The following is a 56,642-nucleotide window of genomic DNA, read 5'->3' on the forward strand; positions in this document are numbered from 1 at the left end:
GTGTTGGTGCACTGCGTGGGGGGGCTTGGGCGATCTGGGATGGTGGCGGCGGCTTGGTTGCGGAGTCGGGGGGTCGGGGTGGATGCGGCGCTTGGGATCGTGCGGGCGGCTCGTGGGCCTCGGGCGGTTGAGACTGGGGTTCAGGAGGACTGCGTTCGGGCGTTCTGAGCCTCGCGCACGCAACCCCCACACCCTCGCAGCGGCGAACGCTGCGCGACCGTGGCCAAAGCTAGATCCCAAGCTGATCCCCGAGCTGATCTGAGGATCAGCTCGAAGACTCGGAGTCCGGTCTGCCCTCCGCCCTACCCGCGGCGGACGTCAACCGTCTCAATCCGAACATCCGAGATCGGCCGATCCCCCGCAGCCGTCCGAGTCGCCCCGATCGCCTCGACCACATCCAGCCCCACCACCACCTCTCCAAACACGGTGTGCTTCCCATCCAGGTGCGGCGTCGGTCCCAGGGTCACGAAGAACTGACTCCCGTTCGACCCGCGCCCACCCCGGGTCCCGGCGTTGGCCATCGACAAGATCCCCGCCTTGACGTGCCTGGCCTGCGGGTTGCACTCATCGTCAAACGTATAGCCAGGCCCACCGCGCCCGGTGCCGGTCCGGTCACCGCCCTGCAACATGAAGCCCGCGATGACCCGATGAAAGATCACGCCGTCGTAGTAGCGCCCGGTCCCCGGCGCACCGGACACCGGGTCGACCCACTCGCCCATCCCCGTGGCGAGGCCGACGAAGCTCGACACCGTGTTTGGCGCGAGGTCCTCGAGCAGCTTCACGGTGAAATTGCCCAGGGTGGTTTGGAACGTGGCCATCAGCGGGCCTTCGCCGGGGACGAGTTCCTTGACTGGGGGGAAGCTGGTGCGGTGCGACACGGCGGGAGAATCTACCACCCGAGCGGGTCTCGATCTAGGGACACGGCCCAGGTACCTTGGGCGCATGGCAGCGTCCCAGATCTTCAATTTCTCTGCTGGACCCGCGATCCTCCCGCCTGAGGTGTTCGAGCGCGCGGCCTCGTCGGTGCTCGAGCTTCGCAGCAACGCCCACGCGCGTGACGGCGAGGGCATCGGCCTGTCGCTCCTGGAAATCTCGCACCGCAGCAAAGATTTCGACGCCATCCACACGGGTGCGATCGCGCTGGTCCACGAGGTCCTGGGGATCCCCGACAGCTGCGAGGTCTTGCTGCTCCAAGGTGGCGCCTCGCTGCAGTTCGGCATGATCCCGCTCAACTTCGCCGCCGCCGGGCGCACGGCCTGCTACGTCGACACCGGCTCGTGGTCGGCCAACGCGATCAAAGAGAGCAAGGTCGTCGCCGAGACCCGCGGGCACGAGACCGCCGTGGTCGCCAGCTCGAAGAGCAGCAGCTACGACCACATCCCCGCGCTGCCAGCGAGCTTGCCCGAGCAGGCGTGCTACCTGCACGTGACCAGCAACAACACGATCTTCGGCACCGAGTGGGAGTCGCTCCCGGAGGTCGACACCCCGGTGATCGTCGACGCCAGCAGCAACATCGGCAGCCGCCCCATGGGCCTCGAGCGCGCGACCTTCGGCTACGCGGGCGCGCAAAAAAACCTGGGCCCCTCGGGCGTGACCCTGGTCTGGTATCAGCGTGAGTGGGTCGCGGCCCAGCCACCCCAGGCCGGCGTGCCGATGATCCTTCGCTACAAGACCCACGCCGACAAAGGCGGGCTCTACAACACCCCCAACACCTTTGGCGCGCTGGTGCTCAAGCTCATGCTCGAGTGGGTCCGAGACAACGGTGGGGTCGCGGGCATGGCCACGCGAAACCAGGCCAAGGCCGACGCGCTCTACACCCTGCTCGACAGCTCGTCGCTGTACACGCCGCTGGCCAAGTCCGGCTCGCGCTCGCGCATGAACGTGGTCTGGCGGCTCGGCGGCGCGCCGAGCGGCCAAGAGGACGCCCTGACCAAGCGCTTCGTCAAAGAAGCGACGGCGGCCGGGTTCTCTGGGCTGCAGGGCCACCGCAGCGCCGGTGGCTGCCGCGCCTCGATCTACAACGCGTTCCCGCTTGCTGGCGTGACCGCGCTGTGCGAGTTCATGCAAGAGTTCGAGCGCAAGGGATGAGCGAAGCACAAGACGACGACGCCAAGATCCCAGCACCAGGATGGGACGCGATCGACCGCTGGGTCGGCGCGCACTTCGGCGGACAGATCCCCCACCAGTTCACCAGCCGCACCGCCTACGAGCTCGAGACCCAAAACCCGCTGCCCGCCGTGACGGTGTGGGCCACGAGCGCTCCGGCGGGCTGGCTCTACGTGACCTACGGGCTCAGCGAGCTGTTCGACAAGACCTCGAGCGACCCGAGCGTGTCGGGCTTTGGGTTCGAGCTGAGCATGCGCCTGCCGGCCGCGGCCAGTGTCTCCAGCGGTGAACGTCCGCCCGCGTGGCCGCTCCGGCTGCTGCAGAGCATTGGTCGTCACGTGCTCTCGACCGGCGCCAGCTTCGACTCGGGTCACGCGATCGACCTGGGCGCGTCGTTGGTCGCGCCCGACAGCGATGGCCCCCAAGACTGCGCGCTGACTGGGCTGATCTGCCTGCCCGATCCGCTGCTCGGCAAGATCAATACCGCGCACGGATCGCTGCTGTTCTTGCGCTTGTTTGGCGTCGCGCCGCGCGAGCTCGAGATCCTCGACGGCCTCGAGCTCGGGGATCTCGTCGCGTGCATCGCCGAGCTGTCGCCGTTCGCGATCACCGATCCAGCGCGCGCATCATTCACCGAGGACCCCGAGTGCAGCAAAGTGCTACGGCGGTATGCTCTCGGTATCACGCTCTAGATCCAGTTGGCCTGCAGCGCCAACATGAGCACAGTACAACCCGTGGCTCGCGTCGTGGCCGCGAGTCAGCAATAGCTGCTACGCGCAATTTCGATTGCCACCACCATAGCTGCCTGATTACCTACAGTACAGGTACCTGACGCTGGCGTCGAGAGTGCGACGACGGCAACGACGTCGACGACGACGCGTGCGCGAGTGACTGCACGTCCACACTCCACTGAGCCATGGGCGTGCAGACCGACGTGCCCCCAGACCCTGACCGGCTGGACCGAGCGCTGGAGCGGCCTGTGCGGAAGATTTTCCAGGCCAACTGACCGCCGGTTCCTGACGAAGATGGCCGCGCCCACGGGTGGGGCCATCTTCGCGATCGCTGTGTGAAATCGCCACGGATAACGCATACCCGGCGCTGGGGCGGGGTACCCACGCCCCAAAATTTTGCATACTCGGCCCATGACACGATCCGTCGTCCCGGCTTTGCTTTTCTCTTCTCTCGTCTGCGCCGTCGGCTGCTCCGATGGCTCCGACTCCGACTCCACCACCTTCGTCACGCTCACGACGGCGGCGGGCGATGGCGATGGCGACATGAGTGACACCACCGGCGACGGCGACGGAGATCCGGGCGACGGGGACGGGGATCCAGATCCCAGCGGCGACGGCGACGGCGACTCGGCGTTCTGCGGCGACGGCCTGGTCGAGGGCGACGAGGAGTGCGACGACGGCAACCCCACCAACACCGACGACTGCACCAACGCCTGCAACAACGCCGTGTGTGGCGACGGCATCGTGCAAGAGGGCGTCGAGATGTGCGACGACGGCAACGACGTCGACGACGACGGCTGCACCAGCATGTGCATGTCCGGCACCTGTGGCGACGGCATGCTGCAGGGCGACGAGGTCTGCGACGACGGCAACAACGACAACACCGACGACTGCGCCGCGTGCGAGGCGGCGACGTGTGGCGATGGCTACATCTGGGCCGGCAACGAAGAGTGCGACGACGCCAACATGGTCGACACCGACGACTGCATCGAGTGCTCCGCGGCGATCTGCGGCGACGGCTTCGTCCACGCCCTGCTCGAGGAGTGCGATGACGCCAACGGGGTCGACACCGACGACTGCATCACCTGTTCCGCCGCGGTCTGCGGCGACGGCTTCGTCCAGGACGGCGTCGAAGACTGCGACGACGGCAACAACAACAACAACGACTCGTGCGCGAACGACTGCACCAGCAACCTCTACTGGGCGATGGGCGTGCAGACCAACGTCGCGCCGGGGACCCTCCAGGGCTGGACCGAGTGCTGGTCCGGCCTGTACGGGAATGTATCTCCCAGCCTGACCAACACCATCCTTGCCCAGAACTGTACCGGCTCCAAGCTGCTCCAGGCCTGCCGCCAAGTCGGCTCACAGAACTACACCGTGCTCGCAATGGCAGATCGCGCGGACGTGTTGTTCAACACCGGCAACGGGGCCAACACCACCCACCAGGCCAACGGGGTGGCCTGGTACTACAGCAACAGCTGGTCAATGGGCTTCGCGCAGGGCGGCAACGCCGTCAACCGCAACTCCTGCGACGTCGAGAACTCCAACCCGCAGTTCCGCATGTGCTGGCACACCGGCAATGACACGATCACCAGCGGCTATCGGTGCGGCAGCACCACCTTGAACGGCAACAACGGCTGGGAGCGGAAAATTTTCCACGCCGACTGAGCGTCTGCGTTCACGACTCGGCCGCACCCGCGATGGGTGCGGCCCGGGTCAGAAGCCTGATCCAAGCTGAAACATGGCATCAGGTCGGTGCGCTAGCTCGTGCGCGAGCAGCCAACGCTTGCGCTCGAGTCCGCCCGCGTAGCCCGTCAGCGCGCCGTCGTTGCCAATCACGCGATGGCAGGGCACGACCAACGACAGCGGATTGCGGGCGTTCGCGGCCCCGACCGCACGCACCGCGCGAGGTCGACCGATCGCCGCCGCGAGCTGGCCGTAGCTGCGCGTGCCCGCGAACTCGATCTCGGTGAGGGCCGCCCAGACCAACCGCTGAAACTCGGTCCCGCGCGGCTCCAGCGGGATCGTGAACGAGCGCCTCGTCCCGGCGAAGTACTCGTTCAGCTCGGCGATCGCGAGATCCAAGATCGCGTGGGCGCCGGCTTCGGGGTAGCTGGGTGGTGACGCGGCGCGGTGATCCGGGAAGTACACGCCCACGAGCGCGCGCGGTGAGGCGACGAGTCGCAGCTGGGCGATCGGCGTGGTGATCAGACGTTGTTGAAGTTCACTCATGCTCGCTCCGCTTCGTGTTTCCACAGTTGCATGACCGCGTAGGCTCGCCACGGTCGCCAGGTCTGCGCCGCCTGCTCGCACGCGCGGCTGGTGGTCACGCCGAGCGCTCGACGCAACACCAGGTCGCCCGCTGGCAGCGCGTCGGGCCATCGCAGCGCTCGCATTGCGATGTACTGCGTGGTCCAGGGCCCGATCCCGGGCAGCGCCAGCAGCTGCGCCTGCGCTCGCTCGGGGTCGCCGTCGAGCGCGAGCTGTCCGTGTACGAGGGCCCGGGCGAGCGCCGAGAGCGTGGCCGCCCGCGCACCCGTCAGACCGATCTCGCGGAGCTGCCCGAGCTCGACCTGCGCGAGCGTGGCCGCGTCCGGGAACACGCGATCGAGCCCCGCGGGCGCACCCTCGAGCGGCGTGCCAAATCGTTGCGCGAGCCGCCCCGCCAGCGTGGTCGCAGCCGCGACGCTGACCTGCTGACCGAGCACGGCCCGGACCGCGATCTCGAACCGATCGAACGCGCCGGGGACCCGCAGACCCGGGTGCCGGGCGAGCAGCTGCGCGAGCTTGCGATCGCGGCCGAGCACCTCGTGAATCACCTGTGGCTGGGCGTCGAGATCAAACAGCGCGCGCAGGGCCGCGACGATCTGCAGCGGTCGCTTGGCCAGCGACAGCGACAGCGTCGCGTGCAGCCGCGGGCGGTCTGGCTGGGGATCGTGGCGCAGCTGCAGCCAGCCCGCGGTCGCGGGGTCACCCGGGATCGCGGCCACGGTCCGCCGATAGCACCCGTCCTCGACCTGCTCGACCCCCGGGATCGCGCGCCCGGCCAAGAATTCCAGCAGCGCGCGCCAGTCGAGCGGCGGTCGATAGTCGAGCCGCAGCGTCAGGCTGCCTTCAGCTCCCAAGCCCACCCGAGCAGCCGAGGACCCAGGACGCCTCCGACGCAGCGCCGACGGCGGCACCCCAAACCGCTCGCGCACGCACGCGTTGAACCGGCGCACGCTCGAGAACCCGGCCGCGAACGCGATCTCGGCGCACGACAGCTCGCTGTCATGCAGCAGCCGCTTGGCCACCGCCAGCCGACGCGTGCGCGCCAGCTCGATCGGCGAGACCCCCAGCTCGGCTTCGATCGCGCGCCGCAAGTGCCGGGCCGAGACCCCGAGCGCCAGCGCCAGGTCGTCCACGCTGTGCTCGTCGAGATAGCCAGCCTCGATGCGCCCGCTCGCGTCCCGCACCAGCCGCGACAGCGCGTCGACGCGAGCCCGGCCCGGCGCCAGCTCCGGTCGACAGCGCAGGCACGCCCGAAACCCGGCGCGCTCGGCCGCCGCCGCGTGATCGAAGAATGTACAGCGCCGCTCGGCGGGCGTGCGCGCCGGACAGATCGGTCGACAGTAGATGCCAGTGGACTCGACGCCGACGAAGAACAACCCGTCAAACCGGGCGTCCCGGGCCTTCAAGGCACGATAGCAGTGGCTGCCGTCGAGCTTCACGAGGTCGGTGTAGCGCGTTCGGCCAGCGCCGTCTGGCCGTTTTCGGACCTGACCATGAAACAGACCTGCGACGCAACCTGCCGACTCACGGCGGGGTCCCGAGCGGCGTTCGGGTGCACTCTTGCTGCCCCCAGTCGAGCAGCGGCCCGTGGTCGATCACGTCGAAGTCGATCGGACGCAGCGCCACGAGGTCCTGCGGCGCCAACAGCCCGTCCCACTTGTTGGTGGAGTAGCGATCGCTCTGCCCGGTCAGCGCGATCTGGCCGCCGTCGGCCAGGAACATCCCGTACTTTTGCAGCGCCCGCGCGACCACCCGCGCGGCCTCGTTGGGCAGGTTGTCGAGCGGATAGTCAGCCCGCAGCCGCAGGTGCACCCCATAGGGCGGCGCCTGAGCCGGACCGGAGGTCGCGTTGGTGCTGTGGGTCGCGGGCGGCGAGTAGATGAGATCGCGAATGTTGGCGTTGGGCAGGATGAAGCGGATCGCATGATCGATCGATCCGCTCGCAACTTCGTCGGCGGTGAACAGCAGCGGCGCGATCGGAAACCCAGCCGCGTCGGCGCTGGTGCAGCCCTGTCCGCGACCCTCGTCGTCGTAGATCTTCGTCATGTCCCAGACCGCCAGGCAGCCGCCGTAGAACGTGCCGTCGACGATGTTGGCGCGCCACATCTCGTAGAGCAGGTCCTCGTCGCGCGCGGCCACGATCAGGTGACAGTCGCCGTCGCTCGTGCACTCGTAGCCGGACTCCCCCTCGATCGCGCCAACGGCCGGCACCGGTACGTCGACCCAGTCGCAGTCCGGCGTGTAGAAGGCCCCCGTCGCCTCGAAGCTCATGCGCGGCGTGTTGGCGTCGGCCTCGAGCACCTCGATCGAGAAGTCGATCTGGAAGGTGTCGTTGTTGCCCCACCCGGCTTGCTCGAGCCAGGCGGTCACCGTGTCGGAGTCGGCGGTGGTCGCCGCGTTCGTGACGTCCTCGCACCACACGGCGCCGGCCGGAAAGTAGCCTGCGCAGTCGCCGGGGTCGCCGTCTCCGTCCCCGTCCCCGCTGGGATCGCCGTCTCCGTCCCCGGCTGGATCTCCGTCGCCGTCCCCGCTTGGATCGCCGTCGCCGTCCCCGCTCGGGTCGCCGTCGCCGTCCCCGCTTGGATCTGTGTCGCCGGTCGTGTCGACGTCGCCTCCGTCGTCGCCCGTGCCACCCTTGCAGCTGAGGCTCATGGCCAGGGTTAGAGCGGTCATCGAGGTCAGTAAGGGCAAGCGCACCTGCATGGCCGCGACGATAGCGTGAAACGACGACACCAGCGAGATCTTCGTCTGCTTGGCTACGGGGTCAGTCGTCGGGTTGATCAGGAGTCGAGTCCCGCCCCGCGCTCGAGTACTGGCGAATGATCTCCGTCAGTACGGCGACGCCAGTGCTCGGGTTCCGCCGAGGTTCGTTGTCGGCGTCGCACGCCCGCTGAAGCCTGGACGCACGTAGCACAGCGTCGCCGTAGCCCGACTCGTAGGTCGAGAACTCGACCTTCTTGTCGTAGCCCGCCACCAAGCTGGGTTAGAGACGGCGACGGCGATGTCGATGTCGTTCGCCTGGGCCATGTCGACGGCTTCACATAAATTCGGGTGCTCATCCACATCGAACACGCACCAGACCTGATCGTAGGCTAGAAAATCATCGCGTTGGCGTTTCGCGTCCGCGCGTGCCCTCGCGCTTGGCTCTTTCGCCAACTTGACCAATGTCAGCGGCACGCCGCACTCGGACGATATCACGACATCCACGAGATGATTGCGACACCACCTCTGCAATCCACGAATATAGTCAGGCTCGGTCCGCTTCCCCTCGCACAGCACCGAGAACCCCGGCGCAGACGGCGCCTCGACAGTCGGGGTCAGCGCCGGCCAGTTTTTTGGAAACTCCCCCCGCCCGTGCTTGGCTCGCCACCGTGTCGGAGACCGTCAACGTGGCAGCCGAGCCCGAACAGGGCCCCGTGACCGAGCCTCGGCGACGAAGGTCGGGCGCGGATCAAGCCATGGATCCGTGGCTGTTCTTCGCAGCCCTCGCGCTCGGCTGCGTCGGCCTGGTCATGGTCTACAGCTCCAGCGCGTGGCTGGGCAGCCGCACCTCCGGCTCGTGGGAGTACTTCCTGCGCCGCCAGGCGATCTTCTTTGCGCTGGGGGTCGGCGTGATGCTGACGGTCAGCCGGGTCGACTACCGCCTGCTCCGCCGCTTTGCCCCCCAGCTGATGGCGTTCGCCGCCGGGATGTTGGTCCTGGTGTTGTTCATCTCCGAGGACATCAACGGCGCGCGCCGCTGGATCGACCTGGGTCCGGTTCACATGCAACCCTCGGAGATCGCCAAGATCGCGCTTGCGGTGTTCTTGGCCGCGACCCTGGCCCGCCGCGGTGAGCAGATCCGCAGCTTCAAGACCGGGTTCTTGCCGCCGATGATCGCGGCCTGCGGGACCATGGCGCTGGTGCTGATGGAGAAAGATCTGGGCACCACGGTGCTGCTCGGCAGCGTCAGCCTGATCTTGCTGTACGTGGCCGGGACCCGGGCGAGCTGGGTGCTGGCGGCGATCATGGTCGCGGCGCCGCTGGCCTGGTCGCAGATCGTCAACGTTGGCTACCGCCGCGAGCGGGTCGAGAGCTTCTTGTCGGGTGACGACTACCAGGTCGAGCAAGGGCTGATAGCGATTGGCTCGGGCGGCCCGTTTGGCCTGGGGCTCGGCAACGGACGCCAGAAGCTGGGCTTTTTGCCCGAGAACCACACCGACTTCATCCTCGCAACGATCGGCGAGGAGCTGGGGCTGATCGGGATCTTTGCGGTGATCGGCCTGTTCGCGCTGCTGGTCTGGCGTGGCCTGGTGATCGCGCGGCAGGCCCACGATCGATTCGGCACCTACCTCGCGATTGGTCTGTCTGCGCTGTTTGGGCTGCAGGCGCTGATCAACATGGCGGTCGTGCTGGCGGTCATGCCGGCCAAGGGGATCACGCTGCCGTTCGTGAGCTACGGCGGCTCGAGCCTGTTGGTGTCGATGGCGTCGATCGGGGTGTTGCTGTCGATCTCCCGCCGGCCCGAGCCGTGGGCGCTCAGTGACATGCGTGGGCGTCGGCGCGAGCGCACCAGCAAGCCCGCGAAGCTGCGCAAGCGCGTGAGCACGCCCAAGGTCGACCCCCGCGGGGCCCGGGCCAACGTCCGCAAACAGCCGGTTTGAGGGGCTCGTCGAGCAGGCGAAGCGGACTCAGCGAGGGCGCCGCCGCTCCTGCCTGAGTCACTTGGCACTCGCGCCCTCGTTGCAACTCGACAAAGACCGGTCAGGCTCGACGGCCGACAGTTGATGTCGCCGAGCCCGCCATGAGTCAGGCAGATCAATCGACGATGGTCGTTGCGATGAGTCGCTTCGTGGTCGCAAACGGAATGGGTGAACAGGTCCGCGCCGCGTTCCTCGATCGTCCACACTTCGTTGACCAGGCCCGCGGCTTTGTGCGCATGGAGGTGTTGATCCCCCACGATCAGCCAGCGGAGTTCTGGCTGATGACATGGTGGACCGACGAGGACAGCTTCCGCACGTGGCACCGCGGCCACACCTTCAGGGACTCGCACGCCGGGATCCCCAGGGGCCTCAAGCTCGATCCCAAGCAGACGTCACTTCGGATGTTCAACCAGCTGTGCCGCTGAGATGACCATGACCACCGAACGACAACAGCGGACCCGAGTGTCGCGTGAGCTGCACGCGCGCGCCGCCGAACTCGCGTCAGCGACGGTGGCGCTCCACTACGAGCGCGTACCCCAGCTCGTGGCCCGCTACGGTGCCCCGGGCCGCGTACGCTGTCTGGAGGACGCGCACTACCACCTGTCCTATCTCGAGCAAGCGTTGGCGGCTGACAGCCCCGTGCTGTTCACGAGCTACGTCCAGTGGGCGCGCAGCATGCTCGAGAGCCGTGGGGTACCGGTGGCCGACCTGGACATGAACCTTCGCTGTCTCCTCGAGATCCTCGGGCGCGAGACCTCGACGCAGGCGGCAGCGGCGATGGTCGATGACGCCCTGCTCGCGCTCTCGGGTCCAACCGGCGACATCCCGACCCTACTCCGCGACAGTGAGCCCCATGGCCAGCTTGCGCGCGAGTATCTGCGTCTGTTGTTGGACTGGGAACGGCGCGGTGCGTCGCAGCTGATCCTCGACGCCGTCGCGGCCGGGGCCTCGATTCGAGACATGTACATGCACGTGTTCCAGCCGGCCCAGCACGAGCTCGGGCGGCTGTGGCAGCTCAACGAGATCAGCATCGCGCAAGAGCACTACTGCACCGCGGCGGCCCAGCTGATCATGTCGCAGCTGTACCCGCAGCTGTTCGCCGAGCCCAGGTCCGGGCGCACCATGATCGTGAGCTGTGTATCTGGCGAGCTCCACGAGCTCGGCGCACGCATGGTCGCCGATCTGTTCGAGCTCGATGGTTGGGACACTGTCTACTTTGGCGCGAACACCCCAGCCCCGGCGTTGCTCGCCGCGATCAACGAGCATCAGCCGAAGCTGCTGGCAATCTCGGCCACCCTGACCGTTCACCTGGGCCGCGTCCGCGAGCTGATTGATGCGGTGCGGACCGATGCCGACGCCGCACACACCACGATCATGGTCGGTGGATACTGCTTCAACCGCGACCCCGAGCTCCACCGTCGGCTGGGCGCAGATGCCCACAGCGTCGATGCGAACACAGCCGTGGCAATCGCCAACACCTTGTTTGAGGCGCCGTGAGCCCGATCGGCGCCATATTGGTGTGTGACCTGGCAGGGATCGTGCGTGACGTCGTGCGCGACGCCCCGTTCCTGGATCTGAGCCACGCGCGAGATCAGCCATTCATCACGTTGCTCAGCCCGGAGTCCACGCTCAAGGCCTGCGCCATGTTGGACGAGCTTCGGACCACGGGTGCGGCCGTAGACTGGGACCTGACCGCAGAGATCGCCGATGAGCTCACCGCGATCCGGGTCACGGGTGTGACCCGCGATGGGCGATCGATGTTAATTGTGACCGCCCCAGACGACGATGGCGGTGACCTCGTGACCGAGCTGATGGAGATGAACAACGAACACACGAACGCGCTGCGAGCGGTGCTGAGTCAGGGCGCAGGGCGCAGGCGTGACGCCGTCTCACTCGAGCAACTGACGCAGCTCAACAATGAGATGGCCACGGTTCAGCGCGAGCTCGCCAAGAAGAACGCCGAGCTCGCGAGGATCAACGCCCAAAAGGATGGAATCCTGGCGTTCGTCGCCCACGACCTCCGCAACCCGCTCGGGACTGTGCTCAGCTTCATCAAGCTGATCCACCGCGACCCGAATCCGCTGTCTAGCCGGCAGATCAGGTTCCTCGAGTCGATCTCCAGCATGACCAAATTCATGGCCGAGATGGTCACGGACCTCCTCGACATCTCGGCGATCGAGGCCGGCAGGCTGAACCTCGTTTGTAAGCCGCTCGAGCTCGGCGAGCTCGTCGCGCGCGCCGTCATCAGCAATGCGACGGTCGCCAAAGACAAAGACATCTCGTTCGAGCTCACGCGCGCCGATCAGCCGATCTGGATCGACGGTGACGCATGCAAGCTCGAGCAGGTGATGAACAACCTCTTGTCCAACGCGATCAAGTACTCGCACCCGGGGACCGAGGTCGGCGTCGGCGTCGAGCTCGACTCGGACCATGTCATCGTCGAGGTTCGTGATCGTGGCCAGGGTATTCCGCCCGCCGAGCTCGACTATGTGTTCGAGGCGTTTCGCACCACCAGCGTCAAGGCCACGGCCGGTGAGAAGAGCACGGGGCTCGGGCTTGCGATCGTCAAGCGCATTGTCGAAGGGCACGGGGGGCAGATCTGGGTCGAGAGCGAGGTTGGCGTCGGGTCCTCGTTTCGCGCGCGGTTCCCCACCTGCGAGGCGCCGGGCTGAGTTGCTTGGATGAGTTACGCGTAGGGGCACCCCAGGCGCATCTCACGCAGCCAAAGGGACTCTCCATATTCTGCGCGGCCAGAACCTGGCCGGTCGAGTTCGGAATCGCGCTCGCCCCCTGCGCAGACTTGCAGCATAGGGGAGGTCGACCAAGCCTGGCAACATCCCGGGAAATGGCGACAGTGTCGAAGACCGGCTTTCCTGACCTCCCCATCGATCCTCTCCGCGGCGAGGCCATCGACAACCGAGACCTGCTCGGCCTCGATCAGCACGCGGCGGCGCTGGCTGGATTCATCGAAATGTGCAGTATGCCCATGACGATCGGCATTCAAGGGGACTGGGGCTCCGGCAAGACATCGCTCATGAACCTCGTGCGCGCCAAGCTCGGGAACGGCAAGGCGCTCAATGTCTGGTTCAACACCTGGCAATATGCGCAGTTTGGCAACGAGGAGCAGCTGGCCAGCTCGATGCTGGTCAACTTGATGCAAAAGATCAAGCTCCAGGGCAAGGCGTCGAAGAAGGTCTGGCACAACGCCAGCCGCTTCATTCGCGCCGTCGTCCAAGCCTCCGAGCTGCGCAAAGGCGGATTCACCTTGCAGGGCCAGAGCCTGGTCGACGCGCTCGAAGGCCGTGGCGAGGTCGACGACGCCGGACTGTTCGAACAGATGAAGGCGGACTTCGCCGAGGTCATCAGCGACATTCTCCTGCAAGGTCGCGAGAAAGGAAGCGTAGAACGAGTCGTCATCTACATTGATGACCTCGATCGCCTCGCGCCGAGCAAGGCCGTCGAGTTACTCGAGGCCGTCAAAAATCTCATTGATGTCGAGGGCTGCGTGTTCGTGCTCGCCATTGACTATGATGTGGTGATCCGCGGCCTTCGTCAGCGCAAAGGCTACGACACCGGTGAGTTCCGGGAGAGTGAGGGCAAAAATTTTTTCGACAAGATCATCCAGGTCCCGTACCGGATGCCGGTCGAGCGCTACACCACGCACGTGTTTCTGCAGAGCCACTTTGAGCGGGTCTACGGAGAGCTGTCGCCAGCGGCCAGCGCGTTCTTCGAGAAGTCCGCGACCGAGCTGATCCAGCTGTCGGTTGGCAACAACCCACGAAGTCTCAAGCGCGCCCTCAACATTCACTCGCTATTCTCGCACCTCATGCGAATTGGGCGAGATGACGTCGCCGACGCCGAGCGCCTCGTCACCCTGGTGTTCGCGTGCATGCAGGTCTCGCTACCGCAGATGTACTCATTGCTCGCCAAGCAGGATGTTCCGTTTCGTGTCCTCGTGACACTGGGCGATCCTGGGATCTACGGGCTGCTCGGACAGAGCGACGAGTCCGACGCGTTCGAGCATGTCGCCACACGGCTCGGTGATCGCCTGCGACGATTGCAGCGACACGTGGACGATGACGACGATGATGAATATGGAACCGGCGAGATCCAGGCGCTCGCCACAGATCTTCGCCGGTTCACCGCGGCCACTGATACGGGCATGCACAAGCGCATGCAGAGGCTCGCCCTCGTCGCGCTGCAAGCCGTCGACCTCAACGGCGATGGCGTCTACTCACCCCAGGAGTTCGAGATCCTCAGGACCGCGCTGAGCGTGACGTCATCGACCTCCGTCGAGGCCGAGAGCAGCAAAGACGTCGAGGCTTCGCCGGCTCGGGGGCGGCGAAACGTCGGTTTCAAGGAGCTCGCCGAGACCATGAGCAGCTTTGCAGAGCGGCCCGATTTGGTGTTTTGGGACCCCGTCGCCGAGGAGTTTGATCAAGACATTCGGCGCACGCCCGACTACGACAATGAAATCTCCCGACTTCGCGTGATCGTCGACGGAGTCTCGGTTCCACTCAAGGAGGAGACCCTTCGTGTCCTGCAGATGCTCGAGGAGCGAGGGTTTCGTGAGCTGACGACACGAGAGCACTCGCAGCGCATCAACCCGTCCAGCTACTGGGTTGTCGATGGCGACGACGAAGAGCGGACCGTTGCGATGCTCCGCGACGAATGGAAGAGCTCGACCAACGGTCCAGACACACGCTCCGACTCTGGACGGGCTCGCTACGATGCTCGGGTGCTCCAGTATTTGCGCAGCCGCGGGGGCGAGTTTGTCCCGGCGCGCGAGGTCCAAGAGCACGTTGGCGGCAACAAGCCGCAGGTACGTCGGGCGCTCAATCGCTTGATTGAGAGCGGCGAGGCGACCTACACGGGGCGAGCCCGTGGAACTCGCTACGCATGCACGTGAGCGCCCGCTTGGGGCAGTAGGCCCACGTGACGACATTGGGGGTCGTGTGTCCCTGACTGAGCTCGAACCTCGGCGTCTCAACGCCGCCGAGATCGACGCTCCCAACCCGCAAAGCCGAGCAGCGCGAACACGGCGAACACCGACTCGGGCGCGCCCCCGTCCCCGCCGCTCGAGCAGCTGCAGCCCACTTGTTCGCAGTTGGGGTCCTCGCGCCGACGTCGATCGTCCGGCAGCGCCGTCCACTCGAGCTCGACGCTGCTGACCACCTCGCCGATCCGTGCCTCGATGGTCGCGCTGTCGCTGCGCGCGACCTTGGGCGAGTCGCTGCAGATGTCCTCGAGCGCGAGCCGCTCGCCGAAAGCCGTCAGCGCCAGGTTGCCCTGCGTCAGCGTCCACTCTACCGGTGGCCCGACCACCCGATGCCCTGCTGCATCGCGCGCGACCGCGACGACGTGCCGCGGCGTCCCCCACTCGCGCGGACCGGCGTCCTCGCGGGCATACGTGGCCACCAGCTCGAGTTCGGTGATCTGCTCGACACCGACGGCCCGCACCCGCGGCATCTGCATTTCGTGCCCGGCAATCTCGAGCGTTGGCTCGACGTCCAAGCCTGACGGGACGACCGGTGTCTCCGCGTCTGGATCCGCCATCGCTACCGCAGCGAATTCGGGATCCGCGATCACCTGCGCGACCGAGTAGCGCACCTCGACGCGCTCGCCGAGCGCCGGCTGCAGCAACACCGGAGCGGCGGTGAAGGGCTGACCGCTCGTGACCAACAGCTCGTCGAGCGGGGCGTCGAAGTGATCTGGAAATGCGCCCTCCGGCCCGGGTTCGACCCAATCGACCGCGATCCTCGCGCCAGCTTCGGGGACCCAGCGGGCGGTGACGTCCTGCGCGTCAACGCCAATGATCGCATAGCGATCGGGCCCAAGCTCGGCGAGGACGTCGGTGTTGGCCGGGCACGCGATCGAGGGCTGAGCAGCTCGACGGCGCCCTCTCCGGCCGCGGTCACGCGAAAGTAGGACGGCTCGTATTCGTCGAGGACGCCGCTGCCGGCCCGACCCACGCACTCGATGCCCCCTTGATCGCCATCAATCTCGCCCTCGACCGCAAGATCTGCGATCTCCACATAGAACTCGGTACCGACCAGAACCCGGCGGCTCTCGTGGCCCAGGAGGTCGTACAGACTGGGCTGGACCCAATACTGGCCATTGTCGCTCAACTCCCGGCCGTCGCAGTTTGTGCCACATCCGCTGAGCAACACGACCAGGACCAGGGGCGCCCGATGGCTGATGGAGTTCATCATGATCCGCAGAGTAGTGTGAACGCCGGAGGGCGCCATGTGGCGATCTGAAACTCGTGATGTGTGCCTCAGGTCAGCTCACGGCTGACGGCGACGAGCCTCCTTACGGGGGGCCACACATGCGCCCGCGCACAGCCAACCCCGACGAGCGAAGCGACAACCGTCGGCGAGCTGCCAAGCCGTTCGTGGAGGTCACAACGTGCTTGACCGGGCCCGACCGACTGGCCCAGAGTACAGGCGTGCGCCGCTTCGAATTCAAAGACAGTCGCTCATACAAGTTCTGGGAGATCGAGGTCGATGGCGTGAGCTTCACGGCCCGCTACGGCAAGGTCGGCACCGACGGTCAGACCCAGACCAAGAGCTTCGCCAGCGCAGACAAGGCCGCGGCCGCGGCCGAGAAGAAGATCCAAGAGAAGGTCCGCAAGGGCTACGCCGAGGTCGGATCGGCGCCCGCGAGCCCGGCCAAGCAAGACGCCGCCGAGCCCGAGCACGACTTCGCCGTGCTCGCCGACAAGCTGCAGGCAGCCGGCGATCCCTGGGGTCAGCGGATCGCCCTGTCGATCGCCCACGCGGCCACCGGGTCCAAGTCGCCCGAGCGGCGCAAGCTCGCCAAGGCGCTCAAGGAGCTCGAGCGCGAGCACGCCACCCACTTCTTTGGTGCGGCCCTGCAGGACCTCATGACCGAGGACGGGTTCGAGAAGGTCGCCCGCCTGACCTGGGAGTTCGGCTACATCAAGCGGGCCAACGTCGGCTCGCCCGAGTACGACTTCGACGGACCCGACGCGGGAGAGGTGCTCGCGGCGATCATGGCCTCGCCGGCCAGTGAGTACATCGAGCAGCTCACCGTCGGGCTCACCGACTGGGAAGGCGGGGGCCTGGTGGATGCCCATCGAGCGATCGCCAAGGGCATCGTCCACCCGCGCCTCGAGACCGTGTTCATCGGGGACTTTCACGCCGAGCAGCAAGAGATCTCGTGGGTCAGCCACGGGGACATCAGCGGGCTGTATGCCAAGGCCCCGAACCTCCGAACCCTGCGGCTGCGCGGGGTTGGGTTCGACCTCGGCGCGCTCGAGCACCCCACGCTCGCGCGGCTCGAGATCGAGTCCGGCGGCCTCCCCGAGGCCGCGGTCGTGAGCCTGGCCAAGGCCAAGCTGCCCGAGCTCGCCCACATGGAGATCTGGTTTGGCCGAACCGACTACGGTGGCACCACCAACATCGAGGCCCTGCGCCCGCTGTTCTCCACCACCACGCTGCCCAAGCTCAGGCACCTCGGACTGCAGAACTCGGAGATGCAAGACGAGATCGCCGTCGCGCTCGCAACGTCCAAGCTGCTCGCGCAGGTGCAGAGCGTCGATCTATCAATGGGCACGATGCGCGGCGCCGGGGTTCAGGCGATCATTGACAATGCGCCGCGCTTCAAGCACCTCAAGTCGCTGAACCTCGCCAACAACTACATCTCGTCGGTTCAGGCCACGCAGCTGCGCGCGGCGCTTGGCGATATTGTGAAGATCGGGCGGCAGGAGACGCCGGATGTCTACGACGGCGAGCAGTACTACTACACCACCGTCGGCGAGTAGCAGGGTCGGCGGCCGCGTCGACCGCCGCGGAGTCGTAGGCGGGTAGCGACTCGGCGGAGCGCACGTTCGGTGCTACTGTGCCTGCGCCATGAAGATCCAGATCCTCTACTGCGTACGCTGAAACTACCTCCCGCAAGCCACCGGTCTGGTGGCCGAGCTCGAGGCGAAGTTTGGTAGTGAGATCGAGGCGGAGCTCATCAAAGGCGATCGCGGCGCCTTCGAGATCACCCTCGATGGCGAGCTGATCTACAGCAAGCTCAAAACCCATGCATTCCCGCGCTACGCAGAGATTCCCGCCCTCGTGCTGGACCGGATGTAGCTACTCGATCTAGCGCGGCAGCGCTTCGCGCATGGCCTGCGCGGTCTCGAAGCGATCTTCCTTCGCCTTGTTCAGCGCCCGCAGCACGAACCCATCCCACGCCGCGTCCAACCCGGGCCGCAGCGCGCTCGGTGGGATCGGCTGCTCGGTCGCCTGCGCGAGGCTGACCCCGATCGGCGTGTCCCCGGTAAACGGCGGGCGCCCCGTGATCGCGTGATAGGTCAGGGCCCCGAGCGCGTACAGATCCGTGCGCCCGTCCAGGTTGCCGCCCTTGATCTGCTCGGGCGCCATGTACTCGGGCGTGCCCAGCAGCATCCCGGTCGCGGTCATGCCCTCGAGATCGGCGACCCGCGCGAGCCCAAAGTCGATGATCTTCACGCGCTGATCCGGAGTCACGATCACGTTGGCTGGCTTGAGATCCCGGTGGATCACGCCCTGCGCGTGAGCAGCCGCGAGGCCCTCGCAGATCTCCGAGATATAGCCGCGCACGCGCTCGAGCGGCAGCACCGAGTGGCGGCTGATCAGCTGCGCGAGCGACTGGCCCTCGACGAACTCCATCGACAGGAACAGGTGGCCCTGGTCATCGCCGACGTCATGGATCTTGACCACGTTCGGGTGCGTGATCCGTCGGGCCGCGCTGGCCTCCCGACGCAGGCGATCGCTGGCGCTTGGATCGAGCAGCGCCATGCCGTGCATGATCTTGAGCGCGACCTTCTCGGTCAGCCGCTCGTCGTTGGCCAGGTACACCGCGCCCATGCCCCCATGACCGAGGCTGCGCTCGATCACGAAGCGATCACCAATTCGCTGGCCGGGCTCGAGCGAGAACAGCGGCTTGGCCGGAGCGACCCGCGTTGCCGCAGCTGAGCTACCACCAGCCCCGGCCCCCGAGATGACCCCGTGGATCGCCTTGGTCGCGGCGTCACCGAGCTGCAGCTGATGAGACGCCAGCCGGTTGAGCTTGGCGTTGAGCTCGAAGTCGACGCTGCACACGATCGTCTCGAGGTGCTGTACCCGGCCCTCGAGCTCCTTGACGTAGGCGTCTCGGTCGCTGGCGGCCGCGAGCATCTTGGGGTCGCCAGCGGCGTTGCCCGTGCCGATCTTCGCCATGCGCTCCTTGTGCGTCATGGCCATCATGCGCCACAGCGTGATCGAACCAAAGATGATCGCGAGGATAAAGACGGGGGTCATGGCGAGTCCAGCACGAGATCCGGATCAGGCGGTGCCGGCCGGCGGCAGCTCGGTCGCCAACACCCGCTCGGTCTGGGCCTTGCGAAACGCCAGATAGCGGTCGCGCAGCTCGGGGTCGGACAAGCTCATGATCGCAACGGCCAACAGCGCCGCGTTCTTGGCTCCCGCCTTGCCGATCGCCAGGGTCCCAACCGGGATCCCCGCGGGCATCTGCGCCGTCGACAACAGCGCGTCGAGCCCGTCGGTCGACCAGCCCTTCATGGGGATTCCCAGCACGGGCAGGTGGGTGTGCGCCGAGATCACGCCGGCGAGATGGGCGGCCCCACCCGCCGCGCAGATGATCACCTGCAGGCCCCGCTCGGCCGCCGTCTGCGCGTACTCACCCGCGGCGTCCGGACTGCGGTGTGCCGAGAGCACCCGTGCCTCGTTGCCAACGCCGAGTTCGTCGAGGGTCAGCGCCGTGTGTTGGACCGTCGGCCAGTCCGACTCGCTGCCCATCAGAATACCTACGCGAATTGCTGCTTTGTCGTTCATGCTCGTCACCGGGCTGGCCGGAGATTATGCGGCGGCCGACGCGACGGCAAGGCCGTGGTATGCCGGCGCCATGCAGCTGCACTCGGTCGAAGGCAACACCCAAAAGCTCGATGGCGGCTCGATGTTTGGCAATTGCCCGCGGGTCCTGTGGGAGCGCTGGGCGCCCGCCGACGAGAAGCACCGGATCGATCTCGCGTGCCGCTCGCTGCTGGTGCGCGACGGAGATCGCACGATCCTGCTCGAGACCGGGATCGGGGCGTTCTTCGAGCCCAAGCTGCGCGAGCGCTACGGGGTCCAGGAGTCGGAGCACGTGCTGCTGGCCTCGCTCGCCGAGCTCGGCGTCACGCCCGAGCAGGTCGACGTGGTCGTGCTCTCGCATCTGCACTTCGATCACGCGGGCGGGCTGCTGCGCGCGTGGGCACAGACTGAGGGCAAGCTCGAGCTGGCGTTTCCGAACGCCGCCTACGTGGTCGGTAGCGAGGCATGGGACCGGGCCCAACACCCGCACCCGCGCGACCGTGCCAGCTTCATCCCCGGGCTGTGCGAGCTGTTGCAGGGCACCGGTCGACTCGAGCTCGTTGGCACCGAGCGCAGCGCCACGCTCGGGCCGGCGTTCTCGTTCTCGTTCTCGCAAGGCCACACGCCCGGCCTGATGCTGACTCGCGTCGAAGGCCCGCGCGGGCCGGTGACCTTCATGGGGGACCTCATCCCCGGGGTGCCGTGGGTCCACCTGCCGATCACCATGGGCTACGACCGCTACCCCGAGCTGCTCATCGAAGAGAAGCAGGCCATGCTCGAGCGCGTGGTCGCCGAGGGCGGGTGGGCGTTCTTCACCCACGATCCGGCGGTCGCGGCCGCGACGATCAGCCGCGACGACAAGGGCAAGTTCAGCGCTGCCGAGACGCTCGCGCGCGTGGCCTGGGACGCGACGTCAGACTGATCGGCGCGCTACAGCGTGATCCCGAGCTCGCTGGCTTTGTCGCGGATCTTCGCCAACAGCGGCGCTCCCGTCTCACCCGCCGCGAGCGCGCGCGCGTAGGCGCTGGCGAATAGCCGCTCCCCGCCGGCCTCGCGCCCCGGGACCTGCAGCAGGATCTCTGCGAGCCCGAGCTCCGGATCGGCGACCATCGCTGGCGGGGCCTCGATCGTCGCGTAGGTCGGCAGCGCGTGCTCGAAGCTGGCCTGAGCCAGCTCGGGGTCCCCGGCGCTCGAGTGACGCACGACCGCCCGCAGCCAGCTCGGAACCGACGAGCCCTTGGGCGGCGGCTCGAGCTCGCCTGCGATCACCGGCCGTAGAGCCCCTCGAACAGCGCCACACAAAGCGCGAACTGATCCGCCCGCGCGCGCGCGGGAGGATCTCTGGATCAGCGAGGGCCGAGCGGCCCTCGCTGATCACGCGACTACTTGCCCTTGCTCGAGTTCTTGGCCTGCTCCATCGCGATCTCGCGGATCGCCTCGAACGAGGTCGAGTTCGACGCGCCCTCTATCGCCTTGACCGCCAGGTCTTGGGCCTGGCCGAGCGCGGTGTCGAGCTGGTTCGACAGCGCCTCGATCTGCCCGGCCTGCTTGCCCAGCGTCTCCTCGAGGCTGGCGATGCGCAGCTCGTAGACCCGCCGCTTGCCGTCGGTGTCTTTCTTGGTCAGCTCCGCCGCGGACTTGGTGTCGCGCCGGGCGATGCCCAGACCGACCGACTCGCCGCGCTTGCGCGCCTCGGCCAGCGCGGCGTCGAGACCGGCGGCCTCCTCCTCGAGCGTGTGCAGCTCGGCCTCGCGCTCGGCGACCGCCTTCTCACGGGCGGCCCACCCGGCTTGCGCAGCCTCGCGCTGGTTGCTGAGCTCGGCCGTGAACGCCTTGGCCGCCTGCGCGCGCTCGTCCTGCTCTTGCCTGCGGCGCTGGTCGAGGTCGTACTCGTAGCCCTCGGCCTCGCGGGCGCGGACCTGGTCCTGCTCGGCGGCCTGCTCGGCGACCTGTTGCTCGTGCGCGGCCTTTTGCTTGGCCCACTGCTCGCGCTTCTCGTTCAGCGCTTTCTTGGCGGCCTCGGTGTTGCTGGACAGCTCGTCCTTGGCGGCGGCGGCCCGCTGGTCATAGCTCTCGATCAACTTGGCGAGCGCGCCCTCGGCCGCGTCGACCTCGTAGAGTCGCTGCAGCTGACTGCTGAGCGCGTTGACCTGGGCCTGAAGCCCCAGCAGGGTCGTGGCCTCCGCCGTCAGGCGCCGCTGCAAGCTGTTGGTGTGCTCACCGATCCGCGAGCCAATCCCCGACAGCTGCGCGCCGAGACTGCCGCCGATCGGCAGCGGCGCGTCGCTGGCCTTGACCAGCGCGGTGCTCGTGGGTGCGGGCGTCGCCGCCGCCGGCTTCCCACCCTTCTCGAGCGCCTTGTAGGCCTTGGCCAGCTCCTTGTAAGCGGCGAGGATCGTGGCCTTGGTGTCGCGGCTGTTGAGGTCCTTGATCGGGCTAGTCACGGGTCACCTCACGCGAGTTCTTGAGCGCTTCGCTTGCGAGCTTCTGGGCCTGACTGAGCGCGGCGCTCAGGCGTGTCGACAGCTCCTGCAGCTGCCCGCTCTGATCACCGATGCGAGTCTCGAGCGTCTTGATCTTCAGCTCGAACACCTCGATGTCGGCCGCTGCGTCGCGGGCCGCGAGCTCGGCTTCGTGCTTGGCGTCGCGGTTGACCGCGGCGATCGCCTGGTCCCGGGCCTGGGTCTCGGCCTTGGCCAGCGCCTCGTCTCGGCCGGCGACCTTGGTCCGCAGCGCCGCGATGTCGTCGGCGCGCAGGTCGAGCGTGGCCTCGCGGGCGCCCCAGTCCTTCTCCTTGGTCGCGGTCTGCTCGGCGAGCTCGCGCTCGAGGTCGCGCCTGGCCTGCGCGTTGTCGTTGGCGGTGAGCTTGTCCTGCCGCGCCAGCTCGTAGCCGTGGGCCTCGTCGGCGCGCTTGCGGTCAGCGTCGCGGCGCGCGGTGAGCTCGGCGAGCTCGCTCTCACGCGTCGCCGCCTCGCTGGCCCAGCGCTCGCGGGTCTGGGCGATCTCGGCGTCGAGCTCGGTCAGCTGCTCGGCGCTTCGGGCCTGCAGCTCGGCGAGCTTCTGCGCGTGCTCTCGCTCGAGCAGCGCCAGGGCCTCGGCGGCGATCGTCAAGTTCTCGAGCTCGGCGACGCGCCGACGCTCGATCTCGATCGCCCGCTGCACCTGCCCGACCTTGCCGGACTCGCTCTCCATCCGATCCGAGAGGTCCTCGAGCGCCTTCGAGAACTCGAGCTGAAGCTCGGCGAGGCCCTTGACGATATTGTCGACGGTGTAGCCGGAGGCTTGCTCGACGACTTCGCGATCACGACCGCGCTCGGCCGCCTCCGCCCGGGTCTCGATGTTGCCCGCCAGCTGGCGGTGGGCGCGAAGCAGAGAAGAGAACGCTTTTTCGATGTCTTCTCGCGACTTGGGTTCTGTACTACTCATTCGATCTGAACTCCGTGGGTTGTTACGACGCGGCATTCTAGAGCGACACCTCGCGAGATCCCATGGGAACTCGCGCCCTGATCGGTTAAAATGCGGCTTTGAGCAGGGGCGAACCCGCCCCCGAGCGTCCATGCACGTCAACGGAGCCGACCCCACGTCGGGTGCGAGTGGCCCCAATCACTCGCGAACCTGACTGTATGCCTGAGCCATATTATATTGCACGCATAATACAGTTTCACTTCGTCTCGGGCCGCGGCTAGCTTGTCCTCATGCCTGCCCACGAGCGTTCCTTGGTCTGTGTCGCCCTGTTTGGCCTCGTTTTCGCCGCCTGTGTGGACCGAGCGGGCATCGACGAGCTCGACGAGCTCGACTCCGGCACCGAGGAGACCACGGCCACGGCCACCGACACGGGCGACGCCGACACGGGGGACACGGACACCGACACGGGGGACACTGGCGACACCGACGGACCGGATACTGGTGACACCGACACCGGTGAGCCGCTCCCGGAGAGCTTCTGTGAGCAGTCGTGCGCGGTGCTCTCAGCCGACAGCTGCCTGACCGAGGACGCGTGCCTGACCTACTGCGAGGACGAGTCGCTCGGTTGGGACCCGGCCGTCGGCCAGGCCTTTGCTGCCTGCGCCGCCACCAACCCCCTGTGCTTCCAGTCCGTCGAGGGCTGCATGCTCGCCGAGCTGCACCCTCCCGGCTCCCCGATCTCGATTCGGATCGACGGCGCCGGCTTCGACGCGCACGAGGGCATGCCGATCCGGGTGTGGGGCGACCCCGACGTCGACCCGCAGTTCGCAGGCGAGGCGACGGTCGTCGACGGCGCGTTCAGCTTTGCGTGGGCCGAGCCGGTCCAGATCTTCGATGTCTTCGGTCCGCTGTTGCTCGCCTACATCGACGTCGATGACGACGGCAGCTGTGATGGCGACATCGACGTCGCCGCCTCGCTGAACACCGCGTGGAACGGGGACCTGCTCGACCCCGTGTTCGAGGTCTCCATGGTCGCCCCGCTCGACCCGGCCGCGTTCGTGTGTGACTTCGTGCCCTGACCGGGGGCGCCGGGATGGTGATAGAATTGCGCCTTCATGCGTGACCCTGACGTACTACGTACCCACTGGTTGCGCGCAGCCATCACGGCCGCCTGCCTGGTCCCCGCAGTGGGCTTCACGACTGGCTGCGCGGACGAACCCGGGGTCGCCGACACCGACGGGACGGGCAGCGAGAGCGAGACCGGCACCGACGATACCTCGACCAGCTCGACCGACGGGGGCACCGAGCCTTCGCCGGCCGCGATGCAGTTCTCCGAGGTCATGTATCACCCGGTCCTCGAGCAGGCCTTCGTCGATCGTCACGAGTTTGTCGAGATCCACAATCCCGGCGCGGAGTCGGTGGAGCTCGGTGGCTGGCGGCTCGACGGTGGGGTCGACTTCAGCTTTGCCCCCGGGACCAGCATCGACGCGGGCGGCTACCTGGTGATCGCCAGGGATCCTGCCGCGTTGCTGGCGATCGGCTCCTACGCGCTCGATCCGTCACAGGTGGTCGGCCCGTACCAAGGTGAGCTCGAGAACGGCGACGAGTTCCTGATCCTGCGCCGGGACGACGACACGATCGCGGACACCATGGGATACGACGACGGGTTCCCCTGGCCGATCGCCGCCGACGCGCTCGGTGCAGGCGAGAGCTGGCTGGCCCCCGAGCTGTTGCCGCTCGAGGATCACCGCTACCGCGGGGTCTCGCTCGAGCGCGTGAGCCTGTCCGTGTCGGGCGACGAGGTCGGCAACTGGACCGCGTCCGAGCTCGATGATCCGTCGCCGGGTCGCGCGTTCGCGGGTCTGCGCGCCGAGCCCCTGCCGATCCTGATCCGCAAGGACACATCTACCGCGTCTCCAGATCCCCTGATCCGCGAGGGCGAAGCCGTCACCCTGGACCTGGAATTCAGTGAGTTCGGCGCGCTCAGCGATGTTCGCGTCGACTACTTCGTGGACGACGTCGAGGTCGCGGGCGAGCCCGTCGCGTCGCTGGCCGTATCCGACGCCGAGTTTGTCGGGCGCACCGTCGCGGTCGAGCTCCCTGGCCAGGCCGCGAACAGCATCGTGCGCTACCGCGTGTTCGCAGATCGCGGCGCCGGGGTCGAGCTGGTGTCCCCGCGGCCCAGCGACCCGAACGACTATCACGCCTACTTCGTGAGCCCCGTGGTCGACTCGGACGCGCGCGTGTATCAGCTGTTCTTGGCCAGCGATCAGTGGGCGCAGATGTGGACCAACATCGAGGCCGGCCGCGAGCAAGGGTGCGAGGCGTCGCCAACCTGGAACGATCGGGTGCCCGGCGTGTTCGTGTATGAGGGCCAGGTCCACGATGTCCAGGTTCGCTATCAGGGTAGTCGGTGGAATCGCTTCAACGGCCCCGACGTGGACAATTGGCCCCACGCAGGCCCGAGCGCGCCGTCGCCTCTGCGGGGGTTGAGCTACCGGATCGCGTTTCCGCGCTATGACCGGTTCGAGGGTCGCAAGGTCCTGGCGCTGAACAAGCTGACGCAGGGCTGCCCAGGGCTGAGCTCGGCCGTGGGCTTCGAGCTGTTCCGCCGAATGTCGCTCCCGGCCTCCGTGACCAGCTTCGCGCGGCTGCACATCAACGGCGGGTACTTTCGATACATGCTGGAGATCGAGCGGCCAGGCGAAGAGATGATGGAGGCGTACCACGAGGCCATGGCCGCCGATCCGCTGAACGTCGAGCCGGTCGGCCACCTGTTCAAGTCGGTCGGGCTCAACGCCGACGCCGGGCCGTTTGGCTGGGGTGACGGACGCCCGCTCGCGGAGTCGTGCGGACATGACATCAACACGCGCTACGCCGCCACCTACGACCGCAAGACGCACACCTGGGACAACCACGCCCAGCTGATTGCCATGCTCGAGGAGCTCGACAGCTACCGCGATCCGTTTGACGGGTCGATCGACGTGCTCGCCACGCAGCTGTACCTCGAGGAGCACTTTGACGTCGAGGCCATGCTCGACCACATCGTCATCATGAACTGGAGCATCCCGTTTGATGACTACTTCCAGAACTACTTTCTGTATCAGCGACGAAGCGACGCCCGCTGGTCGATGGTCGCCTGGGACCTCGATCAAAACTTCGGACCGTGGGCGGCAGGGACGGGCTCGGGTCCGCAAGCGTCGATCTTCGGCGGCCGCAACGGCCAAGACGTGGCCGGTGGTATCGACGCCAACCGCAGCGGCTGGTGGAATCGCGTGAAGGACTCATTCTTGCGGGCGTACGAGGACGAGTACATCGACCGCATGAAGATGCACGCGGGGCTCACGCTGCACCCCGATGAGGTCGCGGCGATCGTCGATGAGATCGTGGCGGCCTATGACATCGAAGAAGCGAATGCGGCAGCGAGCTCGCCGAGCTGCGACATCGACGGCGCAGCGGCCCAATTCAAGGCGTTCGCTGCGGCTCGGCATGCGTATGTGATCGGGACGCCAGCGGCGGATCTTGTCGACTGGTGAGCTCAGCGCCCGAAAACGGGACGTCGCCGGTCAGCCATGGCGCTGGGTGTTGATGCGCGCGGACGCCAGGCGTGACCGCTTGGACGTCGTGCTCCGCGTGGACGACGGTCTCGTCATCCGTGCGCAGGCCCCGGAGCATGGCGAGAGAGATCTCCGTTGGTGGGTCGAGCGACACCGCGGGTTGATCGAGCCGCGCGGAGTCCCGGATCAGCGCCCAGTTGCGCCCAGTCCGTTCGAGCGTTCGCTCGAGCCTTCGTTCGACGTTGGTCTCGGTCTTCCCAATCCGGCGAATGTCGAACACATCGCCAAAGTAGGCGCTGCGGTGACGTCGCTGGCGCAACGCCTCGAGCAGCGGCGCACCGTTCCACAGCTGCGTGAGGTCGTCCTTGACGATGTTCCCGACATAGACGTCGTCGCTCAAGACCTCCTTGAGGTGAATCGACGTGTAGCAGCGCCCGGTCGGATCGATCCGCAACGTTCGGTCTGGAGACCGCACCAACCACGGCAACGACTCCCACAGCCGCGCCCGCGCGACGACGGACCGCGGGCCAACGATCGGCCTCCACGCCGGGTCGGCCGGGCGGACGAGGCCGTCTGCGATCGCCTGGGCGAACTGCTCGTAGGCGCGCGCCATGTCGTCGTCGTCAGGTACCAGAGAGGTCGCGCTCCGGGCTCGGCCGGCCGCGTACAGCGGTGAGATGCACCACGAGACCGGCCACCTGCTCAGGAGCTTGGCGGTGTCATAGATGTGCGCGACGTTGTGCTTGCCGACGATCGTGCCGACGGTCACCGGGATCCCATACGCGGTCAGGGCCTCGAGCGCGGCGGTGACCTGCCTGAAGTTGCCCTTGCCCCTCAGCTGGTCAGCGATCGCGGGGTTCGGCCCGTCCAAGGTGGTGTGCAGCGCGGTGAGATTGTGGAGCTCCGACAGCCCGCGCGCAATCTCGCTCGAGAAGGTCGTCAGGTCCGAGGCGATCGCCAGGCCAAACGGGTAGGCGTCGGCGTCACGCAGAATATCGAGGCAGTCGGCGCGGGTCAGCGGGTCACCACCGGTAACGCGAAGCTGACACACGCCTGCGTCGGCGAGCTTGGCGAACACCGATTGATATGACCTTTGGGACAGCTCACCGTGGACCGCGACGTCTGGCCTGGCGTCGTAGGCACAATAACTACACCGCCGCATACACTTGAGCGTGAGCTCGAGTTCGACCCCCAGCGGGGTGTGCAGACGATCGGGCTCGAAGTCATGGATATCGCGAAAGAACGCCCGACCGGGATTGGCGCCAACCGACCGCGGCACGGCAATCTGCTGATCGTGGAGTCGCTCGATGAATCGTGGATCCGGTCGAAAGATCGGTGATGGCTGCCCGCCCGGGCTCACCAGGGCTTCTATTGAGAGCGCGGCGGCGTGATTGTAGAACCGGGCTTGCTTGGAGCGATGGCTGAACAGGATGCCGCCAAACCACTCCCTGCGGTAGCTATACTCACTCGACAATGTCAGCTGGATATCGTTGGCAATCATCGGCTATCGCGACAAGCTACCATCTTCGGGGCGCGGGTTGAGCAGATACCGGGACCGGGACGGCTGCAAAGCGTACATCATGGACCAAGCGGTACGTGCATAGTTTGCCGTGGCAGGCCGCGGCCGAGTTCGGTGCCGCTCGGGCCGTCTTCGCCGACGCGGCGGCGGGCCCCGACGGTCGTCCTGACCGCGCATCCGTCACCAGCGCCGCCCCGTCGCGTCTCCCTACGTTAGTCGAACCAGCTCCGCGCCCGCCGGCCGTCACAGCCCGTGGTCGTAGGGCGCCTCGCCCTCGCGGTTCTTGCGGTCCAGCCGGTACAGCCACGGGTACAGGCGGTACGCCATGTAGATGATCCCCGCCCACATGAGGGCGAACACGATGATCATTCCAGTCGCTCCGGGCACGGTGCCCATGTATAGCACGCGGCCCCCGGAGCCAAAACCGAACGACGACAGGCGCGGGTGGGGTTTTTGGTCGGTTGTGGCGCCCGCACCTACAGGAGCCCCTGGCCCGCGCCTATACTCCCGCCCCATGCGTCCAGACGCCCTCGCCCAGGAAGTCGCCAAGCTGCTCGCGCCGCTGATCCCGGAGGCCGCCGGCCTCGACGTCGACGCGGTCGCGGCTCTGCTCACGCCGCCGCCCAAGCCCGAGCTCGGCCACTTCGCGTTCCCCTGCTTTCGGCTGGCCAAGGCGCTGCGCAGCGCGCCGCCGAAGATCGCGGCCGAGCTCGCGGCCGCCATCGCGGCGCTCGGCGACAACCCGCTCATCGCAACCGCGACCCCGGCCGGGCCCTACCTCAACCTGGATCTGCACGCGCACGAGGCCGCGCGTCACCTGTTGGCGCCCTGGGCGAATGGCCAGCGACCCGCGTTCCCGAGCTCGGGCCCGAGCTCGAACCAGAAGGTCATGATCGAGTACTCGCAGCCCAACACCCACAAGGGGTTTCACGTCGGGCACATGCGCAACCTGTGCCTGGGCGACTGCCTGGTGCGGCTGCTGCGAGCGACCGGCAGCGAGGTCGTCGCCGCCAACTACCTCGGTGACGTCGGGACCCACGTGGCCAAGTGCCTGTGGGGGCTCGAGGCGCTGGTCAGCGGAGACCCGCCCACACAGGCGCGCGGCGAGTGGCTGGGCCAGGTGTACTCGCAGGCCGCGATCCAGCTCGAAGACTGGGACGAGGCTGGCAAGGCCGGCGACGAGGCCGCGGCGGCCCAGTACACGGCCGCGCGCGAGCGCATGAGCGAGATCCTGCGCGGCATCGAAGCCCGCGACCCGGCCTACCACGACCTGTGGATGCGCACCCGGCAGTGGTCGCTCGACGAGTTCGAGCAGATCTACGCCTGGTGCGGCGTCGAGTTCGACCGGGTGTTCTACGAGAGCGAGGTCGACGAGCCCGGCCTGAAGCTGGTCGACGAGTTCCTCGCCAAGGGCGTGTTTGTGGAGAGCCGCGGCGCGGTCGGGATCGAGAACCCCGAGATCGAACACATGCCGTTCTTCATGCTGCGCAAGAGCGACGGCACGGGGCTGTACGCGACCAAGGATCTCGCGCTCGCGCGCATGAAGTTCGAGGAGTTTGGGATCGACCGCTCGATCTACGTGGTCGACGCCCGCCAGAGCGACCACTTCAAGCAGGTGTTCTTGACCCTGAAGAAGATGGGCTTCGATCAGGCGGAGCTGTGCGAGCACGTCGGCTACGAGATGGTCGAGCTGCCGGACGGCGCGATGTCCAGCCGCAAGGGCAACGTGATCCTGTTTCGGGCCCTGCGCGAGCAGCTGGGCGCGTCACTCGAGGCCAACTATTTTCACAAGTTCACCGACGAGTGGACACGCGAGCAGATCGACACCGCCCTGCACCAGGTCTCACTCGGCGCGATCAAGTACGGCATGCTCGCGCGCGACAACAACCAGAAGATCGTGTTCGACCTGGCCAAGTGGAGCGATGTGCAGGGTGGGGACGGCGGCGCGACCTTGCAGTATGTCTGCGCGCGCACGGCCTCGCTGCTGGTCAAGGCCCAAAACCGCGGCATGACCCTCGACGGCGCCGTGCGCAGCGGCGAGCGAGCGACCCAGGCCGGGACCTTGACCGAGGTCGCCGAGCGCGGGCTCATGCAGGCGTTGATCGCCCTGCCCGGCTCGATCGCCCAGGCTGCCCAGAGCCTCCGGCCGTCGATCCTGTGCAGCCAGCTGTACGCCGTCGCCAAGGCCTACAACCGGTTTCAGCAGGAGTGCAACGTGATCCACCAGGACGACCCCGAGGTCGTGCAGGCCCGCTTGTTGTTGGTGCAGGCGACCCGCGAGGCGCTGAGCTGGGGCTTGTCGCTGGTCGGCATCCCGGCGCCTGACCGAATGTGAGCTCGCGGCGGAGCTCGCATCCCCGGACTCACAGCAGCTTTAGCTGGCGAGTCTGCAGGCGCTCGCGGATCTCGTCCTCGACGATGTCGAGCCACCGCTCGCGCTCCGACGGCTGCAGCCGCAGGGCGCCCACGTAGCGCTCGTCGAGCTCTCGCAGCAGCCGCTCGTCGACCGCCCGCTGAAACGCGAGGTCGGTCGAGCGCATCCCGTCGGCGTGGGGAGCCTCGACGATCGGCACGTAGATCAGCCGGTCGTAGGTCCCCAGCCACCACGCCACCATCGCGTCGAGCCCAGCTTGGCGGCCGCCGGACAGCAGCAGGTACACGTAGTTGTCGAGCACGCTGCGATCACAGATCACCACCGGGTGGCGTGCCGCCGCGACCAGCTCGTCGGAGATCTGGGTGTGCAAGATCCACGACTGCGCGGCCACGGAGGTGCGCTCGTTGATCGGCAGCGGACAGCGTCGCGCGACCTCATGTACGATATCGAGCACCACGTCACGGGCCTTGAGCCGTGACGCCAGCCCGTAGCACAGCGTCGTCTTGCCGACGCCGTGGGTTCCAATGAAGCCGATCTTGAGCTCGTTCATCGTGCCTGGGTCTGCGACCGCCCAGATAGTAGCCGCTCCGCTCGATCTGGCGGCGAATTGACCTGGTACTGGCTCTCGTGGTCACCTGGACCGGTTATGTATCCCTGCTCGAGCTGCAATCGACACGTCCTCGAGGATGCCGCGGCCTGCCCGTTTTGTGGCACCACACTGCACGCGATCGGCTCGCCGTTGCGCTCGGGCATCGCCGGCTTCGCGCTGATCGCCGCCACGCTGCTCGGCACCAGCGCCTGCGCCCGCAACCCGAGCATGAGCGACGAGGGCAGCACGACGACGACCAACGGCGGCAGCTCGGACACCGTGTCGGACACGAGCCCCGAGTCCGACTCCGAGACCTCGACGATGGGCGACGGCGACGGCGACACGAACGACCAGAGCAGCGACGTGAGCCTGAGCTTCTACGCCTGCGCACCGGACGACGACTGGTGGATCAGCGACTGCGACCCGTTCGCGCAGGACTGCCCCGAGGGTGAGAAGTGCGTCCCCTATGCCAGCACCGGAGGCGAGTTCGACAGCAACAAGTGTGTGCCCATCACCGGTAGCCAGGCCCCGGGTGAGTCGTGCGTCTACGGCGGCAAGGTCGAGTCCACCGACGACTGCGACTCCACCAGCTTCTGCTTCCACGTTCAACAGATGGAGGGCATGGAGGTCGGCACGTGCACGAGTTTTTGCGAGGCCACCCCTGACGATCCGCTGTGTGGGTCCGGGAGCTCGTGCCTGATCGCCTACGATGGCACGTTCAGCCTGTGTCTCGCGAGCTGCCACCCGATCATGCAAGACTGCGTGGACGGGCAGGCCTGTCAGTGGTTTCTGGACCCGTTCGAGTTCTTGTGCGAGCTCGACGGAACCGGGGCGCCTGGTGATGGGTGCGACACCGTCAACTCGTGCGCGAGCGGCAACGTGTGTGCCGCCGCCGAGTTCGTGCCTGGTTGCCAGAGCGACAGCTGCTGCACGGAGTTTTGCGACCTCGAGGATCAGGGGTTCGTGTGTAGCAATCCGCAGACCGAGTGCGTGGTCTTCTTCGACGAGCCCGAGATGACGCCACCGGGTTACGAGACGGTCGGCGTGTGCGTACCCCCGCCTTAGTGAGGCTCGTGACCCCCAACTAGCTCTATTCCGGCTCGTGTGTGTGCAGAGCGCCGAGTCTGGGAGGGCCCACCGTCGATGTCCGGACTTGTGCACGCGCCGGCGACCGTCGACAATCGGACCGATGTTCGACCGAGTCGCCGCGCTGACGCTGCCGATGATGCTGTTGCTGGCCGCTGCTTGCGGTCCGCCAGGCGACGGCGCGGTCCCGTGTGGGCAGCTCGAGCCGCGCAACGATGATGAGGTCGCCCTGTGCAATGGGCTCGATCAGGCCGTGATCGCGCGCGTGGCCGTGCCCGAGGGCGAGCCGCCGTCAGGTGGTTGGCCGGGGGTGGTCGTCATGCATGGCTCTGGCGGGCTGTTTCTTGGCGGCGAGACCTGCACTGAGACGCTTCAGGATCAGTTTCGGATCTGGGCCGAGCTGCTCAACGCGCGTGGCTACGCTGTGGTCATGCCGGCGAGCTTCTACTCGCGCGGGTTCTGTGACTGGGAAGAAAAGCGGACGGTGCCGCGCAAGCTCGACGAGCATGAGCGGTTGGTCGTGCGCACCTTCGACGGCGCCGCGGCGGCGCAGTGGTTGTGCGATGATCCGCGCGTCGACTGCTCGCGCCTGGCCGTGCTTGGGTTCTCGAATGGGGCGTCGACTACGCTGATGATGCTTCACCAGGATCTTGGCGATATGGACGATCCGCGGCTGCGGACGCTGGCTGGGGAGATCCCGACCTTTGTGGGTGGGGTCGCGTATTATCCTGGGTGTGGGCTGCAGGGGGAGCTGGCCAATCGGCTGGCGGAGTCCGAGGTTGGTGAGTATTACTATCCTTATGTGCCGGTTTGGGTGCCGCATGCGGAGAAGGACAAGTTGGTTTACACTTGTGAGGAGCTTCGGGATCCGCAGGTTGACGTGATCGCTGATCAGAATGGGGTGACTGAGGATATGTTTGAGATTGAGGTGTATTCTGACGCTGAGCATGGGTTTGATGTCTGGTTTACTGGGGATCCGCAGGCAAATTTGGAGGCGCGGATGGATGCGCAGGCTCGGACGCTGGCTCGGCTCGAGGGTTGGTTTTGAGCTAGCGATCCCGCACGCGCGTGGGGAGCATGACTTCTTGGATCACGGCCTCGAGCGCCGCGATCGTACTTGAGCGCGAAGACCAGGTGATCGAAGTCGCTGTCGCCCGGGTGGTAGCTGATGGGAAAGGTCTCGACGAGCTGATGGGCTTCGAAGTGCTGCTCCCTTGGGCGGGTGTCATCGCGGATCGCCGAGCGTCGCCACAGCACGTCCGGATCGAACCCGTGCTTGGCCAAGAGTCGCGCGTAGCCCGCGTCGCTTCGTCGATTTTTCGTCAAAACCCTACGAAAAATATCTGATTTTCTAATTTCGTCGAAAAATTGTTGGTTTCGGCTGATCTCTCAGAAAACCGTACGGCGCAACCAGCGGCAGAGGGCGCCCTCACCAGGCGCCCTCTCGAGCCACACACTCGGACGGTCTCAGCCCTTCGCCAGGTTGCGCAGCACCGTGTGGAGGATCCCGCCATTGCGGTAGTAATCAATATCCACAGGCGTATCGAGGCGCACAGTCGTCCTAAACACGATTTTACTGCCATCCGCCTTGGTCGCGGTCACATCCAGACTCTGCAGCGGGGAGACATCATCCCCGATCGGGATGTCAAACGTCTCACTGCCATCGAGCCCGAGCTCATCCGCGCCTTCACCGTCCACGAAGCACAGCGGCAGCACGCCCATCCCCACCAGGTTGCTCCGGTGAATCCGCTCGAAGCTCTTGGTAATCACCGCCTTGACGCCAAGCAGCAACGTCCCCTTGGCCGCCCAGTCACGGCTCGAGCCAGTGCCGTACTGCGTGCCACCAAGCACGACCAGCGGCGTCCCAGCCTCGACGTACTTCATCGCCGCGTCGTACACGAACTCGACCTTACCGCTGGGCCAATAGGTCGTATAGCCACCCTCGGTGCCAGGCGCGATCTGATTGCGAATGCGAACATTCGCAAACGTCCCCCGCATCATGACCTCATGATTACCACGCCGGCTGCCGAAGCTATTGAAGCCAGCCTTGGGCACGCCCTTCGAGATCAGATACCGACCCGCAGGCCCATCGGCGGGGAACGAACCAGCCGGGCTGATGTGATCCGTGGTCACCGAGTCACCAAGCTTGAGCAACACCCGAGCCCCCGTGATCCCCGTGATCGGCGGCGACGTCGGCGTCATGCCCTGAAAGAATGGTGGCTGCTGAATATAGGTGGAGTCGTCACGCCACGGATACAGCGCGCTATCAGCCACTTCGATCGCATCCCAGCGCGGCTCTTCGGTGACGTCGGCGTACTTGGCCTGGAACATGGCGGGATCGATCGACGCAGTCATGACCGCCTGAAGCTCCTCGTCGGTGGGCCACACCTCGGCGAGCATCACGTCTTGACCCGCGCTGTCCTTGCCGATCGGATCCTCATCGAAGTTGATGTCCAGGGTGCCCGCGATCGCGTAGGCGACCACCAGCGGCGGACTGGCCAGGTAGCTGGCCTTGACGTTGTTGTGCACGCGACCTTCGAAGTTGCGGTTGCCCGAGAGCACCGAACCCACGACCAGCTTGCCCTCGTTGATCGCCGCGTCGATCTCCGTGGGCAGCGGGCCCGAGTTGCCGATGCAGGTGGTGCAGCCGTAGCCGACCGTGTTGAAGCCCAGCTTGGCGAGGTCGTCGCTCAGGCCCGCCTTGTCGTAATACTCGGTGACCACCCGAGAGCCGGGCGCGAGCGACGGCTTGACCCACGGCTTGGTCGCGAGGCCACGGGCCACGGCGTTGCGCGCGAGCAGACCGGCGGCCAGCATGACCGCCGGGTTTGACGTGTTGGTGCACGAGGTGATCGCCGCGATCACGACGTCGCCGTGGCTGAGCGAGAAGTCCTTGCCGATCACGGGGATCTCGAGGTTGGTCTTGTCGGCGGGCACGCCGTGACCGTGGATCCCCAGCTTGGCGGTGAGGCTCTCGCGGAAGTGGGTCTTCATCGCCGACAGATCAACGCGATCCTGCGGCCGCTTGGGCCCCGCCAGCGCCGGCTCGACATTGGCGAGATCCAGCTCGAGCGTGTCGGTGTAGTCGGGGTCGGGCGTCTGCGCCGTGCGGAACAGCCCCTGCGCGCGGTAGTAGGTCTCGACGTTGGCGACGTGCTCGACCGAGCGACCCGAGAGCCGCAGGTAGGCCAGGGTCTGAGCGTCGACGGGGAAGAACCCACAGGTCGCGCCATACTCCGGCGCCATGTTGGCGATCGTGGCCCGGTCGGAGAGCGTCAGCCCGTCGAGACCGTCACCGTAGAACTCGACGAATTTCTCGACCACGCCCTTCTCGCGCAACATCTCCACGATCCGAAGGGTCATGTCCGTGGCCGTGACCCCGGGGCGCAGGTTGCCGGTCAGCTTGCAGCCGATCACGTCGGGCGCGAGCATGTAGACCGGCTGTCCGAGCATCACCGCCTCGGCCTCGATCCCGCCCACACCCCAGCCGAGCACGCCGAGACCGTTGATCATCGTGGTGTGGCTGTCGGTCCCGACCAGGCTGTCGGGGTAGTAGACATCGCCCCGATTGAAGGCGACCTGTGCGATCCACTCGAGGTTGACCTGGTGGACGATGCCACGCCCAGGCGGGACCGCGCGGAAGTTGTCGAGGTTGCGCTGGCCCCACTTGAGGAACTCGTAGCGCTCGGCGTTGCGCTTGTACTCGATGTCGAGGTTGCGCAGCAGCGCGTCGGTGCTGCGCCCGTCGACGTCGACCTGGACCGAGTGATCGATGACCAGATCGACGTTGACCGCGGGGTTGACCTTGCTCGCGTCACCGCCGAGCTCGACCATCGCGTTGCGACACGCCGCGATGTCGACGACCGCGGGCACGCCCGTGAAGTCTTGGAGGATCACCCGGGCCGGAATGAACGGGATCTCGACGCGCTCGGCGGTGGGCTGCCAGCCGGCGATCGTCTTGACGTCGGCGTCGGTCACCAGGAACCCGTCGTGGTTGCGCAGCGCTGCCTCGAGCAGCACGCGGATGGAAAATGGCAGCTTGGCGAGCTTGGTCAGCCCCTGCTCCTCGAGAGCCTGGAGACGAAACACGACACCCTGGCCACCGCCAGAGAGCTCGAAGGACGAACGAGAGTCGAAGGGGTTTGCGCTGGTCACGAACAGTTCCGGATGGTGCTGGGCCCGTCCTGCCACCAGACGGGCTGGTTTTGTGCGCTCCGCATCGCGACTCGCTTTGAGTCGCATCGCCTGTGGGTTGGCCCGGTGGCGTTCGGTGGCGGACGCGCGTTGCTTGGCCCGCCGACTATAGACAAGCGCGCGCGCGCACCAAAGGGGCGGCCTGAGAGTCGCTCCGCGGGGCGCTTTCGGGTAGTTTCCGACGGGTGTCCGATCCCAAGCGCGTCCAGGGCGGCGAGTCGACCTCTGATCTCGTCAACTCCGCCCATGTTGGCGACAACTCCGAACTGTTCGCGAGGCTGATGGAGCTGCACGTCTCGCCTGGCAGCAAAGTCGCCGACGTGACCTTCGGCAAGGGTGTGTTTTGGAAGCGGATACCCGCGGGCACCTACCAGCTGCTGGCCTCGGACCTCGAGCTCGCCGTGCTCGAGCGGGATATCTTCGTGCGCTACCGCGACGCGATCGACTGCCGCGAGCTGCCCTACGAGGACGACAGCCTGGACTGCGTCGTCCTGGATCCGCCCTACATGGAGGGCTTCTTCCGGCGCGCGCAGACCCACCGGGCAGGGACCGGGACTCACTCGGCGTTCCGCGACGCGTACGCGGACGGCAACACCTACGACGCTGGCGAGGGCGGGCCGAAGTGGCATGACGCCGTCACCGATCTGTACTTGCGCGCCGGGCTCGAGGCTCGCCGGGTGCTGCGGGTTGGGGGGTGCTTGATCGTCAAGTGCCAGGACGAGGTCAGCGCGAACAAGCAGCGGCTGACACACGTGGAGATCGTCACCGCGTACGAGGACATGGGGTTCTACTGCAAGGACCTGTTCGTGCTGGTGCGGAACAACGCGCCGGGGGTGAGCCGGCTGCTGCGGCAGGTGCACGCGCGGAAGAATCACTCGTACTTCTTGGTGTTCGAGCTGCCGCGCGGGAAGGCGAAGCGAGTGCGGAGCGTGCGGTGGTCGCCGGAGCGGGAGGTCGAGCCGTCGCTGGTGTTGCCGCTGCGGGGGGCTGTTACGGGGGTTGCCGCGGAGGCGGTCGTCGCGGTGAAGGCGGTGGAGGCGGTGGAGAAGCCGGCCGGTAAGAAGACGGCCGCCAAGAAGACGACGGTCGCCGCCAAGACGAAGGCGACGGCCGCCAAGACGAAGACCGCCGCCAAGACGAAGACCGCCGCCGCCAAGAAGAAGACGGCGGCCGCCGCGAAGACGACGGCCGCCGCCAAGACGAAGACCGCCGCCAAGAGGACGACGGCCGCCAAAAAGACGAAGACCGCCGCCAAGAAGACGGCCGCCAAGAAGTCGACGGCTGCCAAGAAGTCGACGGCTGCCAAGAAGAAGCCCGCCGCCAAGAAGAAGCCCGCCGCCAAGAAGAAGCCCGCCGCCAAGAAGAAGCCCGCCGCCAAGAAGAAGCCCGCCGCCAAGAAGAAGCCCGCCGCCAAGAAGAAGCCCGTTGCCAAGAAGAAGCGGCGGAGCTGATCAAATAGGCAGGTACAGGACCTTCGGGCAGGGCACGCTCTCCAAGACGCGAACCTGATCAGAAAAGCAGGTACAGGACCTTCGGGCAGGTCACTGGAAAAGCAGGTACAGGACCTTCGGGCAGGTCACTGGCCAAACAAGCAGGTACAAGACCTTCGGGCAGGGGCACCCTGTTCAAACAAGCAGGTACAGGACCTTCGGGCAGGGGGCACTACTCGAGTTGGGTGATCCAGGCCAAAACCTCGCCCAACCGCCTCTCATCCCGCCCCCGGCGAAAATCCTCGCGAGCAAGCAACGCCAAGTCCCGCGCCCGCGACCGGTCCTCCGCCCCACCCCGCCCAACCAGCGCCCGAGACAAGGTCAGCTGCGTCAGCCCCAGGTCCCCCGGCGGCAACCACGTCCCATGGCGCACGTGGAGCGCCCGCTCGCACAGCTCGATCGCCTCATCGAACGCCCCTTCGCCCAGCGCCACCCTGGCCAGCCCCGTCAAATTATAGCCAAGGTCAGCCGCGTCATCCCCGAGCGCCGCGGCGATCAGATCGAACGCGCGCTGGAAGTTCCGCTTGGCGTCCGCGAGCTGTCCCTCTTCCAGGTCCAGATCCCCGGTGTTCCCATACACCAGCGCGAGGTCCGGGTGATCATCCCCAAGCTTCGCAACCCACGTCACCAGGGTCTGCTCATACAGCTTGCGAGCCGGCCCATACTCGCCCTGGTGGTACAGCACGTAGCCAAGGTTGAGCTTGGTGGTCGCGGTCGCGACGTGCTGATCACCATGGTGCTCGACGCGGATCGACAGTGACCGGCGAAACAGCTGGGCGGCGTCCTCGAACTGCCCGGCCGAGATCAGCACCAAGCCCAGGTTCTCCAGCGACGTCGTGACCCGAACGTCGCGCTCGCCGAACCGGGCGATGTTGCTGGCGAGCAGCTTGCGCTGAATCGCCTCGGCTTCGTCGAGTTCGCCCAGCCGCTCGAGCACGGCGGCGTAGTTGCTGAGCTTGGGCGTGTAGGCCGGGCTGTCTTCGCCGTAGCACTCGCCAATGATCCGCAGCGCCTGCTCGTAGTGGCTCCGCGCCTCGCGGTAGTCGCCGCGAAAGTAGAAGTCGTTGCCCAAGCTGCCGTGCACCGCGGCGACGTCGGGGTGGTCAGGCCCGTAGGCGGCCTCGCGTCGGGTCAGCAGCCGGGTGTGATAGCTGACCGCGCGCTCGTAGTCGCCGCGCTCGCGGGCGACCGCCCCCAGCCGCTGCAGCACCCGCTCGATCTCCCGTGAGTCATGACCATGGACCGCCTCGTACAGCTCGAGCGCGCGGTTGAGGGCCTCCTCCGCCGCCTCGAGCTCGGTCTGGCGCATCCGAGCCGTCCCGACCTCGTAGTACCAATCGCCGCGGAGATCGCGAGGCTCGCCCACGCGCTCGAGCACCGAGCCCGAGACCTGCTCCCACACCGCGGCCTCACCCGGTCGCTGGAGATCAAACCCAAGCACCCCAACCAGGTGCGTCGCGGCCTCGGCCCGGAGCCAGTCTTCGCCCTGCTGCTCGGCGATCGCGTAGGCCTGGCGCAGGTCTTCGGCGGCGGCGTCGTGCTCGTTGGCCTGCTGCTCGAGCTCGCCCACCACCAACAGCGCGCGGATCAGCATGCGCTGGCTGTCGAGTTCGCGGGCCGCTGCCACGACCTCGCGGGCGCGCGCCAGACCCTTGGGCCGATCGCCGAGGCGACCCAGCGTCCGCGCCTCGCTCAAGCGCGTCTGCAAGCTGGCGACTCGCTCGCGCTGCTCTGGGTTGACGTGGGGATCGGCGCGCAAGCGCGAGGGATCGCGACAGGTCGAGATCGGCGGCAGGCTCTCGGCTGCGGCCACGGCGTGCTCGGCCCGCTGACGGAATTCTTCGGTGCTCGTGCCGATCAACGCCGCGCTAAACGCCTCGAGCTCGCGGCGGCGCAGCTCGAGACACTCGCGCTGAAGCTCGAGCACGCTGCTCGGTCCCAAGCTGCGCTCGGTCTCGCAAGTCTCCCCCCAGGCCGAGACCCACTGGGCGGTGTAGGCGTCGAGGCGGCGCTCGACCTCGCGGGCCGAGTGCTCGGCAAACGGCGCGTCGATCTGCGCGAACCGTTCCGCGACTAGACCGTGCTGCTGTGGACCCCAGATCCCCGACACGAGATCCACGGGCTCGCACACGACCGGCGCCGCTTCGGGCTCACCGAACGAGTCCGCCACCCACATGCCCGCCGCGAACACCCCAGCGGCGCCGAGCAAGTTGATGCCGACGATCCGCGCGATCTTTCGACGCCGCCGCCTCGGATCGTGGTTCAGCGCGACCAGCAGATCATCGATCTTGCTGAAGCGCAGGTCGGGATCGCCGCTGAGCCCCCGCAGCAACGCCCGGTGGACGTGGGCCGGAACCCGGTGGTGGGCATTGGGGCCGTCGCTGGGTGGCTCGCTGATCTGCCCGGAGGTCACAGCCAGCGACAGCGAAGGCAGATCTCGACCGGGGAACGGGCGCGCCCCGTACAGCGCCTCCCACAGCGCGACACAAAACGCGAACTGATCGCTGCGCACCGTCGCGACCTCGCCGACGTGCTGCTCCGGGGACATGTACGCGGGCGTGCCCATGACCCGCCCCGTGCCGGTCAGCGAGATGTCGAGCGAGCGCGTGGCCACGCTGCCGATGCCCTCGTAGCTCTCGCCGTCCATCGAGTGCGTGCCCGAGATGTCGAGGCTGTCATCGCCGACCTCCTCGTCGGACGAGCGCCGCGCCAGCCCAAAGTCGACGACCCGAACCAAACCGTCGTCGCCGATCAACACGTTCTCGGGCTTGAAGTCGCGGTGGACGAGGCCCGCGCGATGGGCAGCCGCGAGCCCGCGGCCGGCTGCGGTGAACACCTCGATCACGGCGCTGACGCGCTGCGGCTCGAGCGGATCGACGCGCACCCACTGGCGCAGCGTCTTGCCGGCCACGAACTCCATGGCCACGAACACACGCCCGGCGTGGGTGCCCACGTCATGGACCGCCACGACGTTGGGGTGGGTCAGGCGGGCGAGCGCCTGAGCCTCGCGACGCAGCCGGTTGCGGGTCGCCTTGGCCTCGCGCGTGCTCGAGCCGGGGTGCAGCAGCTTGAGCGCGAGCTTGCGATCTAGCTCGGGATCGTAGGCGCTGTAGACCACGCCCATCGCCCCGGCGCCGAGCTGATCCAGCAGCACGTAGCGGCCCACGCTCGCGCCGCGGACCAGCGGCTCGGGCTCGCGACTGGGTGCGCGAAGATCCGCGAAGGTCGCGTCGACGCTCGGCGGTTGCGGGCCCGGTGCCGTCGCTGAGCCCTGCCCTGACGGAGATTCATCCACCCGCGCCGAGCATGCCGCACGCGGATGAGACACACAACGCGAATCACCTGAGAACTCGCGGCCACGGCCGGGCACGACTCACGACTCGCTGGCATGTGTCCCGATTGCCAGCTGCCGCTCGGAGCTGGTTCGTGGGTTAAGCTCGTCGCTGTCCAGACCACAGCGACGCCGCGGAAGCTTCGCTGCGCGCACCCACGCGCTGCAGACGATGCCGACGCTAGCAGTTCGGTTGCGAGTGGCACTCGCTGAACACATATACGAAAGGTCATGAAAGTCGCACTCGAATTGCCGATCGTCTCAGCCTGCGATGCCCAACGATGTGCCTATAACGCGGCCGGGGGTTGCCACGCGCGGGCGATCAGCGTCGGCGATGGGGCCCACGCCGCTTGCGACACCTTCTTCCCCAGCAACTGTCGCGTCACATCCACCCAGGTCCAAGCTGGCGTCGGCGCGTGCACGATGAGGACGTGCCGCCACAACGTGGACTACGAGTGCACCGCGGAGGCGATCCGCGTCGGCGTGCATGCGGATCACGCCGACTGTTTGACCTTTGACCCAACCTGCTGATCTTCGACCGACGAGCCCAGCGCGAGCTCCCGCCACAGCCGGAGCTCGCCACGCGTGACGCGAACCCACAGCGCCAGCATCCCCGCCCCCGCCAGCATCGCCACAATCCCGATCAGCCCGGCCTCTGGGCCAAACGCGCCGCCGGTCACCAGCGGGTGTCCGGCCTGTGATACGTCAAACACGCGCGGTCCCATGGCGTTGCCGCTGACCGGAAAACCGAACACGTTGCCCTGGAAGAAATTCCAGCTCAGGTGCAGGCCGATCGGCAGCGCGAGCTCCCCTGTCCACAGCAGTCCCAGCGCGAGCATGCACCCCGCCAGGCCCACGTTGATCGTGGAGATCACGCTGGCGTTGGCGTTGCCAGCGTGCATCAGGCCAAACACGCTGGCGGACAGCAGCGTGGCCAGCAGCAGCGCCGTGCCAGGCCCCATGAATTTTCGGTCGGCGAAGCACAGACCCTCGGCGAGGTTGCGCAGGTGATAGCCGCGGCTGAACAGCTCCTCGTAGAAAGCCACGGCCACGAAGGTCACCAGCGGATCGATCAGCGCGACCGCAAACGACTGCCCCGGCCCGGCGCCGACGTAGTAGCCCTCGATCGTCAACCACCCGGCGCGCAGCTCGACGACGAAGATCCCGCCCATCAGCGCCGCGCCGATGCCCAGGCCCGCGCACAGATCCGCGAGCCAGATCCGGCTTGGACGCAGGCCAAATTCGCTGAGCTCGCGCCGATCCAACAGGCGCCCGGATAGCCAGGTCCCGAGCCCGACCGAGATCGCCGTGAGCACCGCGCCACCCCCCGAGAGCCCACCGGGCCCGACGAAGCCGAGGCCGCGGGTCACCGCGCTCAGCGTCCAGGCGATCGCAATCAACGTGATCGTGTGCAGCACCAGCCGCCACAGCGCGCGCGGGCGCTGGTCATCGGTGTTCCACAACAGCTCGAGCAGCCACGTCATCGATCCGGGCGCGGGTATATCCCGAGCGACAGTCGTGAACAACGCCGCGCTTCAAGGCGGTGATCCGGGCGCTCAGGGCACGACCAGGATGTCGGCCGCGGCCGCGGTGACCAGCTTCTCCGCCGTCGACCCAAGCAGATAGCGCGAGAGGTTGGACGAGCCGTGGACACCAACCACGATCACCTCGGCGAGCAAGGTCGCCGCCTGCGAGGCGATCGTGCTGGCGGGATCACCAAACAGCACAGCCTCGGTCAGCGCGTCGGGCTTGCCTCCGTGCTCGGCGAGCACGCGCTCGACGAAGCCCACGAGTCGCTCGAGCTGCTGGTCACCGAGGAGATCCAGCGCCTCGGTGGCCTCGCGCTCGTGCGCGAAGGCCCGCACATACGGCACGTAGGGCGAGTCGATCACGTGCAAGACCGAGAGCAGGCCGTCTTGCTCCTCGCGCAGCCGGGCGGCGACCAACAGCGCGCGCATGCTGTTCTGACTCCAGTCGACCGCGGCGAGCAGCCGCGTGGGCGGGGCCAGCGAGTGCGGGTTCTTGACCACGAGCAGCGGCACGTCGGCGTGACGAATCACCCGCTGCGCCGTGCGCCCGAGCAGCCGCTCGGTCGCCCCGCCGTGACCCTGGCCGCCCATCAGCGCGCCGACCACATCCGGTTCACGCAGCTGCGCGTCGATGACCGAGTGGGGGCGGCCCCGGACGATCAAACGCTTGGGCTCGAGCAGGCGCCGCGACGCCGAGTGCCTGCCACGCGCGACCGCCAGCTCGGCGCGGATCCGAGTCAGCTCGTCCGCGAGGTAGCTGTCGATCGCGTCGTTTCCTGGAACCTGCTTTTGCGCGAGCACGTTTGCGTATAGGTCGGTATCGACCACATGCAGCATCTCGATCTGCGCGTCCAGGCCAAACGGAAAACCCTGCATCGCCAGCGCGCAGGCCCGTCGCGCGTGCTGTGAGAAGTCGTAGGGAACCAGCACTCGATTCATGCTCTCATCCTACTCAGGTCGCGCGTGGCCGCGATGCCGACGCACGAATTGCGTGACATCTCAATGGCCCGATCAGTGGCCCGATCAGTCGTTCATGAGGCCGGTCGCCCACGCACGAATCACTGCGCGATCGTCTCCACTCAACCCGCGATCCGGCGGCATCTCGCCCGCGCTGACCCGCGCTTCGATCAGCGCCGCGCTGCGCTCGATCGCGTCGGCGTCTGACAGGTCCAGCAGCTCCGCGACCTCGCCGGCCTCGAAGTGACACGGGCTACACTCACGCTCGATCAGGCCGGCCACAGCGTCCGGCAAGCGCTGGCGTCCCGCGATCTCGCCGCCAGCGCGGCCCGGCGCGAGTGAGCCCAGGATCGGCTTGTACTGGGCCTGCGAGGGGACGTCCGACAAGCGCACATCCTCGACCGAATACAGCGAGCCCAAGCCGACGTCGCTCGACCACGCGTGGCACACCACGCAGTTGCTCACGTCGCTCGGCCACGGCGGCATCAGGCGCATCTCGCCCACGTACGCGTCGAAATTGCGCAGCCGCTCGGCGGCGACGTGGGCGATCAGCTCTTTCGCGCGTGTCCGCGGCTCGCGGATCACCGCCAGCTCCGCGTAGATCACTCGCGCGTCGGCCCCCCGCTCGAGCACCATGTAGCCCTCGGCGAGCTCGAACATGAAGTTCTCCCAGGTGTTGGGGCAGTGCGTTGGGTCTTTGGCGCCCGCGCGCAGGTCGGCCCACCGCGCCCGCAACACCTCGAAGTAGGCGACCGCGTCCGCGACCCGGCGCTGACGGTCGAGCGGAATATTGCCGGCAAAGAAGAACGCGAAGTTGCCGGCCAGCGCCCGCAGCTCGATGTTGTCGGGCTGCGCCTGGACCCGCGCAGCTAGCTCCGCCTCGAGCTGCCCGACCTTGCGCAGCGCCGCCAGCTTGTTGCCGTTGGTCTTCTCGCTGAGGATTCGCCCGAGCATGAAGAAGCTGTAGGCGACGAAGCTCGCGTCATCCATGGTCGCCGGATCCGCGTCGCCGAGCAGCGCCGCGTAGACCCGGACCTGCATCTGCGCCTTGGAGTCGTCGCCCGCGACCGCGCGCAGGTTGTAGAAGCGCCCGAGCGAGCGATTGAGCAGCGGGTCGTTGGGGTTGAGCGCGAACGCGGCCTCGAGATCCTGCTCGGCCCGGTCGCGCAGCCGCAGCACCCCAGCCAGCGTGAAGTCCATGTGCGCGAGGCCGGAGCGCGCGAGCGCGTCGAAATTGTTCGGCTGCGCGTCGGCCGTGGCCGCGAGCTCGGCCAGGAACGCCTCTTGCTCGCCGCTCAGATCGAGGTCGCGGCGGGTGTGTTGATCCGGGCGCTTGGGATCCTCGGAGGGGTGCCCGCGAACCTTGCCCTGGCAGCCGAGCAGCACCAGGGCGCCCGCGAGCACGAGCGCCCGATTCATCGCAGCACCACACCTGGCGCGAGGTGCAGATCGTCGATCGGCAGCGTCGCCTCGCGCGAGTGACACGCGACGCAGCCGGTCACCCCCGCGGGCCACGGCGGCAGCAGCTCGCGCGCACCCGCGTAGGTCTCGAGGTTGGCCAGTCGGTGCTGCGCGAGCGCGACGATCTGCCGACGCGGGGTCGTGTCGGCCTGATCATCGAGCGCGAGGATCTGCGCGTAGCGACCGGCCGCCGCCTCGACGTCACCATGCGCGAGCAGGCCCTCCGCCAAGAACAGCGCGAACACGCTGCGGACGTTGGGCGCCACGCCAGTGCTGCGAGCGCGGGGGCTGAGCTGGTGCCAGTGATCTTGCTGAACCTCGAGGTAGTCGATGCCCCGCACCAGCCGCTGCTCGACGCCGGTCGGGATCACCCCCGCGAAGGTCAGCTCGAAGTTGCCCGCCATCGCGCTCGCGTCGATGTCGTCGGGGTGGGTGCTCGCCCGCGCTCGCATGGCCCGCTCGAGCGCCCTGAGCTCGCGCAGCGCCGCCAAGCTGTCGCCCTCGGCGTAGTGCTCGAGCGCCCGAGCGGCGGCCGCGAAGCTCGTGAACGCGAACGCGTCGGCGTGCTGATCGTCGGTGTGCTCGAGCAGCGCGTCATACAGCTGGATCTGCAGGTCGAGCTTGCTGACGTCCAGCACCGAGCTGCGCATGTTCAAGAAGCGCGCGAGCACCCGCGCCGCCGGGACCTGCTCGGCTCGAGGATCGAGCAACCACGCGCGCTCGAGGTAGCGCTCGGCGTGCTCGCGCTGATCCACGTGGCCCTGCAGGCTCGCGCGCAGGTGAGCCATCCCCGCTCGCCACTGGTGCTCGAGCTGCTCGGGCGCTGCGTCGGCGACCTCGCGCAGCTCGGTGAGCCCGTCGAGATCGGCCAGCGCGCGACCGTGGGTGAACTGCTCGGCGGTGCGCGGTGGCGGTGGCTCGAGCTGGCCCACGCACGAGCTCGCGCCAACCACCAGCACCAGCAGGGTCAGCAGCCCAGGTCCTCGACTCACTCGCGCGCGCCTCGGCTTGGGCTGGCGTCGACTGGCAGCGAACTTCCCGGAGCCCCGCATCCTCGCCGACGGTAGCACTTTAGACGCAGGCCAGACGCTGGCGAGCTCGCGGGCCTCGACGCGTGACCCTGATCATGCAGCGTCTGCGCGCCGCGTGTACACTGCCGCGCCCCGTGAACCTTCCCTGGACCTTCGCGTGGACCCTGCACCTCGGGGCCGCCCTCTACGCGTGCAACCTCGCGGTTGGTGTGAGCGCCCAGATGTTTCACGCCAAGTTCGGCGCGGTCCACCACTGGCTCTACGGCGTCGTGTTCACCGCTGCGATCGCGGCGACCGTGCTCGCCTTCCACCCCGCGCTCCCGATCACGATCCTCGCCCTAGCGATCATGCCTCTGACCAAGCCCGGCGGCGCCGCGCACCCGGCGGTCGCAACGGCCGGGGCGCTCGGCTACCTCGGCGCCTACCTGCTCTGAATCTTTATGGAACTACGTGAAGCCATTTTGCGTCGCTCGACCACCAACGGCGCGTTCCGGCCTGACCCAGTCAGCCTCGAACATCAGCACCGCCTGATGGAGGCCGCCTCGCGAGCGCCCAGCCACTTCAATTCGCAGCCCTGGCGGTTTGTGCTGATCACCGACGACGACACGCGCGAGCGCATCTCGGAGATCGCCGGAGAGACAATGGAGGGCTTGATGGCCGGCGGAAAATTCTTCACTCGCTACCGCCGATACTTCCGCTTTTCTCAAGCTGAGATGCGAGCGCGCGCCGACGGAATTTTCATCGACAAGCTCCCGGGTCCGCTGCGTCCGTTCGTCAAGCATGTGTTCAGCGAAACTGGGCAAAAGCTCATGAACCGGCTCGGCGTGCCCAAGACCCTAGGTAACGACAACCGCAAGCTCGTCGCCGGTAGCCCGCTGATGCTGGCCGCGATGCTGAGCAAAGAAGAGTACGTCAAGGGCGAGCTGTCGGGGTTCTACAGCCTGCTCGGGCTGGGGATGGCGATCGAGAACATCTGGCTGACGACCCTCGATATCGGGATGGGCATTCAGTTCATCTCGACACCCATGGAGTTTCCCGACGCCTGGCAACAACTCAGCGAGCTGCTCGCGGTCCCCGACGATCTCGAGCTCATCGCGCTATACCGGCTTGGCTACCTGCCCGAGGACGCCAAGCGACCGAACATTGACTGGACCTCCAGCCATCGCAAGCGGCTGTCGCAGTATGTGTTTCGCGACAGCTGCCACACCCCCGAGCCCGACATCGCAATCGAGGACGCGCCTTGATGCTCAGCCGCGGGCGGACTGGCGTGTTGGCGGTCGCCAGCGCCTCGCCAGCGCACGTGATCACCCAGGCCCAGGCCAAAGCCTTCGCCAGGAGCTTCTTCGACGACTACTTCATGGGTCGTGACGGGGCCGTGATCGATCGCTTCCTCGGCGCCTACGACAACGCTGGCGTCGAGACCCGCCAGCTCGCGCGGCCCCACGATTGGTACCAGCAGCTGCACAGCTTCCCCGACAAGAACGCCGCGTACATCGAGCAAGCGGTGCCGCTGGCCCGGCGGGCCGGGGAGCTGGCGTTGCAGCGCGCGGGACTGGACCCAACCGAAGTCGGCGCGATCGTGTTCGCGAGCAGCACGGGCCTGTCCACGCCCAGCCTCGACGCGCGCCTGGTCCAGGAGCTCGGGCTAGCGCGGGACGTCGCGCGCGTGCCGTTGTGGGGCCTGGGTTGCGCGGGCGGCAGCGCTGGGCTGGCGCGGGCGCGGACCCTGGCGATGGGCCTGGGCAAGCCGGTGCTGGTGATCGCCTGCGAGCTGTGCAGCCTGACCTTCATGCACGGTGATCGACGCAGCGCCAACTTGATCGCCGTCGCGCTGTTCGGTGACGGGGCCGCGGCCGTCGTGGTCGCGCCCGAGCCCTGGTGGGACCCACAAAACCCCGCCTGTGGCCCCGAGCTGCTCGGCGGCTACTCGCGGCTGCTCGATGACAGCGAAGACATCATGGGCTGGGATCTGGCCGACGAGGGCCTGCGCGTGCGCTTCTCGCCGACGATCCCCGGCCTCGTGATTCAGCACGGCCCGCAGCTGGTCGCCGACGCGGCGGGTGTGATTGGGCTGGGCGCCGAGCAGCTGAAGCACCTGGTGTTTCATCCGGGCGGACGCAAGGTGCTCGACGCTTATGATCAAGCGCTCGGGCTCGAGCCCGACCGCCTGCGCCACGCTCGTGCGGTGCTGCGCGAGCACGGCAACATGTCGAGCCCGACCGTGCTGTTCGTGTTCGAGCGGTTCTTGGCGGATCCTCAGACCAGGTCCAACCAGCCCGGCCTGCTGCTAGGTCTGGGCCCAGGCTTTTGCGCAGAGGGGGTGCTATTTCGATGGTGAGCCCAACATTGATCTTTCTTGGCGTGTTGCTGGCCGGGATCGGCGGTCAGCGGATCTCAGAGCTGCGCCTGGCCAAGCGCAACCTCGAGTGGGCGCTGGAGAATGGTGGGCGGCTGGTGGACGAGCCGCACTACTGGATGTTCTTCGTGCTCCACACGGCGTGGCTGCTGGCCTGGCCAACGGAGGCGTGGCTGCGCGGGCCCGAGCGCGCGGAGTACTGGTGGGTGTTCCTCGTTGGGTTTGGGCTGGCGGAGGCGCTGCGTTACTGGGCGATCGCCAGCCTCGGTAAGCGCTGGAACACCAAGATCGTCGTGATGGACGAGCAGCCGCTGGTCGAGCGCGGGCCGTACCGATTCTTGTCGCACCCGAACTATCTCGCGGTTGCGATGGAGCTGGTGTGCGTGCCGTTGATCTCGAACGCGTGGATCACCGCTGCCGTGTGTACGGTGCTCAACGCGGCGCTGCTGTTGGGGCTGCGGATCCCCGCCGAGAATGCTGCGCTGCGCGAGGCGAGCGAGACCGCCTGCGACGGTGACTCAGTCCGGGGCGCTGGTGGAACCGAGTAGACCCGTCGCGCGGATCGGCAGCCTCACGGGGCCCCGCACCGTCGGCGACAGGTTCCACTGAAGCTCGGTCGCATCCAGCTCAAACCCAGCAAAGCGGGCGATCAACGCCTCGATCCCCACCCGCGCCTCGAGCCGAGCCAGCGCGGCACCAAGGCAAAAGTGAACCCCGTGGCCGAACGCGAGCGAGGTGGTCCCCTCGCGGCGCAGATCAAAGCGCTCGGGATCCTCGAACTCGCTCGGATCCCGCCCGGACGCGCCGATCAACATCATCACCATGGCCCCGGCCTCGATCCTGGTCCCGCCGATCTCCACGGCGCGCGTGGTGACGCGCACGACCGACTGCACCGAGGTGTCGTGACGCAGCAGCTCCTCGATGAAGCCCGGGATCAACGAGGGGTCGCTGCGCAGCGCCGCGTAGTCGCTGGGCCGCTCGATGAAGGCGAGCATGGCGTTGGCCAGCAGGTGCCGGGTGGTCTCAAACCCGGCCGGCAGCAGGATGAACATCATGCCGAGGATGTCGGCGTCGCTCAGGGTGTCGCCGTCGATCTCGGCGTGGAGCAGCGTCGTGACAATGTCGTCCTGCGGGTCCGCACGGCGAGCAGCGATCACGTCGCAGAGATAGCGCTCCATCTCGGCGATGGTCGAGCGGATCGCGTCGGCGAACGCCTGCGGTGGCTCGAGCGGGGTGATGGAAGTGATGTGATCCGACCAGGTCTCGAACCGCTGATGCAGCGCTGGATCGAGCCCCAAGATCTCGGCGATGACGCTCGCAGGGAACGGGGTGGCGAACGCACTGATGAAGTCGAGCCGCTCGCGCCCACGCATGGCCTCGGCGAATTCGGTCGCCAGCTGAGTGACGCGGGGCCCGAGCGCCGCGATGCTCTTGGGCGTGAACGCCTTGGTGACGAGCGCGCGGAGCTTGCTGTGCTCGGGGCCGTCCTTGGCCAGGATCGAGTCCGCGACCGGGCTGTGCGGCAACCACGCTGGGCGCAGGATCGCCTCGAAGGCGGTCGACGTGAACAGCTCGGGGTGACGCAGGACATACTGCACGTCGGCGTACCGGGTGACCGCCCACGCACCGATCGGCCCGACCTGCTGGACCGGCGCGTCGCGCAGCGCTGCGTACGTCGGGTAGGGATCACGGCGGACGGCAGGATCGAACAGGTTGATCGGGTGCGTCATCGCGCTAAACCATACACTGGCGCGCAAGCTCTCTTGGGACAGCGATGAGCGAAAAAGAATTCTTCTATCAACGGGTGCTGGGCGCGCCAGGGCAAGAGCGTTTTTTTGCCACCGAGTTCACGCGCGGTCCGTGGAGTAACGATCATCAGCACGGCGGGCCACCCACCGCGTTGCTGGCCCGCGCCGTCGAGCGAGAGGGCGCCCGCGCGGGTGAGATGTTCGTGACCCGCATGACCTTCGAGCTGCTGCGGCCGATCCCGATCAGCGCCCCGCTCGAGGTCGTCACCGAGGTCCTCGCGGAGGGTCGCAGCGTGCACCGGATCGCGGCCGCGCTGGTGTCTGGGGATCAGCAGCTGGCCGTCGGTGTGGCGGTCCGGATCCGCGTGCAGGAGCTGGCGGTCCCCACGTTCGCGCACGGCGACGCGGCGCTGCGACCACCCGATCAGTGTCGAGCCTTCGAGTTCCCGTTCTTTCACCACGCCGTCGGCTATCACACCGCGATGGAAGTGCGCCTCGCCGACGGCGAGTTTGGCACCGGCAACATGGCCGCGTGGATCCGACCGCGCTGTGACTTGATCGAGGGCGAGGAGACCACGCCGCTGCAGCGGATCATGATCTGCGCCGACGCGGGCCACGGGGTCGGGACCGCCCTCGACACCTCTGCGTGGAGCTTCGTGAACCCGGATCTCAGCGTGCACTTGCACAGGCTGCCAACGGGCGGCGCCGGCGAGTGGCTGGGCATGCACGCGCGGACCTGGTCGACGCCGCTGGGCTTTGGCATGTGTCAGACCCAGCTCAGCGACCGGCACGGGCCGCTCGGCGTGGGCATCCAGAGCCAGGTCATCTCCAAGCTACGCGATCACTGAGCGCGATCGTCGATCCGCTCGAGCTCCGCCGAGTTCTTGTCGTTCTCGTGGACCTCGACCTTGGCGACCCAGGCTCGGCCGTTCGTCTTGTCCCTGATCAGCGCGTCGACGTGCTCGAACACCAGCGCGGCCGTGCCCTCCATCGTCACCGAGGGGACCACGCGGAGGTCACACAGCTTGCGGGCCTCCATCTCACGAAAGAACGCCAGCTCGGGGTCGTGCTCGCCGATCAGCAGGGTGTGATCGTACATGTGCTCGAGCCACTGCCTCACGTCTTTGAGGGCCGCGAAGTCGACCACGAAGTTGTGCTCGTCTAGCTCGGAAGCTTCAAAGTAGAACTTGAAGCTGCGCGAGTAGCCGTGGACGAACCGGCAGTGGCCCGGGTGCGAGTGCAGGCGATGGGCGCACGGCAGATTGGTGAACGTCTTGGTCGACCGGTAGCGCATCTGCTCGCCGACACTACCAGGGTGTGTTCGGGCTCTGAGTGGATTTTCCTGCGTCCGTGGGGGGGCACGGCGTGCGGAAAATCTAGCGGCGGCGAGAGCGAGCCCAACTTCGCCGCGTCGTTCACATCGAGCGCCGCCCGCAGCTCTGCTGCGCTGAGGAACTCCGGCCAGGTCATGAATCGGCCTCACGTTCGATGCCCTCGAACTTCCAGCGCGAAGCAAAACCCTCATTGGTGAAGGCCGATACCCCACGAAAGGGCGGCCGTGCCCGCCGCGCGACGCATGCGCCAGCTCGAGGGTATTGATCGGATCGTCCGAGAACACCAGCGGTCGCGCCACCTGGCTCTCACAGCTAAGATGACCCAGGCCGCGAGCAGGCGTTGTGGGCGAGCGCTTCACTTTTGATTGACGGCGGCCGGCTCGGCGTGCATTTGTGCTGACATGAATGTCGCCAAGTTCACCCTTCCGGCCCTGCTCATGACCGTCACCTTGCTCGCGCCACTGCGCGCGTCGGCGTCGAATTATCCGCCCGACTACGACGTGTGCGGACCCGACGAGTACGCCTACGCCGGGCCGTTCGAGCTGATCCTCGACACGGTCGACATGAAGGACCACGCGCAGCTGACCGTGGCCTACGACGGCTATCTACGGGATCTCTACGCGGACGAGGACATCAATATCTACATCTCGCTCAACGGCCACGACGCGTTCATCGGCGCGAGCGCGGGGGTCAATGACGACGCCTACATCTTCCTCGACTCGGGGCCGCGCAACTGCGTGTGGTGTGCGACCAACTACTCCGGCAATCCCTCGGCGTGCGATGGCTTCGAGCCGCAGTACGACTCGAGCGGCGGCTGGGTCTGCCAAGCTCCTTCGAGCCTCGAAGAGCACATGTTCTTTTGGGCGTTTGATGCGTGGGGGGATCGCAACGCGTGGGACATCTACGTCGCGGCCGAGGCCAACGGCGCGTGGGACAGCAACTGGGGGAACAACTACTACGCGCGCTTCGAAGCGGACCACAGCTGCTACTGACGACCGATCGCGCTCGCGAATCATGGTGATCTCAGGGCAGCCCCATCAGCGCCGCTTCTAGGGGGACAAAGCGCTCGCCGTCGAGACGAAAGACGCCGGAGGTGGTGCCGAACCACAGGTTGCCGCTGCGATCCTCGCTGATGCTCGGGATCCCGCCGTCGCTCAGACCATCCTTGCCGGAGAAGTACCGGAACGACTCGCCGTCGTAGCGATAGACGCCGCCCCCCGCAGCTGACACGCCAAACCAGACGTTGCCCGCCTGATCCTCATGAATCGCCATGTATCGGCCCCAGCCCGTGTGCTTCGAGAAGGTGGCGCTTCGCAGGTGCGTGGTGAAGGTGCTGCCGTCGTAGCGGCTCACACCGCCATCCGACGTACCGAACCAGAAATCACCTCGGCGGTCTTGCATGATCGTGCAGACACGATCGCTGGACAGCCCGTCATGCGCCTTGGTGTAGACGGTCATGGTCGTCCCGTCGTCCTTCACCACGCCGGCGCCGTCCGTGCCGAACCACAGCGCGCCATCCCGGTCTTCGTAGATGTCGTAGACCATCTTTGGGGCGAACTCGGAGGCCGACTTCGAACCCACGACCGGCAGCGGGAACGCGACGAAGCGCGTACCGTCATGGCGGAACACACCGGCCACGGTGCTGATCCACAGGGCGCCGCTTCGGTCCAAGAGCACATCCCACACGTCGCGATGGTCCCCGTCGCTGGTGAAGGTGTGCGTAACCGGCGTGTCCCCATAGTCCGTGAGCGTGATGAAGGATTCACCGTCGTACCTGGACACGCCGCCGGTCGTGCCGAACCACAGCACGCCCTCGTCGTCCTCCGCGATCGATCGAACCGAGTCGCCGCCGAGGCCATCCTCCGGCGTGAAGCGGACAAACGCCTCGCCATCGTACATCACGAGCCCCGACAGCACGGTCGTGAACCACAGGCGGCCTTTGTGATCCTCGTACGGGGCACCAGGGTACTGCGAGAGCTCGCTCGGAACCACCTGAGCCGTCGAGGCGACGTCGGGCTGTGACGAGCGGACGTCGTGTTTCTCGGGCTCCGCTGCAGCGCAGGCGCACGAGCCGACGCAGAGGGGCAACAGGCAAAGGGCCATGGCGAAGAGCGTGGAACGTAACGGCATGGTCGGGGGAGTCCGCTCGAGCGGACGACCGCCAAGCTACCCGATCAGACGCAGGGCATTGGTCACGGCCATGTAACAGGCCTCAGCCTCGCGTCACGAACCGGGCTCACGCACAAGTCGTCGAGTCGTACCGGAGTTCGAGCGCTACCCCATGTTGCGCACCGCCGTCGCTGCCCCGGACCCGCCCCAGAAGTGCCCCGAATCGCGGCGAGCAGGCGACCGGAGTCAGCGCGCATCTCTTGGTTCTACTCCCCCGCCGGCTCAGCTAATCCAGCCAACGCCACGCTCGGCGACCTCCCGCGCGCGAGCGAGCAGCTCGGGCGGCCACGGCTCTTCGATCAGCCGATACACCGCGTGGTCAAACGGCTCGCCCGGCGCCGGCGTGTGCAGCTCCAGCCGCTCGCGTCGACCCTCGCGCAGCAGCTCGAGCGCGCGGTGGTGGCAGTAGGGGTTATTGCCGCGGCGGCCAAACAAGACGTGCCCCGTCCACGTGCAGCCGGCCTTGCAGTCTCGCGCGTAGTAGCAAGTCGCGCAGCGGCCCCACAGCTCGTCGACCTGGCGCTCACGGTTGAAGCGCAGCGCGTCGGCCCGCTCCCAGATCTCGCGCAGCGAGTGCTCACGCACGTTGCCGCCGACGTACTCGTTGCTCGGCAGCGATGGGCAGCCCTTGATGTCGCCGTTGGCCTCGATCCCGAGCGTGCGCGTACCAGCTTCACAGCCGGTCTGGTGGAGATCTTGGTGATCCCAGCGCAGCAGCTGCTCGTAGGGGCCGAAGTAGCCGATGTTGCTGCCCGGCCACAGGCGGATCCCCAGCTGCTCGCAGCGATGCGCGAGCCGGGCGACGAGCGGCATCAGCTCGAGCATCTGCCAGGGCTGCAACAACAGCTCGGGGTGGTCGGCGGCGCGGCCCATGGCGACCGTGATCTGGACCTGCCAGCTGTGGATCTCGCGGGTCGTGAGCTGCTCGAGCAGCGGCTCGATCTCACGCAAGTTGTAGCCGTTGAGCTGGGTGTTGACCGAGCGCGGGATCCCGGCGGCGCGCAGGTGATCGAGCGCGCGCAGGGCCGCGTCGTGGCTGCCGGTCAGCGCGCGCTGATGATCGTGCGCCTCGGCGAGCCCGTCGATCGAGACCGACACGCTCTCGATCCCGGCGCGCTTGGCCAGCTCGACCCGCTCGGCCGTGAGCCCGCGCCCACCGGTCGTCATCGTGCAGCGGATCCCCGCGTGGACGAGGGCCGCCGCGATCAGGTGCCAGTCGTCGCGCAGGTACGCCTCACCACCGATGATCGTGGCCTCTTCGACGCCGAGGGCCGCCATCTGAGTGACGAGATCCAGGGCCTCCTCGGTGTCGAGCTCGTCGGGGCGCGCCCGACCGGCCCGGCTGCCACAGTGCCGACAGGCGAGGTCGCAGCGCAAGGTGATCTCCCAGACGGCGTACTCGGGCCGCACGGCGTCGCAGCTGCGCACGCTCGGCGCGAGCGGCAGGCGGACGCGCGCACGCGGTGACGCGCCTGCGATCGGAAGCGAGCTGCGGGACATGAGCGGCAGGTCTAGCTTGCTAGGGCGCCGGCGGGGCGCCGTACTTTTTCTGAGGGCGCGGCGCGCCGTACTTGGGCTTGGCCGGCGGCGGCTGGATTGTCGGCGGCTCGTCTGTCGAGGCGCCCTCGTCGGTGCCCGTGGTCTCCTCCGCGCCCGTCGTCTCCTCTGCGCCTGTCGTCTCTTCCCCGTCCGTCGGCTCCTCCGCGTCTGTGGTCTCCTCCGCACCAGTGATCGGCGCCTCCGGCTGCGGCTCGACGACCTCGGGCTCGGCCTTCGCGGGCTCGGCCTTCGCGGGCGCGACCTCGGCCGGCGTCGTCGGGCTGTTGCAGGCCGTGAGACACAGACCGAACAGCACCAGTGAGAGTCGGGCAGGCGCGCCGCTGATCAGCGCAGCGCGACCACAAAATGGACAGTCACGGTCACCGGTCCGCACGTGGCGACCGCAGCTCGGGCAGGGGATCAGACGCGCCATCTTTCCCATCGTACCAACGCTTTGTGGCGCGCGTCACAACTCATCGCCCCAGCCCTCGTCGAGCCGGCGCGCGACCAATAGGGCGGTCTCGTGGGCGGTACGGCGGATCTCGAGCATCTCCAGACCGTAGCGAGGCAGCAGCTCGCCGAGCTTCTCGGGCACGACGATCCGATGTCCCTGGGCAGCGAAGCCCGCGCGCGTGAGCTCGTCGGGGTCGGCGATCCCCACCACCAAACGCCCGCCGGGGACCAAGACCCGGGCCAGCTCGCGCATGGCGTCGTCGACGTCGGTCCAAAACGGGATCGTGTTGAGGCTCATGACCGCGTCGTAGCTGGCGTCGCCGAGCGGCAGCGACTCGACGTAGGCCTTCTCGACCCGCAGCCGACCTTGCAGCCGGGGCACGATGAAGCGCCGCTTGGCCCGGGCCAGCATCTCGTCCGAGGTCTCGAGCGCGAACACGTGGCCGAGCTTGGTGACCGCCCGCAGCAACAGCGGGATCGACAGTCCGCCACCAAACCCGACCTCGACCACGCGCTGACCGGGGCGCAGATCCAGAGCCGAGATGCCGCCGAGGATGGTACGCGCGTTGACACCGTTGAGTAACATCGCGGTGATCGGCGCGAACCTGCCCTTCGGTCGGCTGAGCTGATCGATCAGAAACGACGGCATCGCCATGCCCAGATGGTAGCGCCGAGCCATGGCGCTGGCGCCTCGCGCCAATGCCGCGGTCTGACGCGGCGTGTCCCCGCGGGAGTCGAGCGTCTACACTCCCACCTCTCACGCGATCGCTCGCGTACCCGCGCCTTCGAGCGGGGCCACACCAGCCGACCATCGTGCCCACGTTCGACGAGCTCCCCGACGATCACCCGCTCAAGAACGAACGGGCCAAGCGACGCGCGCTGGCA

The 56,642-nt window shown here is 67.2% G+C and carries 51 protein-coding genes and 2 pseudogenes (1 of these 53 running past the window's edge); 26 read left to right on the forward strand and 27 right to left on the reverse strand.

Annotation, left to right across the window (positions count from 1 at the left end; translation table 11 throughout):
• Positions 1–302 precede the first annotated feature (302 nt).
• Positions 303–818: a peptidylprolyl isomerase gene (locus ENSA7_RS39815; protein ID WP_106094886.1), complete on the reverse strand. Its 516-nt coding sequence runs from the start codon at positions 816–818 to the stop codon at positions 303–305.
• 124 nt (positions 819–942) lie between these two features.
• Between ENSA7_RS39815 and serC the strand changes: the two genes are divergently transcribed.
• From serC to ENSA7_RS39830, 3 genes are all read left to right on the forward strand, one after another.
• Entirely contained in the window at positions 943–2,088 is a 1,146-nt protein-coding gene (gene serC / locus ENSA7_RS39820) for a 3-phosphoserine/phosphohydroxythreonine transaminase (RefSeq protein WP_106094675.1), read from the forward strand.
• Positions 2,085–2,798 (forward strand): suppressor of fused domain protein, encoded by a 714-nt coding sequence (locus ENSA7_RS39825; protein WP_106094676.1) that lies wholly within the window; start codon positions 2,085–2,087, stop codon positions 2,796–2,798. Before serC ends, ENSA7_RS39825 begins: the two co-directional genes overlap by 4 nt.
• Before the next feature lie 450 nt (positions 2,799–3,248).
• Positions 3,249–4,505: a DUF4215 domain-containing protein gene (locus ENSA7_RS39830; protein WP_244924063.1), complete on the forward strand. Its 1,257-nt coding sequence runs from the start codon at positions 3,249–3,251 to the stop codon at positions 4,503–4,505.
• Between the two features lie 48 nt (positions 4,506–4,553).
• Here ENSA7_RS39830 and ENSA7_RS39835 read toward each other — a convergent pair whose 3' ends face one another.
• From ENSA7_RS39835 to ENSA7_RS46250, 5 genes and pseudogenes are all read right to left on the reverse strand, one after another.
• Complete coding sequence (locus tag ENSA7_RS39835; protein ID WP_106094677.1) at positions 4,554–5,069, reverse strand: methylated-DNA--[protein]-cysteine S-methyltransferase; 516 nt, start codon at positions 5,067–5,069, stop codon at positions 4,554–4,556.
• A complete protein-coding gene (locus ENSA7_RS39840) occupies positions 5,066–6,547 on the reverse strand; it encodes an AlkA N-terminal domain-containing protein (RefSeq protein WP_106094678.1) in 1,482 nt (493 codons plus the stop codon). Before ENSA7_RS39840 ends, ENSA7_RS39835 begins: the two co-directional genes overlap by 4 nt.
• Positions 6,548–6,632: 85 nt before the next feature.
• Positions 6,633–7,781 (reverse strand): hypothetical protein, encoded by a 1,149-nt coding sequence (locus ENSA7_RS44775; RefSeq protein WP_181234583.1) that lies wholly within the window; start codon positions 7,779–7,781, stop codon positions 6,633–6,635.
• A 91-nt stretch (positions 7,782–7,872) separates the two neighbouring features.
• On the reverse strand, positions 7,873–8,082 hold the full coding sequence (locus tag ENSA7_RS45645; protein ID WP_244924064.1) for a hypothetical protein: 210 nt from the start codon (positions 8,080–8,082) through the stop codon (positions 7,873–7,875).
• A gap of 14 nt (positions 8,083–8,096) precedes the next feature.
• Positions 8,097–8,387 (reverse strand): annotated as a pseudogene (locus ENSA7_RS46250) (RloB family protein); the annotation flags it as partial.
• A 92-nt stretch (positions 8,388–8,479) separates the two neighbouring features.
• On the opposite strand from ENSA7_RS46250, the gene ftsW reads away from it, so the two are divergent.
• The 5 genes from ftsW (at position 8,480) to ENSA7_RS39880 (ending at position 14,699) form a co-directional block, all read left to right on the forward strand.
• Positions 8,480–9,751: a putative lipid II flippase FtsW gene (ftsW, locus tag ENSA7_RS39860; RefSeq protein ID WP_181234585.1), complete on the forward strand. Its 1,272-nt coding sequence runs from the start codon at positions 8,480–8,482 to the stop codon at positions 9,749–9,751.
• Between the two features lie 176 nt (positions 9,752–9,927).
• Positions 9,928–10,215: an antibiotic biosynthesis monooxygenase family protein gene (locus tag ENSA7_RS39865; RefSeq protein WP_219908147.1), complete on the forward strand. Its 288-nt coding sequence runs from the start codon at positions 9,928–9,930 to the stop codon at positions 10,213–10,215.
• Between the two features lie 7 nt (positions 10,216–10,222).
• Positions 10,223–11,287, forward strand: coding sequence for a cobalamin B12-binding domain-containing protein (locus tag ENSA7_RS39870; protein WP_181234586.1), 1,065 nt, complete (start codon positions 10,223–10,225; stop codon positions 11,285–11,287).
• Complete coding sequence (locus ENSA7_RS39875; RefSeq protein ID WP_106094683.1) at positions 11,284–12,462, forward strand: sensor histidine kinase; 1,179 nt, start codon at positions 11,284–11,286, stop codon at positions 12,460–12,462. Before ENSA7_RS39870 ends, ENSA7_RS39875 begins: the two co-directional genes overlap by 4 nt.
• 173 nt (positions 12,463–12,635) lie before the next feature.
• A complete protein-coding gene (locus ENSA7_RS39880; protein ID WP_106094684.1) occupies positions 12,636–14,699 on the forward strand; it encodes a KAP family P-loop NTPase fold protein in 2,064 nt (687 codons plus the stop codon).
• A 77-nt stretch (positions 14,700–14,776) separates the two neighbouring features.
• On the opposite strand, the gene ENSA7_RS39885 is transcribed toward ENSA7_RS39880, so the two are convergent.
• The gene (locus tag ENSA7_RS39885) at positions 14,777–15,766 is read right to left on the reverse strand and encodes an MYXO-CTERM sorting domain-containing protein (RefSeq protein ID WP_146158697.1); all 990 of its coding nucleotides are present in this window, start codon (positions 15,764–15,766) and stop codon (positions 14,777–14,779) included.
• A gap of 352 nt (positions 15,767–16,118) precedes the next feature.
• Here ENSA7_RS39885 and ENSA7_RS39900 point away from each other — a divergent pair, with 352 nt between their 5' ends.
• Together ENSA7_RS39900 and ENSA7_RS39905 are read left to right on the forward strand one after the other, a co-directional pair.
• Entirely contained in the window at positions 16,119–17,576 is a 1,458-nt protein-coding gene (locus tag ENSA7_RS39900) for a WGR domain-containing protein (protein ID WP_181234587.1), read from the forward strand.
• Between the two features lie 133 nt (positions 17,577–17,709).
• Positions 17,710–17,895 (forward strand): annotated as a pseudogene (locus ENSA7_RS39905) (Rdx family protein); the annotation flags it as partial.
• Positions 17,896–17,904: 9 nt separating this feature from the next.
• Here the strand turns inward: ENSA7_RS39905 and ENSA7_RS39910 are convergent.
• Positions 17,905–19,083 carry a serine/threonine-protein kinase gene (locus ENSA7_RS39910; RefSeq protein WP_106094690.1) on the reverse strand — a complete coding sequence of 393 codons (1,179 nt, stop codon included), beginning with the start codon at positions 19,081–19,083 and terminating at the stop codon, positions 17,905–17,907.
• A 24-nt stretch (positions 19,084–19,107) separates the two neighbouring features.
• On the reverse strand, positions 19,108–19,617 hold the full coding sequence (gene purE / locus ENSA7_RS39915) for a 5-(carboxyamino)imidazole ribonucleotide mutase (RefSeq protein ID WP_106094889.1): 510 nt from the start codon (positions 19,615–19,617) through the stop codon (positions 19,108–19,110).
• Between the two features lie 70 nt (positions 19,618–19,687).
• Between purE and ENSA7_RS39920 the strand changes: the two genes are divergently transcribed.
• On the forward strand, positions 19,688–20,557 hold the full coding sequence (locus ENSA7_RS39920; protein ID WP_106094691.1) for an MBL fold metallo-hydrolase: 870 nt from the start codon (positions 19,688–19,690) through the stop codon (positions 20,555–20,557).
• A gap of 8 nt (positions 20,558–20,565) precedes the next feature.
• On the opposite strand, the gene ENSA7_RS39925 is transcribed toward ENSA7_RS39920, so the two are convergent.
• The 3 genes from ENSA7_RS39925 to ENSA7_RS39935 form a co-directional block, all read right to left on the reverse strand.
• Positions 20,566–20,904 (reverse strand): hypothetical protein, encoded by a 339-nt coding sequence (locus tag ENSA7_RS39925; RefSeq protein WP_106094692.1) that lies wholly within the window; start codon positions 20,902–20,904, stop codon positions 20,566–20,568.
• A 113-nt stretch (positions 20,905–21,017) separates the two neighbouring features.
• Positions 21,018–22,079: a coiled-coil domain-containing protein gene (locus ENSA7_RS39930; protein ID WP_106094693.1), complete on the reverse strand. Its 1,062-nt coding sequence runs from the start codon at positions 22,077–22,079 to the stop codon at positions 21,018–21,020.
• Complete coding sequence (locus tag ENSA7_RS39935) at positions 22,072–23,061, reverse strand: coiled-coil domain-containing protein (protein WP_106094694.1); 990 nt, start codon at positions 23,059–23,061, stop codon at positions 22,072–22,074. Before ENSA7_RS39935 ends, ENSA7_RS39930 begins: the two co-directional genes overlap by 8 nt.
• 269 nt (positions 23,062–23,330) lie before the next feature.
• On the opposite strand from ENSA7_RS39935, the gene ENSA7_RS39940 reads away from it, so the two are divergent.
• Both ENSA7_RS39940 and ENSA7_RS39945 read left to right on the forward strand, forming a co-directional pair.
• Positions 23,331–24,119 (forward strand): hypothetical protein, encoded by a 789-nt coding sequence (locus ENSA7_RS39940; protein ID WP_106094695.1) that lies wholly within the window; start codon positions 23,331–23,333, stop codon positions 24,117–24,119.
• A gap of 36 nt (positions 24,120–24,155) precedes the next feature.
• Positions 24,156–26,576, forward strand: coding sequence for a CotH kinase family protein (locus tag ENSA7_RS39945; RefSeq protein ID WP_106094696.1), 2,421 nt, complete (start codon positions 24,156–24,158; stop codon positions 26,574–26,576).
• Here ENSA7_RS39945 and ENSA7_RS39950 read toward each other — a convergent pair.
• Both ENSA7_RS39950 and ENSA7_RS44780 read right to left on the reverse strand, forming a co-directional pair.
• Positions 26,506–28,098, reverse strand: a complete 1,593-nt coding sequence (locus ENSA7_RS39950; RefSeq protein WP_106094697.1) for a radical SAM protein — start codon at positions 28,096–28,098, stop codon at positions 26,506–26,508. The genes ENSA7_RS39945 and ENSA7_RS39950 overlap by 71 nt on opposite strands.
• A 261-nt stretch (positions 28,099–28,359) precedes the next feature.
• On the reverse strand, positions 28,360–28,503 hold the full coding sequence (locus ENSA7_RS44780; RefSeq protein ID WP_181234589.1) for a hypothetical protein: 144 nt from the start codon (positions 28,501–28,503) through the stop codon (positions 28,360–28,362).
• Between the two features lie 127 nt (positions 28,504–28,630).
• Between ENSA7_RS44780 and argS the strand changes: the two genes are divergently transcribed.
• Positions 28,631–30,451 (forward strand): arginine--tRNA ligase, encoded by a 1,821-nt coding sequence (gene argS, locus ENSA7_RS39955; RefSeq protein WP_181234590.1) that lies wholly within the window; start codon positions 28,631–28,633, stop codon positions 30,449–30,451.
• A gap of 28 nt (positions 30,452–30,479) precedes the next feature.
• Here argS and ENSA7_RS39960 read toward each other — a convergent pair whose 3' ends face one another.
• Positions 30,480–31,040 carry an ATP/GTP-binding protein gene (locus ENSA7_RS39960; RefSeq protein WP_106094699.1) on the reverse strand — a complete coding sequence of 187 codons (561 nt, stop codon included), beginning with the start codon at positions 31,038–31,040 and terminating at the stop codon, positions 30,480–30,482.
• Between the two features lie 96 nt (positions 31,041–31,136).
• On the opposite strand from ENSA7_RS39960, the gene ENSA7_RS39965 reads away from it, so the two are divergent.
• The 3 genes from ENSA7_RS39965 to ENSA7_RS39975 all read left to right on the forward strand — a co-directional run bounded on the left by ENSA7_RS39965 (position 31,137) and on the right by ENSA7_RS39975 (position 33,512).
• A complete protein-coding gene (locus ENSA7_RS39965) occupies positions 31,137–32,144 on the forward strand; it encodes a hypothetical protein (protein WP_106094700.1) in 1,008 nt (335 codons plus the stop codon).
• 124 nt (positions 32,145–32,268) lie between these two features.
• Positions 32,269–33,213 (forward strand): dienelactone hydrolase family protein, encoded by a 945-nt coding sequence (locus ENSA7_RS39970; protein ID WP_106094701.1) that lies wholly within the window; start codon positions 32,269–32,271, stop codon positions 33,211–33,213.
• 29 nt (positions 33,214–33,242) lie between these two features.
• On the forward strand, positions 33,243–33,512 hold the full coding sequence (locus tag ENSA7_RS39975; protein WP_146158698.1) for a hypothetical protein: 270 nt from the start codon (positions 33,243–33,245) through the stop codon (positions 33,510–33,512).
• Positions 33,513–33,632: 120 nt separating this feature from the next.
• On the opposite strand, the gene acnA is transcribed toward ENSA7_RS39975, so the two are convergent.
• Entirely contained in the window at positions 33,633–36,320 is a 2,688-nt protein-coding gene (acnA, locus tag ENSA7_RS39980) for an aconitate hydratase AcnA (protein WP_244924065.1), read from the reverse strand.
• Positions 36,321–36,544: 224 nt separating this feature from the next.
• Between acnA and ENSA7_RS44785 the strand changes: the two genes are divergently transcribed.
• The gene (locus tag ENSA7_RS44785) at positions 36,545–37,810 is read left to right on the forward strand and encodes a hypothetical protein (protein WP_181234591.1); all 1,266 of its coding nucleotides are present in this window, start codon (positions 36,545–36,547) and stop codon (positions 37,808–37,810) included.
• A gap of 211 nt (positions 37,811–38,021) precedes the next feature.
• Here ENSA7_RS44785 and ENSA7_RS39990 read toward each other — a convergent pair whose 3' ends face one another.
• Positions 38,022–41,144 (reverse strand): serine/threonine-protein kinase, encoded by a 3,123-nt coding sequence (locus ENSA7_RS39990; protein ID WP_106094704.1) that lies wholly within the window; start codon positions 41,142–41,144, stop codon positions 38,022–38,024.
• A 267-nt stretch (positions 41,145–41,411) separates the two neighbouring features.
• On the opposite strand from ENSA7_RS39990, the gene ENSA7_RS39995 reads away from it, so the two are divergent.
• A complete protein-coding gene (locus tag ENSA7_RS39995) occupies positions 41,412–41,711 on the forward strand; it encodes a DUF1540 domain-containing protein (RefSeq protein WP_106094705.1) in 300 nt (99 codons plus the stop codon).
• Here the strand turns inward: ENSA7_RS39995 and ENSA7_RS40000 are convergent.
• The 4 genes from ENSA7_RS40000 to ENSA7_RS40015 all read right to left on the reverse strand — a co-directional run bounded on the left by ENSA7_RS40000 (position 41,675) and on the right by ENSA7_RS40015 (position 46,119).
• The gene (locus ENSA7_RS40000) at positions 41,675–42,664 is read right to left on the reverse strand and encodes a CPBP family intramembrane glutamic endopeptidase (protein ID WP_106094706.1); all 990 of its coding nucleotides are present in this window, start codon (positions 42,662–42,664) and stop codon (positions 41,675–41,677) included. The genes ENSA7_RS39995 and ENSA7_RS40000 overlap by 37 nt on opposite strands.
• A 72-nt stretch (positions 42,665–42,736) precedes the next feature.
• On the reverse strand, positions 42,737–43,648 hold the full coding sequence (locus ENSA7_RS40005) for a universal stress protein (RefSeq protein ID WP_106094707.1): 912 nt from the start codon (positions 43,646–43,648) through the stop codon (positions 42,737–42,739).
• Positions 43,649–43,732: 84 nt separating this feature from the next.
• On the reverse strand, positions 43,733–45,085 hold the full coding sequence (locus ENSA7_RS40010) for a hypothetical protein (protein WP_106094708.1): 1,353 nt from the start codon (positions 45,083–45,085) through the stop codon (positions 43,733–43,735).
• Complete coding sequence (locus ENSA7_RS40015; RefSeq protein WP_106094709.1) at positions 45,082–46,119, reverse strand: hypothetical protein; 1,038 nt, start codon at positions 46,117–46,119, stop codon at positions 45,082–45,084. The genes ENSA7_RS40010 and ENSA7_RS40015 overlap by 4 nt, the downstream gene beginning before the upstream one ends.
• A gap of 173 nt (positions 46,120–46,292) precedes the next feature.
• Between ENSA7_RS40015 and ENSA7_RS40020 the strand changes: the two genes are divergently transcribed.
• From ENSA7_RS40020 to ENSA7_RS40035, 4 genes are read left to right on the forward strand one after another with little or no spacing between them, the layout of a single operon-like run.
• Positions 46,293–46,592, forward strand: coding sequence for a hypothetical protein (locus ENSA7_RS40020; protein ID WP_146158699.1), 300 nt, complete (start codon positions 46,293–46,295; stop codon positions 46,590–46,592).
• 6 nt (positions 46,593–46,598) lie between these two features.
• Entirely contained in the window at positions 46,599–47,402 is an 804-nt protein-coding gene (locus tag ENSA7_RS40025) for a nitroreductase family protein (RefSeq protein WP_106094711.1), read from the forward strand.
• Entirely contained in the window at positions 47,402–48,496 is a 1,095-nt protein-coding gene (locus ENSA7_RS40030; RefSeq protein WP_106094712.1) for a type III polyketide synthase, read from the forward strand. Before ENSA7_RS40025 ends, ENSA7_RS40030 begins: the two co-directional genes overlap by 1 nt.
• The gene (locus ENSA7_RS40035) at positions 48,490–49,062 is read left to right on the forward strand and encodes an isoprenylcysteine carboxyl methyltransferase family protein (protein WP_106094713.1); all 573 of its coding nucleotides are present in this window, start codon (positions 48,490–48,492) and stop codon (positions 49,060–49,062) included. Before ENSA7_RS40030 ends, ENSA7_RS40035 begins: the two co-directional genes overlap by 7 nt.
• Here ENSA7_RS40035 and ENSA7_RS40040 read toward each other — a convergent pair.
• Positions 49,033–50,244, reverse strand: coding sequence for a cytochrome P450 (locus tag ENSA7_RS40040; protein WP_106094714.1), 1,212 nt, complete (start codon positions 50,242–50,244; stop codon positions 49,033–49,035). The genes ENSA7_RS40035 and ENSA7_RS40040 overlap by 30 nt on opposite strands.
• Positions 50,245–50,288: 44 nt before the next feature.
• Between ENSA7_RS40040 and ENSA7_RS40045 the strand changes: the two genes are divergently transcribed.
• Entirely contained in the window at positions 50,289–51,110 is an 822-nt protein-coding gene (locus ENSA7_RS40045; protein WP_106094715.1) for a thioesterase family protein, read from the forward strand.
• On the opposite strand, the gene ENSA7_RS40050 is transcribed toward ENSA7_RS40045, so the two are convergent.
• Positions 51,104–51,556, reverse strand: coding sequence for a 6-pyruvoyl trahydropterin synthase family protein (locus ENSA7_RS40050; RefSeq protein ID WP_106094716.1), 453 nt, complete (start codon positions 51,554–51,556; stop codon positions 51,104–51,106). The two genes, ENSA7_RS40045 and ENSA7_RS40050, sit on opposite strands and share 7 nt — an antisense overlap.
• 441 nt (positions 51,557–51,997) lie before the next feature.
• Here ENSA7_RS40050 and ENSA7_RS40055 point away from each other — a divergent pair, with 441 nt between their 5' ends.
• Positions 51,998–52,588: a hypothetical protein gene (locus ENSA7_RS40055; protein WP_106094717.1), complete on the forward strand. Its 591-nt coding sequence runs from the start codon at positions 51,998–52,000 to the stop codon at positions 52,586–52,588.
• Between the two features lie 31 nt (positions 52,589–52,619).
• On the opposite strand, the gene ENSA7_RS40060 is transcribed toward ENSA7_RS40055, so the two are convergent.
• The 4 genes from ENSA7_RS40060 to ENSA7_RS40075 form a co-directional block, all read right to left on the reverse strand.
• Positions 52,620–53,699, reverse strand: coding sequence for a ligand-binding sensor domain-containing protein (locus tag ENSA7_RS40060; RefSeq protein WP_181234592.1), 1,080 nt, complete (start codon positions 53,697–53,699; stop codon positions 52,620–52,622).
• Between the two features lie 288 nt (positions 53,700–53,987).
• Positions 53,988–55,265: a radical SAM/SPASM domain-containing protein gene (locus tag ENSA7_RS40065; RefSeq protein WP_106094719.1), complete on the reverse strand. Its 1,278-nt coding sequence runs from the start codon at positions 55,263–55,265 to the stop codon at positions 53,988–53,990.
• Between the two features lie 19 nt (positions 55,266–55,284).
• On the reverse strand, positions 55,285–55,737 hold the full coding sequence (locus ENSA7_RS44790) for a hypothetical protein (protein WP_181234593.1): 453 nt from the start codon (positions 55,735–55,737) through the stop codon (positions 55,285–55,287).
• A gap of 33 nt (positions 55,738–55,770) precedes the next feature.
• A complete protein-coding gene (locus tag ENSA7_RS40075; RefSeq protein ID WP_181234594.1) occupies positions 55,771–56,412 on the reverse strand; it encodes a class I SAM-dependent methyltransferase in 642 nt (213 codons plus the stop codon).
• Positions 56,413–56,570: 158 nt separating this feature from the next.
• On the opposite strand from ENSA7_RS40075, the gene ENSA7_RS40080 reads away from it, so the two are divergent.
• On the forward strand, positions 56,571–56,642 hold the 5' portion of the coding sequence (locus ENSA7_RS40080) for an MFS transporter (RefSeq protein ID WP_181234595.1). 1,266 nt of this gene lie beyond the right edge of the window; the window shows 72 of its 1,338 coding nt (coding positions 1–72); its start codon is at positions 56,571–56,573; the stop codon falls past the right edge of the window.

The organism is Enhygromyxa salina (genome assembly GCF_002994635.1).
GTDB lineage: Bacteria > Myxococcota_A > Polyangia > Nannocystales > Nannocystaceae > Plesiocystis > Plesiocystis salina_B.

Excerpts from the sequence above, each read along its gene's own strand:
- ENSA7_RS40050 (WP_106094716.1), bottom strand. The coding sequence starts at position 51,556 with ATGCGCTACCGGTCGACCAAGACGTTCACCAATCTGCCGTGCGCCCAT.
- ENSA7_RS40000 (WP_106094706.1), bottom strand. The coding sequence starts at position 42,664 with ATGACGTGGCTGCTCGAGCTGTTGTGGAACACCGATGACCAGCGCCCG.
- ENSA7_RS40035 (WP_106094713.1), top strand. The coding sequence starts at position 48,490 with ATGGTGAGCCCAACATTGATCTTTCTTGGCGTGTTGCTGGCCGGGATC.
- ENSA7_RS39970 (WP_106094701.1), top strand. The coding sequence starts at position 32,269 with ATGTTCGACCGAGTCGCCGCGCTGACGCTGCCGATGATGCTGTTGCTG.
- ENSA7_RS39945 (WP_106094696.1), top strand. The coding sequence starts at position 24,156 with ATGCGTGACCCTGACGTACTACGTACCCACTGGTTGCGCGCAGCCATC.
- ENSA7_RS39975 (WP_146158698.1), top strand. The coding sequence starts at position 33,243 with ATGACTTCTTGGATCACGGCCTCGAGCGCCGCGATCGTACTTGAGCGC.
- ENSA7_RS40030 (WP_106094712.1), top strand. The coding sequence starts at position 47,402 with ATGCTCAGCCGCGGGCGGACTGGCGTGTTGGCGGTCGCCAGCGCCTCG.
- ENSA7_RS39815 (WP_106094886.1), bottom strand. The coding sequence starts at position 818 with ATGGCCACGTTCCAAACCACCCTGGGCAATTTCACCGTGAAGCTGCTC.
- argS (WP_181234590.1), top strand. The coding sequence starts at position 28,631 with ATGCGTCCAGACGCCCTCGCCCAGGAAGTCGCCAAGCTGCTCGCGCCG.
- ENSA7_RS39865 (WP_219908147.1), top strand. The coding sequence starts at position 9,928 with ATGAGTCGCTTCGTGGTCGCAAACGGAATGGGTGAACAGGTCCGCGCC.
- ENSA7_RS44775 (WP_181234583.1), bottom strand. The coding sequence starts at position 7,781 with ATGACCGCTCTAACCCTGGCCATGAGCCTCAGCTGCAAGGGTGGCACG.
- ENSA7_RS40010 (WP_106094708.1), bottom strand. The coding sequence starts at position 45,085 with ATGAATCGGGCGCTCGTGCTCGCGGGCGCCCTGGTGCTGCTCGGCTGC.
- ENSA7_RS39910 (WP_106094690.1), bottom strand. The coding sequence starts at position 19,083 with ATGACCCCCGTCTTTATCCTCGCGATCATCTTTGGTTCGATCACGCTG.
- ENSA7_RS40005 (WP_106094707.1), bottom strand. The coding sequence starts at position 43,648 with ATGAATCGAGTGCTGGTTCCCTACGACTTCTCACAGCACGCGCGACGG.
- ENSA7_RS40060 (WP_181234592.1), bottom strand. The coding sequence starts at position 53,699 with ATGGCCCTTTGCCTGTTGCCCCTCTGCGTCGGCTCGTGCGCCTGCGCT.
- ENSA7_RS40040 (WP_106094714.1), bottom strand. The coding sequence starts at position 50,244 with ATGACGCACCCGATCAACCTGTTCGATCCTGCCGTCCGCCGTGATCCC.
- ENSA7_RS39920 (WP_106094691.1), top strand. The coding sequence starts at position 19,688 with ATGCAGCTGCACTCGGTCGAAGGCAACACCCAAAAGCTCGATGGCGGC.
- ENSA7_RS39870 (WP_181234586.1), top strand. The coding sequence starts at position 10,223 with ATGACCACCGAACGACAACAGCGGACCCGAGTGTCGCGTGAGCTGCAC.
- ENSA7_RS39995 (WP_106094705.1), top strand. The coding sequence starts at position 41,412 with ATGAAAGTCGCACTCGAATTGCCGATCGTCTCAGCCTGCGATGCCCAA.
- ENSA7_RS39880 (WP_106094684.1), top strand. The coding sequence starts at position 12,636 with ATGGCGACAGTGTCGAAGACCGGCTTTCCTGACCTCCCCATCGATCCT.
- ENSA7_RS39935 (WP_106094694.1), bottom strand. The coding sequence starts at position 23,061 with ATGAGTAGTACAGAACCCAAGTCGCGAGAAGACATCGAAAAAGCGTTC.
- ENSA7_RS40025 (WP_106094711.1), top strand. The coding sequence starts at position 46,599 with ATGGAACTACGTGAAGCCATTTTGCGTCGCTCGACCACCAACGGCGCG.
- ENSA7_RS39960 (WP_106094699.1), bottom strand. The coding sequence starts at position 31,040 with ATGAACGAGCTCAAGATCGGCTTCATTGGAACCCACGGCGTCGGCAAG.
- ENSA7_RS40055 (WP_106094717.1), top strand. The coding sequence starts at position 51,998 with ATGAATGTCGCCAAGTTCACCCTTCCGGCCCTGCTCATGACCGTCACC.
- ENSA7_RS39835 (WP_106094677.1), bottom strand. The coding sequence starts at position 5,069 with ATGAGTGAACTTCAACAACGTCTGATCACCACGCCGATCGCCCAGCTG.
- ENSA7_RS39830 (WP_244924063.1), top strand. The coding sequence starts at position 3,249 with ATGACACGATCCGTCGTCCCGGCTTTGCTTTTCTCTTCTCTCGTCTGC.
- serC (WP_106094675.1), top strand. The coding sequence starts at position 943 with ATGGCAGCGTCCCAGATCTTCAATTTCTCTGCTGGACCCGCGATCCTC.
- ENSA7_RS39940 (WP_106094695.1), top strand. The coding sequence starts at position 23,331 with ATGCCTGCCCACGAGCGTTCCTTGGTCTGTGTCGCCCTGTTTGGCCTC.
- ENSA7_RS40045 (WP_106094715.1), top strand. The coding sequence starts at position 50,289 with ATGAGCGAAAAAGAATTCTTCTATCAACGGGTGCTGGGCGCGCCAGGG.
- ENSA7_RS40075 (WP_181234594.1), bottom strand. The coding sequence starts at position 56,412 with ATGGCGATGCCGTCGTTTCTGATCGATCAGCTCAGCCGACCGAAGGGC.
- ENSA7_RS39900 (WP_181234587.1), top strand. The coding sequence starts at position 16,119 with ATGCGCCCGCGCACAGCCAACCCCGACGAGCGAAGCGACAACCGTCGG.
- ENSA7_RS39950 (WP_106094697.1), bottom strand. The coding sequence starts at position 28,098 with ATGATTGCCAACGATATCCAGCTGACATTGTCGAGTGAGTATAGCTAC.
- ENSA7_RS44790 (WP_181234593.1), bottom strand. The coding sequence starts at position 55,737 with ATGGCGCGTCTGATCCCCTGCCCGAGCTGCGGTCGCCACGTGCGGACC.
- ENSA7_RS39965 (WP_106094700.1), top strand. The coding sequence starts at position 31,137 with ATGTATCCCTGCTCGAGCTGCAATCGACACGTCCTCGAGGATGCCGCG.
- purE (WP_106094889.1), bottom strand. The coding sequence starts at position 19,617 with ATGAACGACAAAGCAGCAATTCGCGTAGGTATTCTGATGGGCAGCGAG.
- ENSA7_RS39825 (WP_106094676.1), top strand. The coding sequence starts at position 2,085 with ATGAGCGAAGCACAAGACGACGACGCCAAGATCCCAGCACCAGGATGG.
- ENSA7_RS40065 (WP_106094719.1), bottom strand. The coding sequence starts at position 55,265 with ATGTCCCGCAGCTCGCTTCCGATCGCAGGCGCGTCACCGCGTGCGCGC.